Below are 57,671 nucleotides of genomic sequence, written 5' to 3' on the forward strand. Positions count from 1 at the left end.
TTTTATCAGATAGTAGCAGCATGAAGGTGGCAGCAATATCGCCATGATCCATGTATTTCCCTTTTAGCTTTATAAAGCATTTGTCATTTTTAGCTACAAGGGTATCAATGTTGGTTATGTTGTTCATGGTGCCACTTACCTGCTCAAACCTTATCACGCCTTCTTTATGAGTCGTCGCACTCATTTCGGTATACTTAAAGTGGCCATTGGTCAGTTGCATGGTCCGTATATCCAGGGGAAGTCCAATTTTGGTCAGCAGCTGGTGAGGATAGTTGCCGACTTTACTTTTGGTATTAGGAGCATATAGCCTGCTGAAGTAAATCTCCAGCGACGGGTCAGCTATTTGCATGGTGTCGGCATGCAATGCCCCCCCCCCGTTGAGCAGCGCCTTCCAGTTAAGTCCTGCTATTTTTATGGAAGGGAAGAACAAGTCATATATATCCTTCTGTTGCCCTGCTTGCTTGTAGAAATTCTCCTTACTTCCAGTTATATGTATAAATACCTTTCTTAGGTCAATGCTCTTTCCTGCAGTTGAAAATGCCAGTCCCGCTGCACCTATGCCATACGGGCTGCCCCTCTTTACATAATTAAAACTGTCCAGTGCTATTTCTGCATTGCGGGCAAAAAAGAAAGTACTTGTATCCAGGCCCTTACCAGGTTCCAGTTTCCAGTCAGACAACAGTATTTTTCCTCCTTTTATCCAAAGGGAATAGTCGCTGGTGTCACTGACATAATGGTAGGTAACTGTTGGGTTCAGGACATCTATCTTACCCGCCGAGATCAATTCGATTGATGCCTTTTTTGTGCTTGTATCTTTTCCCTTCAGGCTGTCCAGTGGTTTTGGTGAGCCATCTATCAATATCGTGGGCGAGTTTATAATTATATACTTACAATCAAATGAACTGTTAGATGCAAGATTCTCCCATTCTATTCCTGCAATATGTATTTCAGTGATGGCTACAGATAATAGTTTTGCAGGGAGTCTGTTGTTTTGCTTCAAAAAGTCACGTCTTGACGAATCGGGTGCAAAGCGCACATTCTTTAACGTAACCGTTCTGGTCAATACGTTTATACTAATGTCCTCTAGTGATACATTGTATAAGCTATCTGTATTTTTTGTAACAATGGATGGTAATTGCTGCCTGATGATATTCTTATAATGGTAAGACACCCAAAACGAAAATATGCCTATCGCTGCAAGCAATATGCCTGTTATCCATAGGCCTATATGTAGGCTTTTTCGTTTATTTTTTAACATTGCTAACTGCTTTAAAATTTCATGCCAACAGGACATTGTTCAATGATGCCGGTAAATGACAACATATTCTTTGCACTACTGACTGATCTGGATAATAGTGTTTTCGTCATTTTAACAACCTTTAACTATAGTTCGGTCAATTACAGTTCCTAAAACAATAGCTTTGTTTCAGAAAAATCATAAATGCCGGAAATAGAAATTACTGAGATACACGCGAACCTCTTATCTAAATATAAGGCGTTCATGCGTGAAGGGTTAATAAAAGACGAAGAACACTTTGGTATTACTCCTCATGACGACGAAAATGCTGTATTCCCTACAGAAGGAAAGGAAGATAGCTTTACGCTTGCTGCTTACTCAGGCGATAATCTGGCGGGGGTAGTTAGCTTTCGTCGCGATGGTAAAGATAGGGAGAAGCTTCGCCACAAGGGCGATCTTTTCAGAATGTATGTAAGCCGGAGGTTCCGGGGTAAGGGAATATCGAGTCTTTTAATAGAGCATCTTCTGGAGCGGGTAAAACAACTAAAAGATATTGAGCAGATCACTTTGTTTGTAATTGCGGAAAATACGGTTGCCCGCAGCTTGTATGAAAAATATGGTTTCAAAACATATGGTGTAGAACCTAATGCAATAAAATGGAAAGGGAAATATTTTGGTAAGGAACTGATGGTGAGAATGATGGTTGAAGATAAATAATTCATCGAATTGATTTCTTTTTAACTAAATCAATTAGAGAATAGGTAAATGATTTTTCTACCTTTGCGCTCATAAAAAGCACTTGTCATGAAATTTTTTATAGATACGGCTAATCTTGACCAGATCAGGGAAGCAAATGAACTGGGAATATTAGATGGTGTAACCACCAACCCTACGCTGATGGCCAAAGAAGGCATCAAGGGTACTGAAGCCATTGCAAAGCATTATCTGACTATCTGCGAAATGGTAGATGGTCCGGTTAGCGCTGAAGTTTTGGGCACAACATTCGAAGGAATGGTGGAAGAAGGTAAGAAGCTCGCTGCTATTCACAAGAATATAGTGGTTAAGATTCCAATGACCAAAGACGGTATCAAGGCTATCAAGTGGTTTACTGATAATGATATCCAGACAAACTGCACACTAGTGTTTTCAGCAGGCCAGGCTATACTTGCTGCAAAGGCGGGTGCTACTTATGTATCTCCTTTCATTGGCCGTATCGACGATAGCAGCTGGGATGGTGTTCAGTTGATAGAGCAGATCGTTAAGATCTACATGGCACAGGGTTTCATGACTGAAGTTCTTGCTGCTTCTATCCGCACTCCATTACACATTGTACGCTGTGCAGAAGCCGGTGCTGATGTTTGCACTTGCCCGCTGCCTTCTATACTTGGTTTATTAAAGCATCCGCTTACCGATCTTGGACTGGCTCAGTTCCTCAATGACGCTAAGTCAATGCAATAATTAGATAAAAATTGATATTCCCGGCTGTTTTCAGCCGGGAATATTTTTTATTATATAGCCTGTTTCTTATCTAATCTCAACACATTCATGGGTGCCAAACGTACTATTCCTTTCCTGCTGCTTTTAGCCGGCCTTTCGGCGGTATCGGGTTTTCTTATGTCTAATATGTCATGGATAGGAAGAATTGGTATCAACCTTATACACAAAGAATACAAGTTTCTCAAAGTATGGTGGCAAGGTGCTCTGGCTGTATATGTGGCTTTACTGGTGCTGTTTGTTGTTCAATATATTATTCAGAAACGCACTCATTTTGTTGTGGGTAAGCTACTGCACGTTTTATGTTTTGCCGCTGCTATCGGTGGTCTCTACTTTACATTCAGCGATTTTTCTAATGACATTACCCATCGCATGCTTCGCGATGTATTTCATGTTGGGGCCTATCTCTTTTGGGTGGGGTGGATGCTGATCTCTATTTTCTTTTTGGCTATAAGAAGGGCTGTAATTACAAATTCAGATAGTATGGAGCCAACAGCGTAGTAAATATTTCAGTATAACTACTGTTGTTTTCTTGAATGACAAGTGTCTGTGATCGTAGTGTCTCAGGTGGCGTATTGCTAATGATGATCACTTTTCTTTTTACAGTTGCATTATCCCTGTGTTTTACAGAGAGTGTGTTTACAACATGCCAACCGCTACCGATCACAAGTTCTTCCCATATACTTGCTTCAGGCACAGGTAGCAATATTGATGCTGTTCCGTTGTCGGCAAGAAGAGCCTTTATGGCGTCGAATAGATTTTCATAGCTAAGCGTTACTGTATGTCTTGCTTTATTCTTAGCTTCTTTGCCGCTCAGCAAACTATTATTAAAGAATGGCGGGTTACAGATGATCAGGTCATATTTATTGTCTGTCTGGAATTTGTTTATGTCGCAGGTCAATACATTTATTCTATCTGCCCATGGCGATGCTGCGATATTTACCTGTGCCTGGCGTGCAGCATCAATGTCTATCTCTGCAGCATCTATGATTACATCTTTGCTTTTCTGGGCGATCATCAGGCTCAGTAGCCCTGTTCCTGTGCCAATATCCAGTACGCGCTTTACGTTGTTGGTTACTGGTGTCCAGGCCCCCTGCATGCAGGCATCTGTTGTTACTTTCATCGCACACCCTTCCTGCGAGATGCGAAATTGTTTGAAGTCGAAATATGAATTACCTACCCCCATGTTGCTCGCGCGCTTGGACTCACCGACAGGTCGGTAAAATCACCTTTCAGGAATTTATAATAGCCTGTTATGCCTATCATGGCGGCATTGTCGGTGCAATATTCAAATTTCGGTATGTATACCTTCCAGCCGTTCTTTTCTCCGGCCTCCAGTAGCGCTTTTCTTAGTCCGCTGTTGGCAGACACTCCGCCTGCTATGCCTACGTGCTTGATGTTCTGGGCTTTGGCAGCCTTTGTTAGCTTGTTTATGAGCATCTTAACAATAGTGTATTGAGCTGATGCACAGATGTCATTTAGATTTTTCTCGGCAAAATCAGGATCTAGTTTTCTTTCTTTTTGCAGGAAGTAGAGAATAGATGTCTTCACTCCGCTGAAACTAAAGTTGTATTCAGGCATTTCGCTCAGCGGGAACTTAAACCTCAACGGATCGCCAAGTTTTGCATACTTATCTACTAATGGTCCGCCGGGGTAGGGAAGTCCCAGCATTTTAGCTACTTTGTCAAAAGCTTCTCCTGCCGCATCGTCTATCGTTTCACCCATTATTTCCATATTCAGGTAGTCTTTGCACAATACTATCTGCGTATGCCCGCCCGAAACGGTAAGACACATGAAAGGAAATGGTGGTTGTTCATCTATAAAATGGGCCAGTACATGAGCCTGCATATGATGAACCGCAATTAGCGGCAAGTTTCTTGCCTGCGCAAATGCCTTCGCAAAACATGCTCCTACCAGCAGGGAGCCAATTAAACCCGGGGCTTGGGTGAATGCCAATGCTGTTATTTCTTCATTAACTATTCCGGCGTCTTTTATTGCTGCATCGACTACAGGAATGATATTTTGCATATGCGCTCTCGATGCCAGTTCCGGAACTACTCCTCCGTATCGTTCGTGTACATGTTGCGTTGCTATGTGATTACTTAATACCTTGCCATTTTGTATAATAGCAGCGCTGGTTTCGTCGCATGACGACTCAATAGCTAGTATGTTTGTTATTTTTTGCATTTGTTAAAGGCGAATAAAAGTACTACAAAGGTACTCCATTGTTTATCGTTCACCTAAAGCAGAAAAACTATAATTAAAAAATAGATTAATTTAATTTAATTGCATTGAGACTTGTTTATGAAATTAATTTATGTATCTTTGTTTGACTACAAAAGCGGGTTATCGCTTCATTCTTGTAATGGAGAGGAAAGTCCGGACAGTATATAGTAGCGCGCTACCTAACGGGTAGGCAACTCTGTAAAGGGTTGACAGACAGTGCCACAGAGAATAACCGCCATTCTAAAGAGAGGGTGGTAAGGGTGAAAACGTAGTGTAAGAGACTACGATATGCCTTAGTGATAGGGTGTATGGGTAAACCTTGCGTACTGAAATGCCAAATAAGCAGACGTTTGAGGGTCACTTGCCCGATGTTTGTGGGTTGGCAGCTAGAGGTGAAGCGTGAGTTTCATCCCAGATAAATGATAACCATCTTGTTGTAAAAGACAGGATACAGGATCCGGCTTATAGTTTTTGTGGTTTTTTTGTAATATTTGACATAGCATATACCCAACAATTGTGGACGTGGAATTGTGATTTAATTGTTAAACATATTGTTTTTTCGAAAACAATAGCTAAATTTGTAGTACCAATATGAGAAAAATGAAGCAAATCCTTATGAAATCGAAGCTGCTTTTATTACCCATTTTAATGTTTTTTATCTTCACCGTGCTTCCAAATATCGTTTTGGCGCAGTCGGGGTTTGATAATAATACAGGATCGGATACAGGTGGAGTAGATGTGGTTGACGTACCCCTGGATGGTGGTACAGTGATTCTGATAGCCGCGGGTGTATTATTTGGAGTTTACAAATTATACAAGATTGCCCAAGATAGATTGGTTACAACTAACTAATAGTCAATCTTTTAGGTTATTCTTTACAAAGATATTAATGCCAATCAGCAATATTATTTATCGCTGATTGGCATTTTCTATTGCTTGAACTGAAGGTTTTATATTTCATTTGGTTTAGGTCTGTCCGGTTATTGTTTGGACGAACGCAAATATCCACTGCACCCACTCAAATAGTGGTGAGCTTAATTTATTAAATCCGTTGTGTATTGTTTTAATGTTCTATACTGGCTGCATAAAATCAATGCCTAGTTGCTTAGTATTCTTATCTCTACGCGCCTGTTCTTTTCTGCATCTTCCTCCGATCGCTCGTAGGCAACAATTGGGTGTTGCTTGCCAAATCCGGCAAACTGCAAACGTTCCTCATCTATCCCTTTGTTTACAAGGTAGCGCAGTATGGCTTTTGCCCTGTTTACCGACAATAGAAGCTCATTAGTATCTATATCCAGCGCATCGGGTACATCTCCGTGTATACAGCACACGTGACCTTCAATACTGATCTTCAATCTGGGGTTGTCTTTTAGCGTAGCGTATAACTTCTCCAGTGTGTTGAATGATTCCGGTTTTATCATATGGCTCCCAGCCGGGAAATATACATTCTTTAACAAAATTGTTTGACCTTCTTTCAGGGTGTTTAGTTCTTTAATATCACTTGGTTTATTGCTGCCGCTGCCGGCTGTTGTGGTCTCTTTTGGCGGTTTAGATGCAGTTGTGGGGTAGTGGCGGGGTTGTTCTGAAAAGTTAAATTTGTTGTTCACAACAATATCTACTTTCCGGTCTACAGGGTTGCCTTCTTTATCTGTGGTATCCCTTCTTTTTACTTCGCCCTTACCTACGCATACTTTTACATCGGCTGCATTTATTCCGTATTTGATAAGGTAATCCTTCACGTTTTTGGCGCGTTGCATAGACAGGTTCTTGTTGTATTGCTCAGAACCAAGAAAGTCGGCATAACCTACTACCATTACGGTACTTCCGTTAATGATCTTGTCATTGTAAATAAGCAGGTCGATCTTCTTTTCAGTATTCTTGTTGAGTGCCGCTACGTTCAGGTCAAAGTACAGGTGAAAAGTATCTATCATGCGTTGCGCAGATACAGACAATGTAAAGAAAGTAAAGAGTAGGGAAAGCAAAATTCTATACATAACCAACTAAATCAGGTATAAAGTAAGTATATTTTTTTGATATACGGCGTCTGTCATGTAAGTTCATGATCGGGAATTGCCCGAAAATGAAAAGTTTTATGACTTTCTTAGCGGTTTTTCTCACCAGGTCTCGTTTATTTCTTTTTTGCCATCAGGTATCCAGCATATGCTGTTGGTACATACGCAAAGGCATTGGCTATAACAAACCATGTAGGGTGAGATAGTGATGTAGCATTAATAACACCACCCAAAGTAAATACCAACCCGCATATAACGGCCGGTCTCCAGGTTTTATTTGAAATAGCTTCTGTAGTCAATGTTGGATTTTTAATTTTCGTGCTGCCGCTTTCCGCTATAAGGGTCGTCACAATGCCAACTGCCATTGCTGCTAGGGCATAAATGCTTAGCAGCAATAAATAGGCTTGCATAGGCATTTTGGCAAGTGCAAGAATCATCTGAGCTTTGTTGTTAACGTCTGTTCCTTCCGGCAGGGGATACAATGTACCCGAAAAACTCTCGCCTGCCGATATGATCAGAAATCCGGTAATCAGGCCGGTAACAATAGACAAGATCCTTTTTTTCATAACTTATATGTTGCTGTAATAGACATTGCAAATATGGCCATTTTTAAATTAATAGTATAGCGTTCGGTTTAACTGGCTGGTGTTTGTATCTTTATTCACATAAGTATAGCACAGTATATGGTTCATAAATTATTGGGTGACAGGCCTACAAAGTTGTTTGTTATCCTCGCATCTTTCTTTGTTGCTAATGCATTGATAGCAGAGTGTATTGGCGGCAAGCTATTCTCTTTAGAGCGCGTCTTCGGTGTGATGCCACATCCGTTTAGTTTGCTGGGAGAGCCAGGACTTACTTTTACGCTTACTGCGGGTGTGCTGCTGTGGCCGTTTGAGTTCATCATGACTGACATAGTAAACGAATATTTCGGGCCTAAGGCGGTAAGGCGAATATCTTACATTGCTATCGGGCTTATATGCTATGCTTTTCTTATGTTCTATCTGGCGATACATGTGCCCGCTGACCAGGGCTTCTGGACCGGTAGCCAAAAGGATGCCGGTGTACCTGATATGCAGGTAGCTTTTACCAGTGTATTTGGCCAGGGTATGTGGATCATTGTAGGTAGTCTTATGGCGTTTTTGCTGAGCCAATTGGTTGATGTTTATATCTTTCATAAGATCAAAAAGGTGACCGGTGAAAAGAAGGTATGGTTGCGGGCTACGGGGTCAACAGTAGTGTCGCAGCTGGTAGACAGTTTTGTGGTGCTGTTCATTGCATTTAAGATAGGCAAAGGCTGGTCTTATCAGCGTGTATTGTCTATATGCCTTGTCAACTATGCTTATAAGTTTACAATGGCAATTGTGCTTACTCCCCTCATATACATAATAGAGCAAAGTATAGAAAAATACCTGGGTAAAGAAATAACGCATAAGATGAAACAAAGTGCTATGGGTATCATTAATGAATAAGGAATAATGATAAATTTTATATTCGTTTGCTGATTAAAACATGCCCCTTGGTTGGTAAAAAAGCGGGAACTTTGCGCTACAGCTGCCATCAATGAGTTTAGCCACACAGAATCTAAGTTTCCAGAAAAAATTAACCGCCATTACTGTTTTACTGTTTATAGTAAAGGTGGTGGCGTGGGCATTTACACATTCTGTTGCTATACTTACCGATACGCTTGAATACACCATAAATGTTGTAGCTGGTTTTATTAGTCTTTATAGTCTTTATTTATCTGCCCAGCCTAAGGATGAAAACCATCCGTATGGTCATGGTAAAGCGGAGTTTGTGTCTGCTGCAATAGAGGGTATCCTTATGGTGGTATCTTGCTTTGTGATAGTCTATGAAGCGATCAATAATCTCTTTTACCGGCCACATACTTTTCATAAGCTCGACTATGGTATCTACCTGGTGGCACTAACTGCTATTGTGAACTTTATAGCGGGCTATTATGCCATAAGAAAGGGCAAACAAAACAATGCACTCACGCTGATTGCAACAGGTAAGCATATGCAGAGCGATACCTATGGTACGCTCGGTATTGTAGTCGGATTGATCATTTTGTACTTCACTGGTTATGCCTGGATAGATAGCGCCATAAGTATACTTTTTGCCGTATTTATCTTTGTTGCAGGCTATAAGGTATTGCGTAGTTCTATTGCAGGAATAATGGATGAAGCAGATAAAGAGTTGTTGGATAGGGTAGTGAAATATCTTAGTGAGCACCGCCGCCAAAACTGGATGGATATTCATAACCTGCGCATCATTAAGTATGGCAGCATTCTTCATCTGGATTGCCACACTACTATTCCATGGTACTTTAATATTAATGAAGGGCACGAAGAAGTAAAAGCGCTGGAAGATATGATCAGGGAGAACTTTGGTGAGCACGTTGAGATGTTTGTACACACAGATGGTTGCCTGCCAATATCTTGCGCTATATGTATCAAACAAGACTGTAATGTACGCCAGCACGAGTTTATAAGGCGTGTGCAGTGGGACGTGAAGAATGTGTCTAATAATGGCAAGCATACTATTAATACAGAAAATTAATTTGGTGGGTTGATAATTCAATCGTAATATTACAATAGATATGGGGCTTACTAAAACTGAAATTTTTACTGAAGAACAAAACAGGCTGGCAACGATGCTTAAGGCATTGGCGCATCCGGCCCGTATTGCCATTCTGCAGCAGATCATCAAAGCCAATGCCTGCATCTGTGGTCAGCTGGTAGATGAGCTTGGCCTTGCTCAGGCAACCATTTCGCAGCACCTAAAAGAATTGAAAAATGCGGGTATCATACAAGGCACTATAGAAGGTGTTACGGTTTGTTATTGTATAGAGCCCAAGGCGTGGAAGCTGCTGCAAAAAGATCTGTCTATATTCTTCAAGTCATTTGATGTGAAGAATTGTTGTTGATTTTTTTTTAGTCTAAATCAATCGTAAAATTGCAATATTGTAATCATTGAATAGTCATCTAAACTAAATTGAAAAATGAAACTATCTGAAATAAAGTTGCACCTGGAGAATGCTGACGGAGTTAATTTTAAATTGCCCAATGGCACGATGGTTCCGGAGCATTTCCATGTTACAGAAGTGGGTATCATTACCAAAGATTTTATAGATTGCGGCGGTACTGTGCGGCACGAAAAAGTAGCTAACTTCCAGCTGTGGAATGCCAACGATACAGAGCATAGGTTGAAGGCCGGGAAACTGTTAAAGATCATAGCGCTGTCGGAAAAAGTATTGGGCATAGAAGACCTGGAGATCGAAGTGGAGTATCAGTCTGATACCATTGGGAAATATGATTTGGGTTTCGATGGAACAGACTTCTTGCTACTGCCCAAACAGACTGCGTGTCTTGCATCTGACCATTGCGGTATACCGCAGCATAAGCAAAAAATAGAGATGAAAGTGTTGGGTTCATCGGCTGATAGCTGCTGCACACCGGGTGGTGGTTGCTGCTGATTTTTCTATACATAAACTATTATAAATGTCTGCAAATAATTGTGCTCCCGCCGCCAATAGAAAGCGCCTGGGATTTATTGACCGGTACCTTACGCTCTGGATATTTCTGGCAATGATCATTGGTGTGGGGATGGGTTATTTTATCCCTTCCTTGCCTGCCACTATCAATTCTTATTCCAGCGGTACTACCAATATACCACTGGCTGTTGGGCTGATATTAATGATGTATCCGCCATTGGCTAAGGTGCGTTTTGAGAAGATACCTAAGGTGTTTAAGAATGTAAAATTGCTGGCGGTATCGCTCTTTATTACGTGGATAATAGGGCCTTTATTAATGTTCTCTTTAAGTGCATTGTTTCTCAGTCATTACCCCGAGTATATGACCGGGCTCATCATCATAGGTATAGCGCCATGTATAGCCATGGTGATAGTGTGGAACGAGCTTGCAGAGGGTAATAGGGAGTATGTGGCTGGGCTTGTTGGCATTAATAGTTTGCTGCAGGTTTTGTTCTTTAGTGTATATGCCTGGTTCTTGCTGCAGGTGTTGCTACCGCTGCTGGGTATACCGGGTTTGCACATAGATATATCTATTTCGGAGATAGCCAAAACAGTAGGCGTGTACCTGGGTATACCATTTGTAGCAGGTGTCGTAAGCAGGGCGATTCTTGTAAAAGTTAAGGGTGAGGAATGGTTCAATAGCAAGTATATACCGGCAATTTCGCCCATTACTTTGGTGGCACTTTTGTTTACTATAATTGTTATGTTCAGCCTTAAGGGAGACCTTGTTGTGAAGCTGCCTTTTGATGTGTTGCGGATAGCCGTGCCGCTGGCTGTATACTTTGCTGTTATGTTCATAGTGGCGTTTTTTGCAGGTAAGTGGGCCGGTGCAGATTATGCTGAAAATGCTGCGGTTTCATTTACTGCAGCAGGTAATAATTTTGAGTTGGCGATAGCTGTTTCCATAGGTGTTTTCGGTATCAATTCGGGACAGGCATTCGCTGGTGTGATAGGGCCATTGGTAGAGGTGCCTGCCTTGATATCTCTGGTCAATGTAGCCTTCTGGCTCAGAAAAAAATATTATGCTCATCAACTAAAAGAACAATTATGAGAATAGCCCTTTTCAGCGATATTCATGCCAACCTTCCTGCTCTGGAAGCCTTCTTTACGGATGTAGACAGGCACGATGTAGATGCCATTTATTGCCTGGGCGATATGGTTGGCTACAACATATGGCCTAACGAGGTAGTAAACGAAATACGCAGGAGAAAGATACCATCCATTGCCGGCAATTATGACTTCGGTATAGGGCGTGCTATCAACGACTGCGGGTGCGCTTATAAGACCGATGAAGAGAAAGCCAATGGCAATATCTCCATCACCTATACCAATTCGATAATGAACGATGCTGAGCGTAACTATCTGCGTACATTGCCGGCACATATAAAAGTGGAGTTTCAGCTGAATAATGACCAACTGAACCTACTGCTGGTACATGGTTCTCCCCGCAAGATCAATGAGTATTTATTTGAAGACCGTGAAGAGAAGAGTATGCTGCGTATCATGCGCGATGCAGGTGCTGATATCATGTGCTTTGGGCATACCCACAAGCCTTATCATAGAGTGCTTACCGTAGTTAATGGTGATACAACCTCATACCGACATGCGATAAATATTGGGTCGGTAGGGAAGCCGAAGGATGGGGATGCCCGTGGTGGATATGTGCTGCTGACAGTGAATGATGATAGCTCTGTTTTGGTGGAGGATAGCATAGAGGTAGCGTTTATACGATTTGAGTATGATGTGGAACAAGCTGCAAAGGCGGTAGAGGATAGTCCGTTACCTAATGCCTATGCCGAGAGTTTAAGAAAGGGTATTTAGTGGCTGGAGACGAACTTTAATCCGGCGATAGATCCGATCAAAGTGAAGAGGAAGAATATGCGCCAGAAAGTGGCCGGTTCTTTAAAAATGAAGATACCTACCAGCACTGTGCCTACCGCACCTATACCGGTCCATACGGCATATGCGGTGCCGATAGGCAGTGTTAGTGTGGCTTTATAAAGCAGCAACATACTGATGATGAGGCATACAAAGAAACCTGCTCCCCATAGGGTGGCGGTAGTGCCGGTGGTTTCTTTCATCTTGCCCAGGCATGAAGCGAATCCTGTCTCGAATAGTCCGGCGATGATGAGTAATATCCAGTTCATGGTGGCAAAGGTATTTGATTTGGCGTTTTTGAGGTAAAGGCTATCTTTGTATCAACAAAAGGCAATGGTGTCTGCCTACTCAACCGCCCTAAAAAGCTGATGGCGCCTGCAAATAATAGTGCTGCAATAACGTGGTAACTATAAATGTATTATTTGTGGGTATGCAACAATTCAAACAATTTTTCAAAGCTGATCTTATACTCCGGTATCTACTTAAGTGGACCGCGCTGGCTATTCCTGTGACGCTGGTGACCGGTTCGATTGTGGCCTTCTTTCTGTGGCTGCTCGATGGGGTTACACAATACAGGTGGCAGCATATGTGGCTGCTGTATTTGCTGCCGGTGGCAGGTGTGGCCATCCATTTTCTGTATAAGGTTTTGGGCAAAGATGCTGAGCGGGGTAATAATCTGATCATTGACGAGATACACGAACCGGGTGGGGGCGTGCCCCTGCGTATGGTGCCGCTGGTATTGCTCACTACGCTCATCACCCACCTTTTTGGAGGATCTGCAGGACGGGAGGGGACTGCAGTGCAGATAGGGGGGAGTATGGCAGGGGGCATAGGAAAGTTATTAAAGCTGTCTGCTGCTGATACCCACGTAGTGTTGATGATGGGTATAGCTGCGGGCTTTGGTGCTGTGTTTGGTACGCCTGTTGCCGGTGCTGTATTTGCCATAGAAGTACTGGTATTTAGTAAGCTACAATTCGATGCGTTGGTGCCCTGCCTATTAGCCGGGTTTATTGGGGATATTGTATGTACAGCATGGGGCATTCATCATACACATTATCTTGTTTCTTTTCATAGTGGATCGTCTGTTTTTCTTCATGTTAATACTTTGTTGTTGGTAAAGGCAGCGATTGCCGGCGCGCTGTTTGGACTGTGTGCATGGTTGTTCATTTTTCTATCCAATAAGGTAAAATCGTTGTCGCTCAAGTACATACCTGTGCAATGGCTTATTCCTGTGGTTGGTGGCTGCATCATTATCGGGCTTACGTGGTTGGTAGGTTCTACCGACTACCTGGGCCTGGGTGTGACATCTCAGGATCTGCACGGTATCTCTATAGTCAATGCATTTCATGGGCATGGTGTTACGTACTGGAGCTGGCTGTGGAAGCTGGTGTTTACGGTCATTACGCTGAGTATGGGTTTTAAGGGTGGAGAGGTAACGCCGCTGTTCTTTATTGGTGCCGCACTGGGTAATACACTGGCAGTGGCTATGGGCGTGCCCGCAGATATGTTTGCGGCACTTGGTTTTATAGCTGTATTTGCCGGGGCCACTAATACGCCTGTTGCCTGCACGCTCTTGGGCATCGAGTTGTTTGGCGGTGAGTATAGCTTGTATTATGCTGTAGCATGTTTTGCGGCTTTTTATTGCAGTGGTAAGGGTGGGATATATCATGCGCAAAGGAGGTAGAGTTCTTCCATTTTAGGTATCGATTGGGTGAATAAATAGTGTAATAACCTTGTAACTGTCATTTAGTGTTGGGGTTTGTCCTAAATTAGCGGCTATATGGTTACGAGCTATCCTAAAGAGAAATTGAATATACTGCTGCTGGAAAATGTGAGCAATGAGGCGGTGAAGGAGTTGACGGCGGCGGGATACACTAATGTGGTCCATCTTACGGCTGCAATGGGAGAGGAAGAGCTGATCAAAAAGATAAAGAATGTGCATATTTTGGGCATCAGATCTAAAACGCAGGTGACTAAGAATGTACTCAATGCTGCTACCAAGTTGCTGGGAATTGGTTGCTTTTGTATTGGTACCAACCAGGTAGATATACCCCATGCTATGAGCCTGGGTATTGCGGTATTTAATGCACCATATTCCAACACTCGCTCTGTGGCTGAACTGGTGATAGGAGCATCGATAATGCTGATACGTGGAATACCTGATAAAAACAGGTTGATGCATGAGGGTGTGTGGATGAAAGATGCAAGCCATAGTCATGAGTTGCGTGGAAAGACGCTGGGGATAATAGGGTACGGTAATATAGGTAGCCAGGTAAGTGTGCTGGCCGAGGCAATAGGTATGAAGGTGGTGTTTTATGATACCCAGAAAAAACTGCCATTGGGGAATGCGGTGTCGGCAGATAGCCTTAAATGGCTGTTGCAGAATGCAGATATCATTACCCTTCATACTCCCGCAATGAGATCTACGCATAACCTTATCAATAAGGCTACGTTAGCGCAGTGTAAGGCCGGCGCTATTCTTATCAATTATGCGAGGGGTGAAGTGGTAGATATTGCCGCATTGAAAGATAGCCTGGTAAGTGGCAGGCTATCGGGTGCAGCAGTGGATGTGTTTGCGGAAGAACCATCGGGTAGCGGCGATCCGTTTGTCTCATTATTACAACAGATGCCCAATGTATTGCTGACCCCTCACATAGGTGGCAGTACTGAAGAGGCGCAGGTGAATATAGCGATGGATGTGAGTAGCAAGCTGATCAATTTTATAGAGACAGGAGTGACTGCAGGATCTCATACGATACCGGAGCTGAATCCAACTGTACAGGAGCATACGCACAGGATATTGCATATTCACAAAAACGTGCCCGGTGTGCTTTCGGAGATCAATGCAGCGTTGTCTTCTAAGAATATCAACATACTAGGGCAGTATCTTAAAACCAACCAAGAGATTGGGTATGCTATATTGGATATAAGCAGTGATAAGTCGAAGAATGCGGCGGCGTTGCTTAATGGGGTGAAGGAGACTATAAAGGTGAGATTGGTGTATTGATAGCGGAGCGTTATTTACCTTTTTGGGATGGTTTGTCATTCAATTTTTGCCAGCCAATTATTTTATGGAGACCGAAGTGAAATTGGTGGCCGAGGGTTAGGCGTAAACGATTATAATCGCCATAGTTGTCGATCATGCTTGCCATAGTATACTGTATGCCGCCAATGTCCATGTGAACGCCAAATCCGTGGATGATATTCATACCGATTGCGGGAAATGCGCTTAGCGAGAAACCAGTTAAAGGCATAGAGGGTGCAGGGTCTTGTATTGTAGCTGTGAGGGGAGTGTAATAAAAATATTTGCCGGCCAATTCGCGATCATCTGTGTATTCCAGTGATGTATTGACCTGTGTATAGATCTAAAAACGGTTGTTGAGTGAGTGAGTATATCTGAACCATATCCCAAGGTCTATTGTGTTACGGCTGTGCTTTGCGTTCTCTAAAGTGTTGCCATAAGCGGGTGCGGGAGCGATAGGAACCGGTACAAAATACTGAGTGGATGATCCGCCGATCATGAGGCCTACAGTAAAATGGTTTGTAATCTGATACCCACCGGCAGCACTTATCAGCCAGCTTTCAAGATATTGGGTTGGATCATAGGATCCTTTGGTATAGGCTTGTCTGTCGTAATCGCCTTCAAGCTCTACTATCCAAGTGTGCTTTTGAGCAGTTGTTGCAGATAGACAGGCAACCAGTATAAGAGAACTGAGCTTTATCATAGTTTCGACGAGTGTTGTGTAAACGCAAAAATGCCCCGAAGGGCGTTTTTATTATATGTTTGTCAATAATTATTTATTTAAGCATTGCATTAGGATCGTTATGTCTGTGAGCCTCCCCAACCCTCTCCGAGGGAGAGGGAGATCTGATGTCCACGCTGTCGCGTGGGATGCTGGAATATTATTTGCCTGCCGACTTATAAGCATTTATTTTATTTCAGCATTGCATTTGGGTCATTAGGGGTGCTGTTCATTTTCTTCCAGCCAATGATCTTATGCAGACCGAAATGGAATGACTGGCCTATATTGAGGTTGACACCATTTACTGCGTTGCCGCCGCCACCAGTCCTGGTGTAGCTAAGTCCGCCAACATCGGCATGAATACCATAGCCTTTTATAAGGTTTACGCCTACTGCCGGCAGCAGGGTTACGTCTAAACCATCGGGCTGTGTGCCTGAGGTAAAATATGGTTGGTAAACAACGGGGTAGTTATACTGTAGTAGTTCTGACTTTACGCTATAGTCGTGGTGGGTAGCAGACAGTTGCGAGTAGAGATAGAGATGCTTGTTGAGCCAATAAGTATAGCGGCCATATACACCTATATTCCATGTATTGAATGTAGCTTTATAGACGTGGCTGGAAATGCCCGAATAATCGCCTATAAGTTGCTGCTGGCTTCCGTAGCCGCCAAGTATACCTACTGCAAAGTGATTGCTTAGCTGCCTGCCTATTGCAATATTGAGCCCTGCTCCACTTAACGACAGACTTGGGTAGCCACTTGAGTAGGATGGGATGGTTTGATGGTTGACGTTAGCACCGGCATCAACTATCCAGGTATTTTTTTGAGCGTATGAGGTAACTGTGGAAAGTAGCATAACGGATGATGCCAGCAAAATGATTGGTTTCATAAATAAATGGTGTGAGTGTGAGGTGTAAATGTATAAGATGAATTCATTATGAATTGTTAAGGTGGGTGGAATGGTAAGGAAATATTAAAAGTGTTTTTTCGTTTTCCTGCCTGTGGTTGGGGTTGGTATGATGTATGAACCCGTTTCGCATCTTGGGGGTGTCTCAAAGAGAGTCGGTCCGGTGTTCGGGGCAGAGACCCGTTAAATCATGTCGTCAAGAGAGCGCTACGCTAACTCTCGCGACAGGTTGGAGTGTGTGTGTGTGTGTGTGTGTGGGTGTGGGTGTGCAAAAACAAACAACCCGTTCCAACAGAGTTGAAACGGGTTGTAGTAATTGGTGTGCAGGAAAATACTAAGCTAAGGCAGTAGCATCTTCAATGAGTACACTAGTTTTGTTATTGAGTACTTCAACAAAGCCAGCAGATATTTCGTAAACGTCTGTGTTGTGCTTGTCTACCAGTACTTTCATCTTGCCCTTGCCCAATGCAGCTATCATGGCTGCGTGGTTGTCGAGTACTTCAAAAGAACCGTTAGTGCCCGGTAACTGAATACCGTAAACGTTGCCGCTGAATACTTTATGTTCGGGTGTTAATATTTCTAATTGCATGAGTTCAATTTGACAATTTGGCAATTTGACAATTCGACAATTGTTTATCGAAAATCAAGTTTCTTATTCAATCAGGCAATTTTACAATCCGGGCAATATGAACATTGTTACATTGCCGGATCGTCGAATTGTCAAATTAGTTTTTTGCTTGTTCCATCAGTTTCTTACCCTTAGCGATAGCGTCATCGATGCTACCAACCAGGTTGAAGGCTGCTTCAGGATACTCATCAACTTCACCATCCATGATCATATTGAATCCGCGGATAGTTTCTTCGATAGGTACCAGTACACCCTTAAGACCTGTAAAGGCTTCAGCCACGTGGAATGGCTGAGACAAGAAGCGCTGTACTTTACGTGCACGTGCTACTGTCATTTTATCTTCTTCACTCAACTCATCCATACCCAGGATAGCGATGATATCCTGAAGCTCCTTGTAGCGCTGAAGGATCAGCTTAACACGGTTAGCGCAGTTATAATGTACATCACCAACAATGATCGGTGTAAGGATACGTGAAGTTGATTCCAGAGGACTCACCGCAGGATAGATACCCAAATCCGCGATCTTACGATCAAGAACGGTTGTCGCATCCAAGTGAGCGAAAGTAGTAGCCGGAGCCGGATCGGTAAGGTCATCCGCAGGTACATAAACCGCCTGAACCGAAGTGATCGAACCATTCTTAGTAGAAGTGATACGCTCCTGCATCAGACCCATTTCTGTAGCCAAGGTAGGCTGGTAACCCACCGCAGATGGCATACGACCCAGAAGAGCCGATACCTCAGAACCTGCCTGAGTGAAACGGAAGATGTTATCAACGAAGAAAAGGATATCTTTTCCTTTGCCAGTACCATCACCATCACGGAAATATTCTGCAATAGTCAAACCAGACAAGGCCACACGAGCACGAGCTCCGGGTGGTTCGTTCATCTGTCCGAATACGAAAGTTGCTTTACTATCTTTAAGTTCTTCAAGGTCAACTGAAGAAAGATCCCAGCCACCTTCTTCCATAGAATGGATGAATTTTTTACCGTATTTAACGATGCCAGCTTCGATCATTTCACGCATCAGGTCATTACCTTCACGTGTACGCTCACCAACACCTGCAAATACAGACAAACCTGCATAAGCCTTTGCGATGTTGTTAATCAATTCCTGGATCAATACTGTTTTACCCACACCGGCACCACCAAACAAACCGATCTTACCACCCTTAGCATAAGGTTCGATAAGGTCAATTACTTTGATACCTGTGTACAATATTTCAGAAGAGGTAGTCAGATTTTCAAACTTAGGTGGTTTGTTATGGATCGGGCGGCTACCTGCACGGTCAGGCTGAGGGAGACCATCGATAGCATCACCTGTAACATTGAACAGACGGCCATTGATCTGGTCGCCGATAGGCATAGCGATAGCCTTACCGGTATCGCGAACTTCTGTGCCACGCACAAGACCTTCAGTACCATCCATAGCTACTGCACGAACACTGTCCTCACCGAGGTGCTGCTGCACTTCAAGCACCAGCTTATCCCCGTTCTCACGAGTCAGTTCAAGTGCGTTAAAAATCTCGGGTAACTTGCTATCACCACTGAAATAAACGTCCACAACCGGACCGATTATCTGCTTGATTCTACCAACGTTTGGCATAGATTAAAGTATAAAAAAAAGTTAAGTCTGCTAAATTTTGTGCAAAGGTAACGGGAACTCATGAAAAATCAAAAGCGAAAATGCAAAAAGTTTCAATAATTGTCAACAGGATGTAAGGTTTTTTACTCCCCGGGGCGCAATATATCGGATAGATTCCTGCGGAATACTTAAATAAATTTATATTTAATTCGATAAAATCAGTTAACAATTAAGAAACATAGTTTATTATTGTGAAATAATTGATTAATAATGTGTTACAGAATATATATCCCACTATGTTTGTTTGCCTTGTTGCTGCTTTCTCCTCGCGCCGTTCTATCGCAGCAGAACATAGCTTCGATCACTGCCAGAATAAGTATTGCCAAAGAAGATACCGTTAAGTTGCGGCTGTATAAGCAGGCGGTAGAGTACTATAAGAAAAGGGTTCCTGATACGGCATACAGGTATGCAGAAGAAGGGTTAAATCTGTCTGAAAAACTTGGTGTTACTACAGATGAGGCATATCTGTCCGGTCAGCTTGGGTCTCTGGATAGAACCGCGGGAAGGATGGGACTTGCAAAAGTGAGGCTTCAAAATGCACTGGAGCTGTATGAAAGGGGAATAAATGATAAGCGGGCGATTGGATTGCTGAAGAATGAATTAGGTGTGCTGGAGGGTTTGCAAGGCAACTTCAACGAGGCTACCCGTCAATTTATATCTGCACTAAAGATCTACGAAGGATTATCGGATACGCTTGGTATAGTGCAGACCTACATAAAGCTAGGCACAGTAAATGACTACATGGAGAATCTTGATAAATCTCATCTCTATTGTACAAGTGCGTTAGCGCTTGCCCAGATCATTAAAGATACCATTGATATGGCCTACCTGTATAATAACATGGCTATAAACCAAGGTAAGCGAGGGAATTATGAGCAAGCGCTTAAATATTGTGAACTCGGGTTATCTTATTGTAACACACCGAGATTTGATGAGGTAAAGGTGCTCCTACTTTTGAATACAGGAATCATTTATAAGGAAAAAGGTGAAGAGGTGAGGGCTTTGGCTAATTTTAAACAAGCACTAACTATTGCCCGGGAGCACGATGTTCCTAACCTCCTGCTAAATATTGCCATGCTTGATAAAGCAACACCTCATGATCAAAAGATACCGTTACTAAAACAAGCACTTGCGATAGCACTGAAAAAAGATCAAAAAAATATTGTAGCCAATATATACGAGGTGATCTCGGATGTGTATGTAGATGAGCATAACTATCAGGCAGCCTATACTTATAAAGACAGTGCAAATGAAATCAGGCAGCAGATATTCACAGTTCAGAAAAATGCGGAGGTTGCTAATCTGGAGGCATTATATGAACTGGATAAATCGAAGCACAAAGTATTACAGCTTGAAGAGCAGAACAAGAACAAAAATTTTCAACGGAATGTAATGATAGCTATAGCCATAGTTATAGCTGTAGCCCTGCTGCTGTATAAGAGCTATAAAAAAACAATTGGCTTAAATAAAGAATTAAAAGCGGGCAAAGAGAAACTTGCTCTTGCAAACCAGGTGAAAGATAAGATATTTTCGATAATAGGACATGACCTGCGCACACCAACACATACCATCATTGGTATGCTCAAAGTGCTGGATTCTGAAGATCATGGTATGACACATGAAGAAGAGGCTAAGGTATTCAAGATGTTGAAGGAGCAGAGTGAAGCATCGCTGGAGACGCTCAATAAACTATTGTTATGGGGAAGCAGGCAGATAAAAGGTATCAGCCTTGAAAGGGAATTGTTCAACGTTAATGAAACAATAGAAAGTAACCTGAAATTACACCATGAAAATGCTATTGAGAAACATATTGACATTGTGAACAAGGTGCCAGCGGAAACGACAGTATATGCCGACATTTCTCATTTTGATTTTGTGGTGAGAAACCTGTTATCAAATGGGTTGAAATTCTCTAAAAACAGCGGAGAAGTGGAGATAGGCCTTGCCCCCAACAGCAACAGTGAATATGTTTGTTTTTATGTGAAGGATCATGGTGTAGGAATTAAGGCGGGGAATACCGCACATATATTTGGTTTGAATAGTACCAGCAGTCTTGGGACCAGCAATGAGAAGGGGACAGGGCTTGGATTAGTGCTCTGCAGAGACTTTGTGGAACTGAATGGTGGTAAGATATGGGTGGAAAGTGAAGAGGGTAATGGTGCTACATTTTACTTTACTATGAGAAAAAGGAATTAAATATATAAAAATGTCATTTTTGTTGTATATTATTGCAATATTAGGAATATGAGGGCGAGAGAGGTATAACAAAAACTATCATCATGAATGAAGACATAGATATTTATAAACAAATGGTTGCCGAGATAGAGGATTATGCCATTTTGTTTTTAGATAAGAGAGGCAATATCAGGAACTGGAATAAGGGAGCACAAAAAATAAAAGGCTATAGCTCAGATGAAATAATCGGTGAGAATTTTCGTGTGTTTTATTCACCTGATGATCAGGCAAAGGGCGTACCTGAGCAGATGATAAAAGAAGCATCCCTGATGGGTAAAGCTTCGGCCGAGGGGTGGCGAATAAGAAAAGACGGAACTGCTTTTTGGGGTAGTGTATTGATCACTGCCCTATTTGGAGATAGCAATGTACTAAAAGGATTTACGAAAATTACACGCGACCTTACTGAAAAGAAACTGGCAGAAGAAAATCTGCAAAAAATCAATGCAGAACTTGAGGCCCAAATAGAAATAAGAACCCGCGAACTAAACCTTACGCAGAACAGCTACCGACACCTTTTTATTAATAACCCAATGCCGATGTGGGTTATTGATGTTACCACCTTTCAATTTCTTGATGTCAATGATGTGGCAGTAGCCAGCTACGGATATAGCCGGGAAGAGTTTTTTGCTATGACGGCGGTAGAAATACGGCCTGATGATGAGCAGCTTGCTTTTATTGAAACGTCACATTCTCCATTGATAAATGCGAGTGAATACAACAGGGGCGTATGGCGTCATAAAAAGAAAGACAGTACAATTATTTACGTTGAGATATTTGCCTATAATGTTGTTTTTAATGACCGTATGGCTCGGCTTGTTATGTCTATAGACATAACTGCACGCCGTATGGCAGAAAAGAAGCTGGTAAGTAGTGTTAGGCATTTTCGCGCCCTGCTTGAAAATAGCTATGATTCTATTTCTTTGCTAGACAGTGAGGGTTGTATCAAATACCAGACACCGTCTGTAGAGCGAATGCTGGGATATGGTATTGATGAGATAATTGATACCAGTGAGTTTGACCTATTTCATCCTGATGATGTGCAGGAGGGTAAGAAGCGTTTTGAGATGGCTATTAGTAGTCCCGGGCGGCCGATATGGGGCATTTACAGGATGCGCCATAAAAACGGGTACTACATATGGGTGGAGGGTACGACAACTAATCTGCTTGACAATGAAAACGTAAATGCGATAGTCAATAACTTCAGGGATATTACTGAGCGCAAACTTGCCGGTGAATCGCTGAGCAAAAGTAAGAGAGAGGTAGAAAAAGTATACAGGGATCAGATACTGTTATCGGAGCGCTTATCTTCTATACTCAACGCGCTGCCTGCCAACATTGCCCTGTTAGATAATACAGGCAAGATAATGGAGGTGAATGATGCCTGGAGGCGATTTGCAGATGAAAATGGATTTATAGGCAACAGCTATGGGATAGGAGATAACTATATAATAATTGCCGAGCAGGCCGATGGAGTGGAAAGTGAAGATGGTGCAAGAATAGCCAATGCAATAAAAGCTATTCTTGCAGGGCATATTCGCGACTTTAGCATGGAATATAGGTGTGATGCTCCAGGTAAGGATAGATGGTTGAAAGTGATTGTTACAAAGGAAAATAATAGCGCGGAAAGTGGGATAGTGTTGATGCACTTGGATATATCGGAGCGAAGGGAAGCTGAGGAAAAACTGAGAAGTAGTGAGCACAAGTTCAGGGCGCTGGTGGAAAATAGTATGGATGCCATTGCATTGCTTAATGAAGAAGGTAGGGTCATGTATCAATCTGCATCGTCGGAAAATGTAACGAGCTATTCTGTTAAGGAGTTATTGGAAAATGAGGTATCGATCGTGCATCCTGATGATAGAGGGAAATTACATTCACTATTTGCGAGCACCATCCAGAACCCAGGTGTGCCGCAATTTAGCAGACACAGGATAGCGCACAAGGAAAAGGGCTGGATAGATGTAGAAGGCACGTTAACCAACCTTTTGAATGATAAAGATGTGCAGGCCATAGTTACTAATTTCAGAGATGTTACGGAGCGAATTCAGGCTGAACAGAGAATTACAAATGTTAACCGGCTTTATTCTGTTATCAGCCAGATCAATCAAACCATCGTTCACTCCGGTAGCGAGAAGGAGGTGCTGAGGGAGGCATGTCGTATAGCGGTGGAGTTCGGACATTTCAAAATGGCGTGGATAGGTATGCTGGATATACAAAACCAAACGCTGAACCTGGTTGAAGCAGACGGAATGCACCCTGAGGATGCTAATCTATTCCGGGATGTACATTACAAAGAAGTCGGACCGACAGAGCAAGTGCTGCTAACAGGAAAGTACTACGTGTGCAATGATATAGCTAATGCCGCGGACCTGGATTACTGGAAACCGTATGCAGCAGCCAGGGGTATACTATCCACCATGATCTTGCCGATCAAAAAGACCGGCAAGATCATTGGAATGTTTAATCTGTATGCGACAGAAACAAATCTTTTTAATGAAGATGAGATAAAGCTATTGCAAGAGGTTGCAGGTGATATTTCATTTGCCCTTGACGTATTTGAAACAGAAAAGCAAAGGAAAGAAGTAGAAGAAAGGCTTAAGCAAAATGAGTTCAGGCTGAATGAAGCACAGGAGATAGCGCACGTGGGGAACTGGGAAATAGACCTTATTACCAATACTCATTCCTGGTCTCAGGAAGCACAAAGAATAATAGGGTTTGTATCTGAGTCCGAACAGCCTGTGTTTGATACCTACCTGGCCAGCATACACCCGGATGATAAGGTGTCGGTAATGAAGATGATGAATGAGTCCAGGGCAACTTACCAAAATGCCTATTTCTATCATCGTATAGTAAGACCGGGAGGAGAGATTAGATATGTGTATTCTGAGAGTAAGTTTGAATTCAATGAGTTTAATGAGCCGGTGCGGCTGCATGGTATCATTCATGATATAACTAATGCCAAACATGCAGAAGATTCACTGGCACAGTCGGAAGAGAACTTGCGCCTTATAATGGATCTGATACCACAATGTATCTATGCCAAAAATGCAAATGGTAAATTTATATTTGTCAACAAGAGCTTTGCCAAATTGTATGGCTATTCACCAACTCAGCTCATCAGCAAGTCTATAACGGAATCGGAATCATTTAACAATGTAAATGACTTCATGCCGGAGCAGGATAGAGAAATCATATTTGGTGGAAACACTGCAGAGGTGCCCGAAGTACTCTTTACTGATCATGAGGGAAAGCAGCGTATATTCTACATCATCAAAGTACCCTATACACTGCCAGCAACCAGTGAGCGCGCTGTGCTGGGCATAGCACTAGACATTACAGAACGAAAGCATGCCGAGATGGAGCGCACGAAGATAATTGCCGATATTGTGCAGCGCAATAAGGATCTGGAGCAGTTTTCTTATATCATATCGCATAACCTGAGAGCACCCGTGGCCAATATTATTGGCATATCTGAAATTTTGAAAATTGAAGATCTGCCACTATTGGAAAATAATGAATTAATGGCAGACCTGTCAACTTCTATACAGAAACTGGATGCGGTAATAAAGGACCTGAACTATATCTTACAGGTGAAACAAGAGCATAATGAAAGCAGGGAATATGTTCTGTTCAACGATCTGCTGAGTGATATAAAACACAGCATCAGTCACATAATTGCCGGGGAACGCGTAAATATTAAAGGAAACTTTGAGGTGGTAGAAGGTATTACCACACTGAAGAGTTACCTATACAGTGTGTTCTATAATCTTATCTCCAATAGCATTAAATGCAGGCAACCAGGTGTTGCTCCGGTGATAGAGATTCGCAGCACGAAGAAGGATAAGAAGGTCGTTTTGACATTTAAAGACAATGGCCTGGGCATAGATCTGGTAACAAAAGGTGAGCAGGTATTTGGACTATACAAAAGATTTCACTATCATACAGAGGGAAAAGGAATTGGCCTGTATATGGTGAAGACACAGGTAGAAACACTGGGTGGCCGGATACGGGTAAATAGCGAGGTAAACAAGGGTACAGAATTTACAATTGAATTCGAGATCAATTAAACAAATTAACAGCTAGTATTCAGAAATATGACACAAACAGCATTGCCGGACTTCATGGTAATAGATGACGATCCTGTAAATAATAAGATATGCAGCATCATTATTAATAAACAATTTCCGGGCAAGCAAATAGATAGCTTTACCGACCCAGAAGCGGGGCTTGCATTTATAACAGCTAAATATGCCGTAGCGGATACGAATAAAGTAATACTGCTGTTGGATATAAATATGCCTGTATTAACAGGGTGGGATGTGCTGGACAGATTTGGTAAGATGGAGGATAGTATAAGAGACAGGTTTAAGATATTTATTCTCTCATCTTCAGTTGATCACTATGACAAGCAGAAAGCAAAGAATAATAAATTGGTATCGGGCTACATAGAGAAGCCATTGACCATAGCGGCTATAAAGAGCTTTTTTGAAGAATAATAATAAACTGAAGGCATACTTTAACTTTAATGATAGTACCGGCGGCATAACATTGATATATGCATGATGAGAATAAGACCCGAAGGCTATATTGCTGAGGGAAATATCAAATTGCGCATATGAACCAGGTACAGTTTTTTTATGACGATGAGTTGATTACTCTGCAGGAGAAGATAAATATGTGGCTGCAGGAAAATAAGGATGTTACTATCATTCAAACAAATCTGTCTTCATTGGGTAAGCCTAGCCCCAGAGCGGGTATAGTGAATACAGAAAAACATGTTTTTTATATATTGTACAGCGGGCGGAGTATGGTTGCAAAGCAAGAGTTGCAAGTTGCGGAGCAGGAGCTATCAACAACGATAATAAAAGATACCGGAACGGTTAATTTAACCAATTAATAGGGCGCTAAATAAAGAAGGTGCGGGAGGATAGCCTTCCGCACCTTTCCATTAAGATATTATTTTGTAATTATACCCGATCCTCAAACGCGGTTTTACGGGTGCCTTCGTACAGTTCATATTCCAGTAAGCGGCAGTCTATAGTACTGGTATAGAATTCTATTCGGCGCTTTGCTTTCAGTCCTATTTTCTTTGCAAGGTCAAGGTTGCCGGTAAAGACGTAACCAAAGTAACCACCACATTCCTTTTTCATATAGTCGCCTATGCGGGCGTATGTGGCTTCCAGTTCGGGTTCGTTACCCAGTCGTTCGCCATATTCCGGATTCATGAACATGACACCACCCTTACCTTTAGGGGTAGGGGTAGCTGCAAAATCGCAGATAGAAAATGTGATAAGATCGGCAACTCCCGCAGCTACTGCATTACGCTTTGCATTGGTGATAGCCATATCGCTGTAGTCGGTGGCAATGATCTTCAGATCGGGGACCTCTTTTATCTGGCGGTCCAATAGTTCCATTTCCTGCAGGTATATCTCCTTGTCATAGCCTTGCAGGTGCATGAATGCATAATAGAGCCTGAAAAGTCCCGGACGGGTGTTGGTAGCAATAAGTGCGGCTTCTATTGCTACTGTGCCTGACCCGCACATGGGGTTAACGAATGGTGATACCTTATCCCAGCGTGTTGCCATGATCGTAGCCGCGGCCAAAGCTTCCAGCATAGGAGCTCGCCCCGGTATCTTACGATAACCATGGCGTGCTAATGAATCGCCCGAAGTATCAATAAATAGCTCGGCCTGTTCATTTTTCCAGAAAAGGTGAATAACTGTGCCTATAAGGTCGGCGCCGGTGTTGGGGCGGTTGCCGCGCTTTTCCCTCATCCTGTCCACAATGGCATCTTTTACCCTAAGATTGGCAAACATGCTGTTGTTGATAGTGTCGTTCATTACGTTACTGGTAATGGAGAAGTAGCCGGGATCGGGGATGATGTTCTCCCACGGTAATGCCAGTACATTTTTATACACATCATCGGCATTGTCGGCAAAAAACTGCTTCAGGCTGTAAAGCACCTGGCTGGCGCAGCGCAGGTTAAGGTTGAGCTTAATGCAATCATTGATGGTGCCGGTGAGCCTTACGCCGGTAATGAATGTTTCATCTATTGTAAAACCCAATTCTCTTACTTCCTGTTCCAGATAGGGCGCAATGCGCTTGTGGCAGGTAATGGTAATGGGTGCTTTTGTAGTATATAAAGACATAATTGGCGGTAAAGGTAAAGTTTATAGTGGGATGCGTGAGGATAATAGGTAATTTAGTTGATAAAACTAATACTGATGAAGCGGGGTTGCGTGCCTGAGGCCCGCGTCAATTCGAGAGTATTTGTTGCTGGAACCCTTTTGCACCTAACGATACAAAGAAATAGATCTAAGTAAATTAAGTTGCTGAAAACGTGCGATACCTTCGGCATCGTACCAAAACTACTCTAATATTACTATAGACATGTGATGCCTTCAGCATCAGTACATCAATAACAATATCCTTAGGTCATTTACATAACCTAACGGCACAGTGCCATGGTTTTCTGGTTTTTAAATAACTTTATTGTCTATTAATTACAAGACCTCTATGCAGAGTCTCTTCTCGCCATTTCCACCCATGAACATTCTGCCCTTCGGTGGAGAGGCGATTTTATATGAAAACCTGTTTAGCAATGAGGAGAGTGACACTATTTATGAACACCTTGTTACAACAATACGGTGGAAGCAGGAACCAATAAAAATGTTTGGCAAGATGGTGATGCAGCCTCGGTTAACAGCATGTTACGGCGAGAGGAGCGTGGCATACTCGGGTATAACAATGGAGGTGCAACACTGGACAGAAGAGTTGCTGGCTATTAAGGGAAGGGTAGAAGAGAAAGCAAAAATGCTATTCAACAGTGTACTACTTAACTATTACCGCGATGGTAATGATAGCATGGGGTGGCATAGGGATAATGAGCGGGAGCTGGGTGCGCAACCGGTCATAGCTTCGGTCAGTTTTGGTGCCACACGTAAATTTCAGTTGCGTACCTATAAGGACAAGAGCGATCTTGTGTCGGTAGGATTAACGCCGGGTAGTTTGCTGTTGATGCAGGGAGAGAGTCAGCAGGTATGGGAGCATAGTTTGCCCAAGACCAAACATGCGGGTGGAAGGGTGAATCTGACTTTTAGGAGTATTGTTTAATTTGACAATTCGGCAATTTGACAATTATGAATAGATAAATTGAATGTGCGAATATGGAAATTGTACAAAACGAATCCGTCCCGTGGCAGTAGTGTTGCCTTTCGGCAAGCTCAGGGTGACACTACTGCGGACAACGTATAACTTCTTGCAGTGCCCAAATTTGGTCTATTTTTTGAAGCTATAAGAACCACCGCCTTGTTTTAGTGTCATTTCGTTTTTGGCGGCATCGAAGCTCATTTTTATGCCTGCTGCGGTGAATTGGAAATTTGTGTTGTCGATGGCTTCCAACGGAAATTCGCCCTGGCCGGTGGCCTGAGCATAGAGGGTGGTGCCTTTTACTGTTACCGTTATCTTCAATGGCATTTGTGCTGATGAATAAACACCTGCATAGCTATTAAGATCGGCCAGGGGAACCGCAATCGTTTTAAAAGTGGGTATCTCGTAAGGTTTGTTGAAGTATATACTCAGGGCCGCTATCATAATGTCATTGGTGCTCATTACTGTGCCGTTATTGCAATAGGCAATAGCCAGGCTGTCATCGGGGAAGTATGCCAGGCTGGATGAAAAACCATCTATACCGCCGGTGTGTCCGTAACCCTTTTTGCTGCCGAACGGCACCTGAAACACGCCCATGCCATAATGGTCGATCTGGGTTTTCATTTGTTCGAGACTTTCCTTTTTTATCAGCTTGCCTGTAAACAGCGCATCGATAAACATGTTGAGTTCGGTAGGGGAAGATAAGATAGCGCCTGCACCACCGGGAATGCTCATGTCGGTTTCCGATTCCTGCTCCCAACCTGTAGTAGATGTGTAAGAGTATGCTTCGTTTTTATCAGGATTTGTTTTACTGCCGTACACTGTGTTTGTCAAACCTATTTTAGCTGCAATACGTTTTTGCAATTCTTCTTTGTAAGTATGCCCTGTTACTTTTTCAATGATATAGCCAAGCAATACGAAGTTTGAATTGCTATAATCGGCCTTGCTGCCCGGTGTAAAATCTGAACCGCCCTTTATAATAATATTTACCATTTCGGCTTGGGTGTGTGGCCTTGTATGCCACAGCAGGTATTCACTATCGCTGGTGAAATTATGAATGCCACTATGGTGATTAAGCAAATTGCCGATCGTTATTTTCTTTGCATTTGGCACTTTAAGGAAGTACTTATCCAACGGTGTTTTAAGTGTTATTTTACCTTCTTCGATCAATTGGAAGATCATAACCGAGGTAAACATTTTACTTATAGATCCTATGCGGTATTTGGTAGCATAGTCGGCATGTGTTTTCTTATCGCCATTGATATAGCTGTAACCTATAGATTTTGTGTAAACCAACCGACCTTTTTTTGATAGTGCTATACTACCCATTCCTTTATTATTGCTTTCAATGGCCATGAACAGACTGTCCATCTTTGCTTTATTGAACGATTGAGCTGAAGCAACTAAGCTGATGCCTGCTGATAAACAAAGTGCAAGAGATAAAGTGCGAATGGTAAGATTATGTTTCATAAAATCCGGTTGTGAATATTATTGTTATAAGACGTGATGTGACCGTCACAAGTTACAAATTTGAGCAACTTATTGCGCCGATGTGTCCAGTTACCACACGACAATAATAATAGAAAAAATGATTTTTTTATAGCGTTAATGCTAGCTATTGAGTTTAGGTAATTGCCAGTTATTGATCTGCAATAATTTAAAAAATTCTGTTTCTTCTATTTCCTTAACGCAGCCGGGTTGCAGATCGCCCAGCAAGAGGTCTTCAATGGATATTCTTATCAGCCGTATGCAGCGGTGACTAACAGCAAACACCATCTTGCGCACCTGGTGAAACTTGCCCTCGGTAAGTGTGATGGTAAGCCATGTATGCGGTATATCGGGCCGCATTTTAAAGTTGCCTTCAAACAGTCCTTCCGGCATATCTACTATCTGCACATCGCAGGGTGGAGTGGTATAATCTACTCCGCCTTTTACTATTATGGTTACGCCCGTTCTTAGCTTTTCAAGCGTTTCCTGTGTCATACGGTGGCGCACCATTACCAGGTAAGTGCGCTCATGTGGGGTTTTGCTTTCAAAAAGTAGTTTGGTTACCCGTTTATTGGTAGTAAGTATAAGTAAGCCTTCGGAATGATTGTCGAGCCGGCCAATAGCGTGTATACCTTCGGGGAAATCAAAATCAAGATCGCCCAGTAAGCCTACATCATCGGGGCTAACGAATTGGGAGACCATGTTGAATGGCTTGTTGATGATATAGTATTTGTAAGGAGAGGGCGACATTGTTTATGAAATTTGTTACGCCCCTTCAGGGCTTGGTATTATCCTGCTTTGATACCCGTGGATTCACCCCGGGCTAATGTGTTTCGCCCTTTCACGGCTTGACTTCTGTAACCTAATTGTTCCAAAAGATATTAAATACGGAGGCCATTACGACCTCCGTTAGTCATTTATTGATTGATGAATTTGGGGTGAATGAGATTTTCTATGCAGTAGATCTCATCCCACTTTTCCTGTGTTATCAGTTGTCTTTCGGTGACAGCGATATCATGAATTGACTTCCCTGTTGCCAATGCCTCTTTGGCAATGGCTGCGCATATTTCATAGCCGAGAATTGGGTTAAGCGCAGTAACGATACCAATGCTGTTGAGCACCATGTTACGGCAAACTTCCACATTGGCCGTAATACCCTTTACGCACTTTTCTGTCAGCGTGTTTATGGCATTGCCCATGTACTTAAGAGAGGTGAATAGGCTAAAAGCTATGACAGGTTCCATTACATTCAGCTGCAGCTGGCCGGCTTCGGCAGCCAGAGTGATCGTAAGATCTGTACCTATTACGTAATACGCTGTCTGGTTAACGACTTCCGGTATAACAGGGTTTACCTTGCCAGGCATAATAGATGAGCCTGCCTGCATACGTGGCAGATTGATCTCGTTAAAGCCGGTACGTGGACCTGATGATAACAGGCGTAGGTCGTTACAGATCTTAGAGATCTTGATAACGCTGCGCTTTAATGTACCCGATATCTGTACATAGGCACCTGTATCGGAGGTTGCCTCTATAAGGTCTTCGGCCAATGTAATTGGGAGCCCTGATATTTCTGCGAGGTATTGAGTACATAGTTCAGGGTAACCTTCAGGGGCATTGATGCGCGTGCCGATAGCTGTTGCGCCCATGTTGCATTCCGTAATAAGGTTTCGGGCTTCCTGCAGGCGCCTTACATCTTCACCAATAGTTGTAGCGAAACCATGAAACTCCTGGCCCAGCGTCATAGGGACTGCATCCTGTAGTTGGGTTCTGCCCATCTTCAAAACGTCGTCAAATTCTTCACCTTTAGCAGCAAAAGCAGCCTGTAGGGCTTCTATGTCTGCTATGTATTCGTCTATCTTACGATATAGAGCTATTCTGAAGGCGGTAGGGTAAGCATCGTTGGTAGACTGAGAACAGTTGACATGATTGTTGGGATGCAGGTGATCATAGTCTCCCTTGTTGTAGCCCATATGCTCTAACCCAATGTTGGCTATAACCTCATTTACATTCATGTTGATAGATGTGCCTGCTCCGCCCTGTATGAGGTCTGTAACAAACTGGTCCTGGTATTTTCCTGCTATTAGTTCATCGCAGGCGAATATTATGGCATCGGCAATTTTCGGGTCCAGCACACCGCAATCGCGGTTGGCCATGGCTGCTGCTTTCTTTACAAACCCGAAAGCCTGTATAAATAATGGTTCATTAGCATTAGTAATGCCCGTGATATTGAAGTTCTCTACTGCTCTTAAAGTTTGTACACCGTAGTATGCATTGTTGGGTATTTCCTTCTCTCCAAGAAAATCATGTTCTATCCTGTATTGACTCATAACAGATCGCTGCAAATTTTAGTTTAGTTATTAAAGAGTATGAAACGGTGATGGAGGGCGGTAAAATTAGTTTTTTTAGGTAGCTTTCCGATATGTTTCGTTGAAACATTATTAATACTTTATCGTATTGGTATAAAATGTAACGTCATGAATCTTAACCAGGTAACCGTTCCATCAGTTAATATACCGGCGGCAATAGCATTTTATCAGCGTTTAGGATTAAAGCTGATAGTGGAGGCGCTGCCTCATTATGCACGTTTTGAGTGCCCTGACGGCACTTCCACATTTTCGGTGCACCTTACAGACCGGCTACCTGACGGAGAGGGGACCTATGTGTATTTTGAATGTGATGACCTGGACGGAACGGTAGCATCTCTAATTGCCAGTGGAACTCTATTTGAAGAATTGCCTAATGATAAGTCCTGGCTATGGCGGGAAGCACGGTTAAGAGACCAGGATAACAATATCATCATTCTCTACTATGCGGGCGATAACAGGAAAAATCCGCCCTGGCGGGTCAATTAATCGGTTTTTACCAGGCAGCGTTCATGAGTTAATAATTCATTGTAGCTCTCCAGCTTCATAGGCATTTTTATGCTGTTGAGTGTATTCCTGTTTTGTTTGGACAGCTCTTTGCGTTTCATTGTTTCTACAAATCGTCTTACTTCGTCCTTAGTTTCTAATATAAGGCCCGGCACTTGTACTGGTTTGTGGTCATCTCCCATTGCTACCATGGTGAAGTAGCTGGTGTTAGTATGCTTGATCACTTGCGTTTTTACATTTTCTGAGCTTACCCTGATGCCTACTATTAGTGAGGCACTACCCACATAGTTAACCGATGCGTTCAGGGATACCAGCTCTCCCACCTCAACCGGGGCAAGGAAATCGACGCTATCAATAGAGGCCGTAACACAGTAAGTGCCGGCATGTTTCGCTGCGCACACGTAAGCTACCTTATCCATAAGTGACAGGAGTATACCGCCATGTATCTTACCTCCAAAGTTGGCGTAGGATGGTATCATTAATTCTGTTATGGTTGTCTTGGAGTAGCGTACTGTTTTGAATCCTGTAGTGTCCATTAGGGCGTTTATGAGCCTACAAATTAAACACAAATGGAGCAAATATTGCCAATCGCTGAGCCATTACCGCAAAACAGTAAAGGAGCCAATATAGGCTCCCTTACTGCAAACACCGATTATGAAAAAACAATTTTTCCAGATTACTTCCTGGATGTTGTGTTATTCAACTTTATTTACCCTATAACGGCATAGTGATTTATTTATTGCGAAAGCTGTCCTAAGGGCCACTGAATCTTGAATTCGTGGGTAATCACAGGAGCTTAGTCACCGCATTTTTTTATTCTTCAAAAGTAGTCTGTGTGTATATTTATTTTTGCATAAAATGTATATTGTTGGTTAATAATCATTTTAATTACTATTTTTACATATCTAAATGGGGCTTTAACAAAAAGGTGATAAGTTGTTTAATAAAGACGGTGGGAATATTTAGTGAAAAGATGTTGATAACAGGCCATCTCGCCAAACAATAATTTGAAAGATCAATAAGATCCTGTGCATATGAAAAAGATACTCCTAGTAGATGATAAGCCAGAGCTACTACAATCGGGTAGAGCAACATTTGAAGCCGGTGGATATGAGGTAGAGACCGCAAGTAACGGTGCCGAAGCATTGACGCTTATAATGCATCATCAAATCGACCTGGTGATCACAGATGTTGTTATGCCGGTAATGAATGGCTATTCATTATGTTATGCTATCAGAACGGGAGTTCATCAAAATGATGTTCCGGTAGTCATCTACTCTGCATCTTTTATAAAGCCCCGTCACAGAGAGTTAGGGTTGGAAGTTGGTGCCAATATTTTCATTCCAAAACAAAGTAATAGCGATTACCTTCTGCAGGCCGCAAGTAGAATATTTTCGACGGAGGGGACAGGTAAGTGGATAGTCAATGAGCGGCTTTCAGCAGCGGAGGTACTGAAGAAGTATGAAACTTTGCTGATAATGAAAATGGAAAGCAAAAGCGAATTGTTTTCCTTGACAGAGGTGGAGTTGATGAAAAATGAAGAACGTTTCCGTGCACTGGTAGAGCACAGTAATGATCTGATATCGATGATCGATGAAAAGGGTACTGTAATATATCACTCGCCAGCCGCTCGTCGCTTGCTAGGGTACGAAGGCAATGAAGCTTTGGGTATGCAAGCGCTTGATTTTTTTCACCCCGATGATCAGGCAGAGGTTATTGCCCGATTGCAAGTGTCATTAGGAAGGCCGGGGGAGCCTATCTTCAGAAGTAACAGGATGCGGCATAAAGATGGCCATTATATATGGACCGAAGGCAGTACCACCAATTTGTTACATGACCCCAGTGTAAAAGCGTTTGTTGGTAATTTTCGCGAGATAACGGAACGCATGGTTGCCGCCAGCAAACTGGAACAAAATGAAAAGAGAATAGAAGCAGAGCGTAAAAAATTTGCTGATCTTTTTGAGCAGGCACCGTCTTATATCTGTACACTTTCCGGACCTGATCTTGTATATGAAATGGCCAACCCGCTTTATTTACAGATCACGGGTAAAAGGGACATAATAGGTAAGAAAGCTAAGGAAGTTTTTCCCGAACTTGAAGCCCAGGGTTTTGTGGATCTGATATTTAATGTATACCACACCGGGGTGCCATTTGCAGCTAGTGAAGTGCCCATCACCATAAAAAATGATGAAACAGGGTTGATGACAGAGCACTATATGAACTTTGTTTATCAACCATACAAAGGAGATGATGGTAATGTAGCCGGCGTTTTCTTTTTTGCCAATCTTGTAACAGATCTGGTAAAAGCCCGGGAAGAGATGTCGGTGAAGGAGCGGCGCTTCAGAGCACTGGTAGAAAATGGCAGTGATGCAGTAGTTATTCTTGACGGAAACGGTGCACCAATATACCTGTCACCTTCGGTGGAAAAGTTATTGGGTTATATAGAAGAAGAGGCAAAGACACTAGATCTTTTTGCAATAACCCATCCCGATGATATAGAGGAGGTGAGAAGCGGGATGTTGGAAGTATTTGCTAATCCCGGTGTTGTTTTTGACGGTAGGATCAGCAGACTGAAACATAAAAACGGAACCTGGAGATGGTATGAGGCAACGCTCACTAACATGCTTCATGACCCTTTGATAAACGGGATCGTAGATAATTTCAGAGATATAACTGACCGGAAAATTGCGGAGGAGAAAATAGAACATGCAAACAGGTTGTATTCATTCCTCAGTCATATTAACCAGGCCATTGTACATGTGGATAACCAGACCAGTCTGTTTAAAGAGGCCTGCCGTATAGCTCATACTATAGGGAAATTTAAGATGGCATGGGTGGGTCTTCTGGACAGTGAGAATAAAACTGTTGACATAACTGAAGGAATGGGTGTTCTTCCGGAAGATGTGCATTTGTTTACGAACATTAAATATAGACCAGAAGGCGGCATAGCCCAGGTAGTGAGGTCTAAAACAGCTTTCGTATGCAATCATATGGAGGAACATCCTACGATGAAGGTTTGGGCTTCATATGTAGCTAAACGGGAGATCAGGGCTTTGATGATATTGCCCTTGCGTAGGAATGGAGAAATAATTGCAGTATTTAATTTATATGCTAATGAAGCAGATTTTTTTGACGAACAAGAAATTGATCTGCTGGAAGAAGTAGCTAACGACATTTCTTTTGCGATTGATGTTTTTGAAAAAGAAAGACTAAGAAAACATATGGAATTGAGGGTGCTTCATAATGAGCTGAGACTGAAGCAGGCGCAGGCGATAGCACACATTGGCAGTTGGGATTATGATTTTTCGATAGGTAAAGTAATCTGGTCTGAAGAAGCTTGTAGAATATATGGCATCGATCCGGGAAAAAATGAGCTGGATGAAGGTGACTGGCAGTTTTTTTGCCACCCGGATGACTTGCAGGATATGCGCAAAGTTATTGAAAAAGCACAGCTGTCGCTAACGGATTTTGCGCATAGTCACCGTATTATATTGGCAGATGGTACGATCAAACATATATTTTCGGAAAGCCATTTTGAGTTCGATAACACAGGAAATCTGACTGATATACACGGAATCATACATGATGTGACTGCTAAGAAAGAGGCTGAGGAAAAAATTCTAAATGCAAACAGGCTTTATGCTTTTATCAGCCAGGTGAATCAAACTATTGTTCAGGTAACTAATGAAGAAGTGCTGTTTAAAGCAGTATGCGATATCGCTATTGAGCAAGGTCAATTTGATCTTGCCTGGATAAGTATGCCGGACCAGGAAAAACGTACCTTGAATGTGGTCGCACATTGTAATGCGACTGCGTCTGATATCAGTTTATTGAACAGCATCAAGTTTTCCGATGATGGACCGATAGCTCAGGTTATGAATACCGGAAAGCTATTTGTGATCAACGATTTTATAACAGATGAGGTAGCGGCAGACTTTAGAGCATATGCTTCGTCGAGGGGATTCCGATCTTGCATAGTGTTGCCGATAAGAAAGGGTGGTAAAACCATTGGTGCATATAATCTTATCTCTGCCAAAGCTAATTTGTTTGATGCAGAGGAAATAAGCCTGCTCACAGAAGCGACTAACGATGTGTCATTTGCGCTGGATATCTTTGAAAAAGAGAAACATCGCAGTGAAATGGCGGAAATAATACTACAGAGCGAAGCCAGTTTGAAACATGCACAAGCAATGGCGCATTTTGGAAGCTGGGAACTCGATTTTGCGACCGGTAAGGCAATATGGTCGGAAGAGGCCTGCAGAATATATGGTATACCAGTTGAGGACAGGCACAATCAGAATTTTGAGTCGTGGAAGGCTCATCTTCACCCCGATGATATGGAGCAGGTATTGGCAATGGTAAAGGAAAGTGAAATAAATTTATCACGTACTGCATTAAATCATAAGATCATCACAACTGATGGGGTGGTTCGTCACGTATTTTCGGAAGCGCACTATAATTTTGACAGGAATGGTTTACCTGTGGGTTTGAGAGGGGTTGTACACGATATTACTGAGGCAAGAGCTGCAGAAGAGTCTCTGGCAAGGTCGGAAGAGAATCTGCGTTTGATAATGGATATCATTCCTCAGTCGATATGTCTTAAAAACTATGGCGGTAAATACATATTTGTCAATAAAAGTTATGCTGAGCTTTACGATTCGATACCTGAAGATATTATCGGGAAGTACATGGCGGAGGTAATGTCTGCGGAAAATGATATTGAACGAATAACCAACGAAAATAAACAGATCATATCTTCGGGAGAAATGTTAACGATTCCCGGGGAGGAGTTTTATGATGATAGTGGCAAACTGAAGTTGTTTCATACAATGAAGGTGCCATTTACAGTTGCCGGGACTAACGAAAAGGCACTATTAAGTGTGTCTCTAGATATCACTGAGCAAAAAGCTGAGGAAGCGGAAAAGGCAAAGATCATCAGTGACATAGTGCAGCGTAATAAGGATCTGGAACAATTCTCTTACATTGTGTCACACAACCTCAGGGCACCGGTAGCTAACATTATCGGTCTTGCCGATGTACTTGTAGATGATTCGCTAGAAACGGATGTAAGGGACAGTCTTATGACAGATCTATCGGGTTCGGTAAAAAAACTGGATAGTGTGATAATGGATATTAATTACATTCTACAGGTAAAGCACACAGATAGTAACCAAAAGGAACACGTTAATCTGTCTGCTATACTTAGCGATATAAAACTAAGTGTAGATAACCTGATAAGGAGTAATGATGTGCAGATAATAACAGACTTTAGTGCTGTCGATGAATTATTTACTCTGAAAAGTTATCTGTACAGTATCATTTACAATCTTGTATCTAACAGTATTAAATATCGACGTGTGAACGTTGCGCCTGTACTACACATTGCCAGTAAAATGCAGGGCAATAAGATTGCACTGATCTTTGAAGATAATGGATTGGGCATAGACCTTTTAAAAAGAAAGGATGAGATGTTTGGTCTGTACAAGCGCTTTCATACTCATGTGAATGGTAAGGGTATGGGATTGTTTATGGTAAAGACACAGGTAGAGTCTTTGGGTGGGACGATATCTGTAGTGAGTGAGGTAAACAAAGGAACTACGTTTACAATTGAGCTTGATGGCGGCGGAGCGTGATCGTCATACCAGGCTGTGGCAATGCGCGACCAAAGGTGTTTAACTAAGAGGTTATCTTTGCTACATGGAAGATGGTTTTAGTATTGATATAGAGTATAATGGTGAGGTTCTGAGTTTTGATGTTCGATTGGCCACAACAGGTTATACACATAATTTTATGGTCATCATAAATAGCATAGAGGTGACCTATGAGCCTGATGAAGAACGAAACTATCGCGCCATAGTAAACGCTGAAACAGCTCATAGCCTTAAAGATAAAGACAAGATGCTCATAGGCCTGGTAGGCGCAAAGCTGGATGAACTTAAGTACTTATAAACAAACCGCACAACTCACATAAACTTCACTTTCACCTCTATATTAGTATTCCTTCCTTTGTCGTCTGAACATGATATTTTAAGTACTGCTGCATCGGCTGAGAAAAATAGTTTTTGATTTGCATCGGCTGTTGCGTAGAACCGGTCGTTGATATACCAGTATACTTTTTTTACATCATTGGCCACTGAACAGGAAAGCTGCAGTTTTTGCTCCGCCTTGTTTTCAATGATATAGGTCATGCCGTTGGTGAGCGATGTGATGATGGGCCCACGGCCTTGTAAGGTGTGCGTGCATGCAGGATTATGTGGCGGTCGCTCCGTAAAACGGATGTTCATTGATTTGTAATAGGCCGCTAACTCGGGTGCTATATTGGGCAGTAACTTTGTTTTATATCCGTTGGGGGGTAGGCAGTAGGTGCAATAGCAATAGTGCTCATCGGCGGATATCCAGGTTTGCGTAAGATGGTCGCATTGCTGACATGAGCTTATGCCGGGGATGTAGTAATCCATTACCTGGTCTGTGCAATTGTCGTTGGGTATCCGCCCCGTTTCAGTGCACACTAACCTGAAGCCGATACTATTAGGCGGTTCTACCCATTCGTTGGCAGCCTTGTGGTCTATGGCGTTGAAGAGCTGAAACAATAAAGGGGTGGCGGTAGTTGCACCACTTAGCTCCTGTACTCCTGCTGCAGAAAAATTGCCCAGCCATACGCCAATTGTATATCGCTTATTATAGCCTATGCTCCACGCATCTTTACGGCCATATGATGTGCCTGTTTTCCACGCTATGCGGGGAATACCCTGTGCTTCATCGTAGGCATTGGGTAGGTCGGGTCGGTGCAGCTCGCTGAGTATATGCGTGAGCATGTAATTGGCCGGTTGGGATAGCAGTGTGATCCCCTTATTAGTTGTGTCTTTTTGTACCCGTTTCTGTTGACTATCTGCCAGTGTATATTGGAGTGGGAAATAAACACCATCATTAGCAAAGGCGGAATATAATGACGTCATTTCATCGAGCCGTACACCGCAACCGCCAAGAATAAGTGATAGTCCGATTTTATTCTTGCTTTTTGCAATAGACGTAAATCCTGCCTTGCCCAGCACATTGGCAAAAGTACTCACACCTTCGTCCTCCAATAGTTTTACTGCAGGTATGTTTAGCGAGTGGCTGAGTGCAAATTCGGCTGTAACATTACCATGAAAATTCTTGTCGTAATTCTCTGGTGAGTAGCCTTTGATGTTGATAGGTACATCGGCTATCATGGTCCTTGGGGTAATAATACCTTTGTCCATGCAAAGGCCATACAGCAATGGCTTCAATGTGCTGCCGGGAGATCGTAGTGCTTTTACACCATCTACCTGTCCAAAATTGTTTTTGTCTCCGAAGTCTGATGAGCCAATATACGCCAGTACTTCGTGCGTCTTGTTGTCGATGATCAATACCGAAGCATTATTGATGTTATGTAGCTTCAGCTGATTTACATAGTTGGTGACTATCCCTTCTGCTTTTAGTTGCAGCTTATTGTCCAGGGTGGTGCGTAATGCAAGGTTAGTAGGATACATGCCCTTTACCCTTATAGCAAACTGTGGCACGGCACATGGGGCGCTATGCCTGTAGGCATTGAGCGGTTCATGCAGCGCATCGTTTATTGTGCCATCGGGGAACAGGTCATCACCTTTAAATCTTAGCAGCCATTTATTCCGCTGTTGTATGATCTTGTCATTATCTTTACCGATTACAAGTGAATTGGGTCTGTTGGGGATAATGCTTAATGCTGTTATTTCAGCCAGTGAAAGGTGGTCTGGTGTTTTATTGAAGTAGAGTAGAGACGCAGCTTTCACCCCTGCAATGTTGGAGCCATAAGGCACAAGATTCAGGTACATCTGCAATATCTCTTCTTTGCTGTATTTTAATTCCAGCTGCAGCGCGCAGAACATCTCCAGGCATTTATTAAAGTAGCTGCGCTGTTTAGGGTCCAGCATTCTGGCTACCTGCATAGTAATGGTCGAAGCGCCTGAGGTGCGTTTGAGGTGAAATACATTGTTGATAAATGCCCTGCCTACGGCCAATGGATTAACGCCCAGGTGATGGTAAAAGTGCCTGTCCTCTTTGTAAACAATAGCTTTTCTTAGTTCAGGTGTTATTTCATCGAGCCTGGTAAACATACGCCACTGCCTGTCTTTCGACAGATATGCATGCAGTACAGTACCATCTCTTGCTTCTACTACGTGAGCAAAGGCAATGTCGGTATTTACAGGTAACAGTCTTGCAAGCAGCAGTAATATACCGATGCCGGCAACCAGTCTAATTACAATCTTTTTTAGTCGCTTTTTTATTCGCGCACTATCCATATTCACCTTTTCATCCGGTATTGCTCCGGCTTTATTTTACTTATAGTTGTTGGAGATAAAATAGAGGTTGCAGTTGATTCAATGATTGTCAACTGCAACCCATATCATTTAATTGGTGACCTTTATTATGCCTGCGCCATTGTATGAATGGTAGTTGCCGTCATACATGGCATCTGCCTGCACAGGTCCTAGCTGGAATGTGCCGGGAGATACAGCACGAACCATATAATAGAAGTCTTTTCGTTTCCGCTCAACGGTGGTGAACATATTGATGCGATCATCACGAATATCCATATAATCGGCCTTGGCGGGCTCTTTGATCCATTCCATTTTAGGCATTTCGTTGAGCAGTGTGTTTTCAACTTCAAAGCCTGCCGGCAGCATGTCTGTAATAGCCACGTTCTCTACCTTAGTATCGTACTGCCCTTCGATGGAAATGCGTATCACTATCAGGTCATTCTGCTTAAATGTTTTTGTTTCTCTTCCCTGTCTGTCGTAATAAGTGCGGCGTACCTTAATGAAGTTGTCTTCTTCTTTGTAGCTGCCATCGGCGGTTATACCATTAAGCTCCCAGAAGTAGTAATAGCCGCCATTTCCTTTCACCTGTACATTCATAGCCGCATTAGCAAATGCTTTCATGTTTACGTTCAAGGGTTGTCCTGTGGTGGTGCCTACGCTCTTGTTATTTGCCGTTACAGTTGCGGTTGCAGTGGTCTGGTTGGCTATTTTCATTATTTTACCTAGTGCCAGCATACTGAAGGAGTTTTCCTGGGTACTGAGGTAGCGTTCTTTTCTCAGTTGCTCTGATAGCTGTCTCGCCAATATGCCTACCTGCCTGTTGTTGGGGTCAATATCCAGCATGACGAGCAGCGACAGTGCCTCATCGCGAATCTGGCTGTTAAAGCTGCCGCCAAAGGTATGGTTAGGGATCTCTCCTGTAAATGCCGGAGGCATTACACCCTTAGCCTGAGAAGGCTGCCCGGATAGTGCATAAGCAGCAGCCAGCATATACTTGCTGTCCAGTGTCAGCAATTCCTGATGAGCCTTATAGTAGTTCATATCCGACTGTTGTGATTGGCCTGCCATTGCTAATACATAAAGTGAATAGGCAATTTCTTCAGGTGCTACTTCTTTCTTTGCAGTTCCATTATAATAGAATGTTACAGTTTCCTTTTTGTACATTCTGTATTTCATGTATTCCTGCAGGCGCTGTAAAGTGTGGGCATTCACATCAAACCCTGCTTTCTTTGCTTCCAGCATAAAGTGACATGCGTAGATACTTCCCCACCAGCTTTCGCCACCACCTTCAGGCCAGTAAGACATGCCGCCATCTCCCTGCTGCATAGACTGCAGTTTGATGATGGCTTGTTGCACATTGCTTGCCGGGTTAAGTTCGGTATTGGTGCCATTATTCATGCCCTTAACAAGGTCGGCGTAATACAATTGCGGGAACGCGGCAGACACCGTTTGTTCCACACAGCCGTATGGATAGCGCACAAGGTCTTCCAGATGTTTGCTGAACTGCGTGAGCGGAGACTTGCTTACGATGAGCTTGCCTGCTACAGAGGTTGGTATAAATTTGTTCGTGATGTCTATTGGGGTTGTTCTGTTCTCGCCAGCCACGCCATAGCCAGTCAACTTTTGTAGTGATGCCGGTGGTCTTATACTGATGTCCGTTTCGTTAGTAAATGTCTCGTTAAATGCTTTTACAGTTACGGTTACTTTACCAACGCCAATAGAGGGCTGCGCAACTATATTGTAGATAGCACGACCTTCCCTGTTGGCAGGTATTTGTACCGTCTGTGTTGCTGATCCTTGTACGCCAAGCGGACCTGATGTTTGCACGGTTACATAAGCGGTAGCAGTATTGCCCGTAGTATTGCTCATAGATACGCTCATGGTTACATCGTCCTTTGGTGTAAGGAAGCGAGGTAGAGCTGTGCTGATGACTATAGGGTCGGCCACCTTCATATGCTTATCCTGGCTGCCGAAACTCTTGTTTTTATAAGCAAGTGCCATTACCCTTATGTCGCCCGAGAACTGTGGAATATCTATATCGTATTTTACATTGCCGCGGCTGTCTGCCTGCAATATGCCACTCCAGAATGATACATTCTTCACTCTGTTCACAAACATCGGGTTGACGCGCCCACTATTGCTTTCCGCGCCATCACCGCCGGTACTTGATTGTCTCGTTTTTATCTCCGGGAGCAGCCATGGATAGATATCATAGCTGTTTATTGATAGGGTTACTTTCTGGTAGAAATAATCGTAAGGATCTGGCGTAGCAAAGTTCTTCACCTGTAGTATTCCTTCATCTACAGCTGCAACGGTTACAAATGCACCGGGGGCAGTTTTTATATTTATTGTTTGCCTGGTTCTTGATCTTGATTTTTCGGCAATTGTAATGGTAACTGGTATATTATAGGTCTTATTAGTTACCCTTACGTTTTTAAAACCATGTCCTACAGTCAACGGCATATCACTGCCATCCATTGGCCTGAAGAGCGTTGCGGTAATATACACGTTTGGCAGGGATGCATCATCCACCGGAAAGGATAGCGCAGCTGATTTATTCTTTGTATTCAGGTAGTAGTATTTGATGATGTGGTCACGCTCAATGGTGACCAGCATTTTTCCTTCAAATGGAGCGGTGAACAAGGCCTTGACTGTTTCGCCGGTATTGTACTCCTTCTTGTCGGTTTTTATTTCAACGTTGCCCTCGTTATTCACTTCGAATGATGAGTATTGGGCATCATTCCAACCGTATGCGTAAAGCGTCTTAGCTACATAGGTGTTCGATCCGTTTATCGCTACCCTAACTTCATATTCTCCGCTTTGCTGCGGTGTAAATGTATAAGCAGCATTAGTGCCACTGATCTGCACTACCTGGGTGGATATTTGTTTGTCTTCATTGGCCGACACATACCTGTAGCCATTACCATTTTGCTGTATTACGGTGTGCCATTCTTTTTTTATTACACTAACAACGGCAGTTGCATTTTGTGGCACTTCTCGTTTGTCTAGAGCTATCAGGCCCATTTTTACGGGCAGTCGGGTGGTTATATATTCCTGGTCACACTTTACACCTGCATATACCGATTGGGCATAGACAGTAAAATGTTCATAGCGGTGCACAGGCCTGCCTGTCTCATCAAATACGGTGGCCATTATATTCCCATTCAGTATTCCTGAGTTAGTCAGATTGGCATCGAGCTTAAATGTTTCAGTTGCACCGCCTCTGTCATCTGTCTTTCCCTGGCGTATGTCAGTATTGAAGTTGAAATCATTCCTTAATTCAAAATTGTAATCCGGATATTTTTCTGATGGGAACGTAGTTTTCGCAAGGTTCATCTCGCAGCTGTAGTTACGGCCTGCTGCCGGAGTGCCAAAAAGGTTGTCGGCTTGTATTTGCGCTACTACATTTTCACCGGGTGCATATTCTTTTTTGGGAGTGGTTACACCAACCTTCATGCGATCGGGCATAAATTCCTCCACACTAATGTTATATGAGTTAAGAAGTACGTTATTCCCGGTAAATACTTCCAGTAGATAATTGCCGGTTATAGCAGTGGGCGGGGTAGGGAACTGCGCCTCGCACGAGCCTTGCTCATTGAGTATCTTCTGCACAGTGGCAAACTCTTTGCCATTAGGCATACTCAGCTTCAGTTTTACAGGCACCTCAGTTTGTTGTTGCCATTGTTCGCTACGCACAATAGTGCTTACGTGTATGGTTTCTCCCGGTCGATAAATGTTACGCTCTGGGTATATCATGGCAATTAAGCCGGTTTCGTTCGGGTTGCGGCCACCAACGTCAAATCTAGATGTGCCTATCTGCGTTTTACTAAACCAGACAAAGCTGAATTCATCGCCCTTTCTAGCTGTTACCATGGCTACTTTAAAGCCTGGGGATGACTGGCTGATGTTCTTGAATATAGCTACACCGTCTGCGTCGGTTGTTACAGTCGCCAGTTTCTGGTTATTGCTGCTGATGAACGACACATTTACACCCGGCATTGCTGCTGCGGTGCGAATGCTGTTGGTAAATACATAGATATTGTCTTTCTCTTCTTTTACTATAATGCCAATATCTGATATAGCTATGATCTTTGATTCCTGTATCCAGTTCTGTTCCTTAGATCTTACCATCACTACGTAGACACCATTATATCCTTTAACCCTGTCTTCAAAATCAAGGTGCAGTAAGCGAGCGGCATTCTGCGCAGGTAACTTTGCTGTTTCATATGTTTGGTGGAAGATAGTATCGCCCAGGTTCTCTGTCTGGTAAAATTGATAGGAAGTTCCTTCATCATCCTTTTCATCATAGTGATAGTTGTAGTCTTTATCGGTGCGCATAAATGCTTCGAGGTTATTCTCGTACACCTTTATTACGCATACCTCTACAGTAGGTACATTTACAATGTTCAGCAACAGGTTCTTATATCCGGCAGATGACAAGTACATGCCCTTTGTGTTGACAAAACTTATAGATGGGTGCAGTTTGCCAAAGGCAATTTGCTCAGTATGATCGCTCTTCATTTTCCCGCCAAAGCTGCCCTCAATCCCTGTCTTAATGGTCATAGTATATAGCTGAGAAGCTATAAGTTTTGCGCCTGAAACAATAAAGCCACCATCGCAGACGGTAACATCAAAGTCTACCGCCGGGCTCATGCTGATCATGTTCTTCAGGTTGGTTTCTACAACCGGTTGTGATGTACTTACAGTTATGATGCCTTCGGTGCCTGTATGCTGTGCTACAATACCTGTTACGGTAAGGTTGTAGCGCGATGGTATACCTACGGTAAAGGCAGTATCCTTAAGAGAGGTATATTTAGCGCCAACTATTGGTATGCCTTTATCCAGCTGCACTTTCAATGGTGTTTCTTCATCTTTATCGTTTACCGGCATAAATTGCACCGATAGTGTTTTTCCATTTCCTGTATTGGCGGTATTGATAGTTACATTATTTCCGCCGCTATTGAGCCGCAGGCGATTAACCACTTCGCCGAGATTTACTTCATAGTTGAAGCTCATATCCAGCTGCACCATTATGTTGGCCACATTGGTGCCCCGCATCCATGACACGTGTGCTTCTGTTACCCTCAGCTCAGCTGTGTGAAAGTGGATTGGCGCGTCGTCGAAGCTAAGCTTGGTTTTGCTGTACCGTACAATTTCTTTGGTCAGCTTTGCAGTGTACTCTGTGCCGGGTGTAAAGCCCTCAGCAGGTGAGAACGACAGCATGTTGGAGCTGTTCCACTTAAACTTTCCTTTTACCTTCGGTGTGATCTCTACAAAGGCCGCAGTATCCCACCTGTTAAGCAGGCTGTCGGGATAAATGTCTTTGCTGAATGTGAACTCGAGATTCTGTTGTTGCTCTATCTCGGTTTCGAAGTTTTTGGTTACTTGCAGATCAAATTTACTTGTCTTGCAGGCGTAGAGTAATACGCACACGAAAAGGCAACTTATACCAGCTATAATTTGCCGTTGGCCAGGTTTCATAAAAGAGTGGAAATTTGTATTAAAAATAACGCACAACTATATTATTATTGTATAAAATGAAATAAATATTTTTTATGCTTTGGCGATGCCAGGTTTTGGTTGGTAATGATTCTCTATAAAATAGAAAAGAACCACAATTTTTATGCGGTTCTTTTCAGTAATTCATGCTTTGTTTCTTACTATACTAGTGTTTCTTCTTGTGTTCTGATTTTACATCTTTCTCATTGTGGGTAATATCATTTCCCTTATCGTCCTGTTCTTCGTTTTTACGGCTATCCAGGTCATCCTTATTTTCAGGTTTGTGGCCACCGCTCTGTGAGGCATGAGCATTGGTTCGAACATTATTCGCGTTCTCGTTCTGATTGTGCGTTTTCATATTTTCCGTTTTCACTAATGAGTACTAATACCATACCACGGGCTTTACTTAAGGAGTGTAGTTACAAATACTTATGGCACTATCATCTTATTCGCTTTTCACTTATTTTCGCATCATGAAATTTTTACTCGCCGGGTTAGGTAATATCGGTAATGAATATGATGCTACCCGCCACAATATTGGGTTCGATGTTGTTGATACTTTCGTGCTGAGGCATGGTGGTACTTTCACGCTGGATCGTCATGCGCAGGTGGCAGAGATAAGGTGGAAGGGCAAAGTATTTGTGGTGATAAAGCCTACTACTTATATGAACCTGAGCGGAAAGGCAGTTAAATATTGGTTGGACAAAGAGAAGATACCCATGGAAAATCTACTGGTGATAGCTGATGATCTCGCATTGCCATTGGGTACCATCCGCATGCGGGCTAGTGGTAGTGCCGGCGGGCAGAACGGCTTGAAGAATATAGAACTATTGCTTACCAGCAATGGGTACCCCAGGTTACGATTTGGAATAGGTAGCGATTTCCCCAAAGGCCGGCAGGTAGATTACGTTCTGGGTAAGTGGACACCATCTGAAATGCCTGCCCTGAAAGACACTGTAATGAAAAGCGTAGATGCCATAGAATGCTGGGCTACACAGGGTATTGGTAAGGCTATGACCGAGTTTAATAAGTAAGCCGAGCTACACCAGGTTCTTCTTTAGTTGATTCATGTACTTTTTCATCGTTTGTTTGGTATAATAGCTAACAAAAAATTTTGGTAGTGCCATACCCAATCCATGTTTTACAATGTCGATATCAAACTGTATCCGGTAGCTGATCCTGCATTTGCTTTCACTGATCGGCTCTACAAGCCTTGTGCTTTTCGCCCAGAACATGTTTTCCGGTACTGATTCACTAATGATGAGTTTACCCGGTTGCAGATCGGTGCAGGTAAGTGTTGATACGTAGTCGGGTACTTTTCCTGACAGGTAAGAGTGCTCTACTATTTTCGTGTTGACCTGAATAATTGAAGTGTCAATTTCTGTTACGTTTATTTCCTTGCGCCACAATTTATCGTTTCTGAAGTCAGAGAAATAATCGAACACTATTCTACTTTCTTTGTTGATCATCAGTTGGTGACTTACATCTATTAGTTTTTGTGCATCCATGGTGGCGCAAAGGTAAGTCCATCATATAAATGATGAAAATAACGGGTTATTTTTCTTTTTCTGTTATTTCCTCGTCGCGCTTTTTCTGAAGTCGTTGCACCAGTTTTGAAATGTTTGGGTTGTCTGGAGTGTCATCGCCAAGCAACAGTCCCCATTGGCGCAGGTGTGTAGATTTATCAAAGATGATCTTTAGCACGGCCATTACCGGTATGGACAGGAACATACCCGCTACGCCCGCCAATTGTCCACCTATAACTATACTCACTATACTGGCCAGTGCATTTATTTTCACCTTAGAGCCAACTATACGTGGCATAAGTATATTGTTGTCCAGAAACTGCACTACTGCTATGCTGCCAAGTACGGCCCATATCTGCCACATCTCCTGCGACGATGTTAGTGTAAGTATAACGCCAATAAGATTACCTATTAATGCACCGATATAGGGGATGAGATTAAGTATAGCGAATATTACACCGATTAATATGGCGTGTTTTATACCAAACAGCAAGAGAATACCGCCAAGTAATACAGTAAGGTAGCTGATCTGTATGAGCAACCCGCCAAGGTAATACTTGATGATCACCTCGGTTTCTTTTACCGCTTCTGTTACCTTAGGGTGATTGGTTTTGTCGAACCACATGTAGGTAAACTGCAATAGGGATTTTCGGTAAAAGAGAATAAGGAAAATGTAGATAGGCAGCAACCCTACAAATATGAGAATGTTACTCAGCGATGAAAATACACCTTGCACATATCCGGTTGCATTGTTCCCTGCCTTAGTTGCCTGTTTATGTATCATGGTCATTTGCTGATCCACAGACAGGTGGGTTTTGGTACTGATCCATTTACTGATGTTGTTCCAGTGGATGAGCAGATTCTCTTTAATTTTGTCAATATCACTCACCAGCCCTCCTACCTGGTAAGAAAGGAAAGTAGCTATCCCTGCTACAACAATAAATACAGCTACTATGCATAAAACGATAGACAACGCCTCGGGTATCTTGTGTTTTATGAGCCGGCGCAGCATGGGTAGCATGAGCAGCGCAAAGAAGAAGGCCGTTATCAAAGGCATGATAACATCTTTACCCGAAACAAGCAGACCACCAACGGCGCAAAGCCCCAGTAGTTCAATTGATCTTCGTACCGTAAGTGGCATGTCTTTCATGCAGTAAATTTAGTTAATTAATAGGTTGTTGTGAACGATAACCTACTTATAAAAATTATGCCACAGCCGATATAAATCAAAAACGACCCGCGAAAAGGCGGGTCGTTTCAATTGATTATTTCAAAGTGTTTTATTTTATTACACTTACTCTTTTGCTAATTACTCCACTGTTAGTGATCACCTTTACAATGTACTCGCCATCGTATATGGTCCTTGTGTCAAAATAAGCCATAGTACTGCCAGGGTACACCATGGTTTTCTGAACCATTCTGCCGTTTATGTCATAGAGTTCTACTACTATTGTTTCGGTATTGAAGTTCTTCAACTGTACTGCTATCAGATCGCTGGCAGGGTTAGGGAATACGCTTACAACCTGCGCATCTTCCTTAATATTGTTGATGCCGACCGTTCCTGTAAAAATGGTAACCGGCTCTGTAATAGATGTTACTTTCCCGCCCGATTTTACACCATAATAAGTAGGTCCTACCATATAAGGGTATGCCGAATTCCAGTTAGAGCCTACTGTGCAGAAGTAAGCATAAGTGCCTGCAGGGTATTCAGGTGTTACACAAAATCTACCATTGTGCTCATCCAGGTAATCAGGAGTAGCAGCTGAAGTAGTGTTATATTGATAATCTTCGCGGAAATAGCCGAGCGGGTAGGTAGCATTCACTGCGGGACCTGCTGTTACGGTAGAACCATCGGCATAAGTAGTTCTGGTAGTGATACTCCTTAGTGTATAGCTTGATTTTATTCTAGTGATGCCGCCTGTGCCATCCGCATTCTTGTAGCCAAATGCGCCATATACAGGGTAGCCATCAAATGCAAAGCCCAGAAGAGGGGAGTGGTGGGTGCTATCCATTACGTAGAGTGCATCAGAGGTATATAGATTACATACTGTCGACAACACATTAAGATCAAGGCCAAATGCGCTCGGATTCTGGTGGTGGTGATAATTGCCCATAGCCGGGTGGCCCTTTGAGCAGTCAAAACCTGTCACTTCTCCTACTATCGCATCGCGGTTCCAAACACCGTCACCCATTCCTCCAAGTGGACCACCTGCGAGCGCACTTGTCGAGTTCTTCCACGATACGCCATCCCTATAGTCAAACATGGCTACACCATTAATAAAGATGCCGATGTCTCCACCCGTTGTTGCAGTAGGTGTGCCGGTATTAACCGCTGGTGTTAGTGGTAGCTTGAAGATCGCATTCTGAGATGTGGTAAGGGATGGATTGCCATCAAGGAAAGGTCCTGTTACATAGGTAGGTACACCTTTTGTTCTTGTATAAGACCATGTAGCGGAATAGAGAACAGTTTGTACATTAGCCGAGTCGGCGTCTACAATTGGTGTAGAACTTCCCGAAACATAATGACGGCCGGTTACACCGGTGGTGTTCCTCAACCAGGCTGTAATAACCGGGTTGGTTTGGGCCATAAGTATCGTGCCGTTTACAAGTAAGGCGGCGAGCAGAGATATCTTTTTCATACTTAAAATTTAGGTATTAAGACAATTAGACGTTGACATCGGGCATTTCCTTCGGTCATTACAAAGAAAAGTTCAATGGTAAACTCCGCAAGTTTCGGGTATACAATTTGCGGACAGCACAATAATTTTGCAATACAACTCAATACTGAAATATGAAATATGGCGATAACACCAATTACGGGCGGATAGAGGCGGCGATTGGTTATATAAAGGAAAATTTCAGGGAGCAGCCCGATCTGGATGCGATCGCAGAGAAAGTACACCTGAGTCCTTTCCACTTTCAGCGCATCTTTACTGAGTGGGCGGGAGTGAGTCCCAAAAAATTCTTACAGTTTATTAGCCTGAATTACGCAAAGAAGTTACTGGAGGGTCAAGCCAGCCTGTTTGACGCTACTTATGAATCAGGCCTCTCAGGCACCGGCAGGCTGCATGATCTTTTCATTAAGATAGAAGGAATGACACCGGGCGAGTATAAAAATGGTGGTGCCGGATTAACTATTAACCACAGCTTCGCCGATAGTCCTTTTGGTAGTATAATTGTAGGCTCTACGGCAAAGGGTATTTGTCATCTTGCATTTGCAGACGATGAAAGCACGGGTATCGAAGTATTAAAGAACGCGTTCCCCAACGCCACTTTCAGGCAAGTGGCAGATATGCTACAGCAAAATGCATTACATATTTTTAAGCATGATTGGCGTAAAATTGAAGAAGTAAAACTGAATCTTAAAGGCACAGAATTTCAGCTGAAGGTATGGGAGGCACTTCTTAAAATACCTGTCGGGAAATTATCAACCTACGGGAACCTTGCGAAACTACTACAGCGGCCCAATGCTTCAAGGGCGGTTGGTACTGCTATTGGAGATAATCCGGTGGCTTTTCTTATACCTTGCCATAGGGTTATTCAATCTACCGGTCAATTCGGGCAATATCACTGGGGTAGTAATCGCAAGACGGCCATAATAGGGTGGGAGGCGGCGTTCACCGAAACAAATCAATAGATCATATTTTGTTGTACATCGTTTTCCCTCTAATAATGTAGTAGTTTTTATATGTTAATGTATGCCGAAAAATACAATACATATAATTTAGTTATTTTTTTGTTACGGAAACTCTTATATTTAATGTTTTATTCTCTCTGTTGATTGTTAACTATTTTATGGAGTATTCAACGTCCGGTAAATAAAACAGGGGTAGCTAATATTTACTATAATATATGTGGGGGCGATTGGCTGTATTTTTTCTATTCATGGGTTTACTTTTTTCTTCCTGCCATAAGGATAAAAAAAGTGAATACAGCCATCCCGATTATTTCGACAATATTTTCGCAAAAGCCGAGCTAATGAGCGATGCAGCACCTGCACAGGCTTTGTTGTTCGTAGACTCCGCTTTTAGACGGTTTGATGAAACTGGTGTTAAAGATCTTTACAGGAAATATTTATTTAAGGCAACCTGCAACATTGAAGCCCTCGGAAAAAGAGAGCTGGGGCTGCTTTATGTAGATAGTATGCTGTATGCAATAAGGGAAAAAGAGGGCGATCCCGAATTTGCAGAAGACAGGGCACGAGCACTGTTTAAGCGGGCCGAGATACTTGAAGTACAAAAAAATTATAAGGAGGCTTTTGCCAATAGCAGTAAAGGGTTGGAAATTCTGGAGGGTATTCGGTCGTTAAAAGATTCGAGCCTGCTAAGTACCTATAACTGCATGTTGTTCACTATCAGCTATAAGCAGGGCAACTATCTCGACGCTGCAAGGTTTGGTGCCCTGGCCTTAAAGGAGTTACTTAGTTCCGGTAACAGCTATAGGAATTTTAAGAAAATACAGGCAAAGTATAATGATATTGGTTGTTCCTACAGCAGATGCGGTAAACAAGATAGTGCCTTGTTCTATTTTAACCATGGACTCCAATACCTTGATGAAAATAAGGTTAGGTATGCCGATGTAAAATTTGCCCCGATCTTTGTAGAAGTGGCCAAGGGTGTTATGTATGGCAATATTGGTGACGTTTACTTAAAGCTCGGAGACACTGGTAAAGGAGAGGAATTTTATAAGAGGGATGTGCGGATCAATTCTCAACGAAAGTTTGATCACGGAGATGCTCAGTGTACTCAATTAAAGATAGCCGCACTCTACTTTGCTCAGAAAAAGTTACCAGAGGCAATTGCCGAAATGAGGAGCATAAGAACATCGCTAGATTCATTTCATAACATAGAAAATGAATTGAAATGGCATAAGCTACATCTTGATTATCTTGAAAATTCGGGTAAATATGATGAGTATGCCAGGTATGTAAGACCATATTGTAAATTAAAAGACTCCCTTGCAAAAGCCAATCCTGTACCTCGTGTAGACATTAAGGACGAATATGAGAACATAAAGAGCCATTACAATATGGCATTGATACAGAAGAAGGACACGCAAAAAACATACTTTCTTCTCATCGTAGTTATATGCTCGGTGGTTGCTTTAGGCATAGCGGTAATGTTATGGCTCAACTGGAAAAAATCTAAAAGGCTGAATGAACAAATTCTCAAGCAGAATGATGAGATGCAGTTAACGCTCACTTCATTAACTGAAAGCCATAAGCAGAATTCTACTCTCATGCAAGTGGTAGCACATGATCTCAGAAGCCCGATATCTTCTATGATCGCCATCACAGAGCACTTGATGAGTTATGGCGAATTGCCCGATGATGACAAAGAATTACTTCAGCTCATGCACACGTCCGGCAGTCACTCATTAGAGATGATCACCGACTTGCTGAATATGAATACCGTTGCTGAGGGCATGGAGAAGCAACCGGTAGATATGCATACCTTGCTTAGTTATTGCGTAGACCTGCTTCAGTTTAAGGCGAATGAAAAGGAACAAAAGATAGCATTGCAGGTAGAGGAAATAACAATGATGGTCAATAGGGAAAAGATCTGGCGTGTTATCAGTAATCTTATAGTCAATGCAATAAAATTCAGTCCGACAGGTGCAGCTATTAATGTCATCGGAAAGAAGGAAGCCGAAAGTTATATCATAGAAGTACAAGATAACGGTATAGGTATTCCTCAAGACTTGCAAGGCAAGATATTCGACATGTTTACAGAAGCCAAACGGCCGGGTACTTCCGGCGAAAAGCCTTTCGGGTTGGGGTTGGCCATCTCAAGGCAGATAGTGGAGGCCCACAACGGCAAGATATGGGTGCGCAGTCAGCCGGGCGAAGGCACCACCTTCTTCGTATCTATTCCTATTACTTATAAAAAGAGGAATGATACTATTGGTGAACCTTTCTGGAGGAAAGGGTAATAACGTCGCGATTACTTTGGAAGAATAATCCTGAAGGTTGACCCCTCTCCTTCTTTACTGGTTGCCTTTACAAATCCTTTATGGTTGTCTATGATCTTCTTTACTATAGCCAGGCCAATACCGGTTCCCTGATAATTGGTTTTTTCCAATCTTTGAAAAATACCAAAGATTTTTTCACTGAATTTCTCATCGAACCCAATACCATTATCTTCAATGCAGATACAATAGTATTCGCTTACTTTTATCTTATATTCCTCTGCTAATTTTTTCGTTATCTTCTCTTCTTTTATGGATATTACAGGCTCTGCCTGGTTAAATTTAATAGCATTGCTGATAATATTCTGAAACAGCTGGTGCATCTGGCCGGGTACGCCTGATACTGTTGGTAACTTAGTTAATTTGATTTTTGCCTTTTTATCTCTGATGCTTATTTCCAGGTCTTCAAGTATCTGTTCTACAGTTTTGTTCAGGTCTACTTTATCATGGCGTGTGTCGGTTTTTGACAAACGGGATAGGGTTAATATGTCGTCTATCAATACTTGCATACGATTAGATGAATTAGTGATCTTTTCCAGATAGTTGCTGTCCCCGCCGTCAATTTTATTTTCAATGCGTTCTTTAAGCAGGTTGCCGAAAACCTGTATCTTTCTTAGTGGTTCTTTTAGGTCGTGTGATGCTACTGAGGCGAACTGCAGGAGGTCCATATTAGACTGTTCCAGTTTTACATTGGTGTCCTGCAACTCATCAGATGTTTGCTTGAGGTCCTGATATCCCTTTTCAATAAGTTCACTTGCCGACTTCTTTTCAGTAACATCATTAAATGTAACTACAAGTCCGTCCATCATTTTAGCCGCTACGGTTTCATACCACAGGCCGGTTCTCTCATCATAAAATTCAAATTTCGAAGTATTGCCGGTTTCGGTCACCTCTTTGTAGCGGTCAAATATTTCAGGGTCTACATGACCGTATACATCCTTAAATGTTAGCGTTGTAATATCGTCATCTAGTCCAAGAAGTAATTGCGACGCCTTATTAGCCGAGATAAATGAGAAGTCAATGATTCTGTGTTTTTCATTTCTCAATGCCTTTAAGGCCATAATTCCACTTGTTGAACTATTGAGTACTGCTTCCAATATGTTGTTCAGTTTCTTTACTTCCGACACATCTATAAAATTGATGACCACTCCGTCTACACTTTTATTTTGTTTCATGTAGGGAACGATCCTCATCAGGTATACACTTTCATCTTCTGTCGATATCTCCTTCTCCAGTGTCCTAGAGGTTTGTATTACAGTCTTAATATCATTGATGAAATTCTGATTTTTAATGTTTGTTGATATATCAACTATTGAACGGCCAATATCCGTAGCTATCAGATTTACCTGCCGTGTAGCGCCTGGCGAGAACTTACGGATGATCATCTTTTTATCAATCAATACCTGCCCGATATCCGTATTCCTGAAGTAGTTATTCAGGTCGTCATTAAGTTCTATCAACTCTTTTATCTTCAGCTGATGTTCCGCGTTTACAGTGTGAAGCTCTTCATTCAGCGATTGTAGTTCTTCATTGGTACTTTGCAGTTCCTCGTTCGATGATATGATCTCTTCATTGCTCGATTGCAGCTCCTCATTGGCAGATTCTACTTCTTCAATAAGTGCCTGCAGGTTCTCTTTTGTGTCCCGCAGTTCTATTTCTAGTTCACTTATACGTTCGGTTGTAAACTCCTGCGGCGTAACAGCTGTTGAACCATGACGTTTCTTGATAAGATCTTCCTCTTTCAGCACAATAAACAGAAACGGCTGCAAATAGGCTTTTTGTACCAGAAAAGGTTTTATGATCGCCGTCACTCTTCGTTCTTCCTTCCCTGTCTGAATGAGTATGTTTTTCTGCACTACACGTTCATTATCGTTTACAGCTCTCCGTATGCCGCTGCTCAGCGCTATAGACAAGTCTGTAGGTACCAGTTTCAGCAAATTAAAGTTGAAGGTTCCTTCAGGGAAGTCGAGAAATTTTTTGAAATTGCCGATGGCCTGTTTCACTTCAAAATCACGGTCTATAAATATACCTGCATAGTCATATTCCTCAAGGAGGGTTTCTTTAAATATTTCCGCAAGGTTATTAAGTGCATTTTTTGATTTTGCCGCAACTATCAGGTTGTGATGTGCATTTTTATCAGCTGGATTACTAAATGCCTCCAGGTCTGCTACTCTTATTTTGCTGCTACATTTATAGATCTTCCATTTCTTATCTACTTCCTGCATTACGTCTTTAAGTACGCCTATATTTTCACTCGCTCCCATAAACAGGTAGCCATTATCATTAATAGCAAAATGAAATTTCTGCAGAATACTCTTCTGTAATATCGGCGTCATATAAATAAGCATATTCCTGCACGATAGCAGATCTATCTTACTAAACGGCGGATCTTTTGAAATGTCATGACGCGCAAAAACGATCATCTTCCTGATGGTGGGAATAACGCGGTATCCATTTGATTCCTTTATAAAATATTTCTTAAGTCTTTCGGGCGAAATGTTTTTTACATTGTCTTCGCTGTATATGCCTCGTGAGGCTATTTCAATCACGTCCTGGCTAATGTCGGACGCAAATATTTTAACGTCAATATCATGTTCTTTTAATGCTTCTATGCATTCATCAAATAACATAGCTATAGAGTAGGCTTCCTCTCTTGTACTACAAGCTACTGTCCATGCTTTGATCACCTCTCCCTTCACTCTCTTCTTAAGTATGTCTGGAATAACTACTGTCCGAAGTGTGTTAAAAGCTTCTTCGTCCCTGAAAAAACGGGTTACATGAAGCAGGAATTCTTTGCATAGTTTTTTTACCTCTTCCGGATTTCCTACGAGGTAATTATAGTAGTCGACAAGAGACCGGATGTTCTTTTCGGCCATTCTTTTCCCCAAACGCCGATTTATCGTTGGGCGTTTGTAATTAGAGAAATCATGGCTTGTGGTCTTATACACCAGTTCAAGAATATCCATTCTAGTGGCCTCCTCCTGGTTGGTGAGTGTATTGAATGAGCGTAGGAGCGGTGCTTCTTCAATAAATTCCAGTAGCTCTTCCGGCATCATTTCAGGTGCCAGTATCAGATCTACATATCCGGTTGATACAGCACTGTTAGGCATGCCGTCAAATTGTGCCGTAGTAGGGTCTTGCACTATTACAGTTCCGCCACTGTTTTTTATGGCTTGTATACCCTTTGTTCCGTCAGTTCCGGTTCCCGAGAGTATGATAGCAATTGCTTTTTCGGCTTTTTCTTTGGCCAGTGAATCAAAAAACAGGTCTATTGCATTATTGGGCTGGTGGTCTCTTATTTTTTCCACCAGTTTCAGCATCCCGT

The 57,671-nt window shown here is 42.6% G+C and carries 46 protein-coding genes, 1 other RNA gene and 1 riboswitch (2 of these 48 running past the window's edge); of the genes, 25 read left to right on the top strand and 22 right to left on the bottom strand.

Features of this window, described 5'->3' with window-relative positions; genetic code table 11:
- A protein-coding gene (locus tag CJD36_RS15160; protein ID WP_105040044.1) for a hypothetical protein crosses the window boundary here: on the bottom strand, positions 1-1,258 show its 5' portion. The gene continues 500 nt to the left of window position 1, outside the view; the window shows 1,258 of its 1,758 coding nt (coding positions 1-1,258); it begins with the start codon at positions 1,256-1,258; its stop codon lies beyond the left edge, outside the window.
- Positions 1,259-1,441: 183 nt separating this feature from the next.
- On the opposite strand from CJD36_RS15160, the gene CJD36_RS15165 reads away from it, so the two are divergent.
- From CJD36_RS15165 to CJD36_RS15175, 3 genes are all read left to right on the top strand, one after another.
- The gene (locus CJD36_RS15165; protein WP_105040045.1) at positions 1,442-1,954 is read left to right on the top strand and encodes a GNAT family N-acetyltransferase; all 513 of its coding nucleotides are present in this window, start codon (positions 1,442-1,444) and stop codon (positions 1,952-1,954) included.
- A gap of 87 nt (positions 1,955-2,041) precedes the next feature.
- Positions 2,042-2,695 carry a fructose-6-phosphate aldolase gene (gene fsa / locus CJD36_RS15170; protein ID WP_105040046.1) on the top strand — a complete coding sequence of 218 codons (654 nt, stop codon included), beginning with the start codon at positions 2,042-2,044 and terminating at the stop codon, positions 2,693-2,695.
- Between the two features lie 87 nt (positions 2,696-2,782).
- A complete protein-coding gene (locus CJD36_RS15175) occupies positions 2,783-3,232 on the top strand; it encodes a cytochrome d ubiquinol oxidase subunit II (protein WP_105040047.1) in 450 nt (149 codons plus the stop codon).
- Here CJD36_RS15175 and CJD36_RS15180 read toward each other — a convergent pair.
- Together CJD36_RS15180 and tsaD are read right to left on the bottom strand one after the other, a co-directional pair.
- Complete coding sequence (locus CJD36_RS15180) at positions 3,198-3,917, bottom strand: tRNA1(Val) (adenine(37)-N6)-methyltransferase (RefSeq protein ID WP_105040048.1); 720 nt, start codon at positions 3,915-3,917, stop codon at positions 3,198-3,200. The genes CJD36_RS15175 and CJD36_RS15180 overlap by 35 nt on opposite strands.
- On the bottom strand, positions 3,908-4,918 hold the full coding sequence (tsaD, locus tag CJD36_RS15185; protein WP_105040049.1) for a tRNA (adenosine(37)-N6)-threonylcarbamoyltransferase complex transferase subunit TsaD: 1,011 nt from the start codon (positions 4,916-4,918) through the stop codon (positions 3,908-3,910). Before tsaD ends, CJD36_RS15180 begins: the two co-directional genes overlap by 10 nt.
- 146 nt (positions 4,919-5,064) lie before the next feature.
- Between tsaD and rnpB the strand changes: the two genes are divergently transcribed.
- Positions 5,065-5,438, top strand: an RNA gene (gene rnpB, locus CJD36_RS15190) — RNase P RNA component class A.
- A gap of 134 nt (positions 5,439-5,572) precedes the next feature.
- Positions 5,573-5,809 (top strand): PID-CTERM protein-sorting domain-containing protein, encoded by a 237-nt coding sequence (locus tag CJD36_RS15195; protein ID WP_133162659.1) that lies wholly within the window; start codon positions 5,573-5,575, stop codon positions 5,807-5,809.
- Between the two features lie 245 nt (positions 5,810-6,054).
- Here the strand turns inward: CJD36_RS15195 and CJD36_RS15200 are convergent, their stop codons facing one another.
- Both CJD36_RS15200 and CJD36_RS15205 read right to left on the bottom strand, forming a co-directional pair.
- A complete protein-coding gene (locus tag CJD36_RS15200; RefSeq protein ID WP_105040051.1) occupies positions 6,055-6,951 on the bottom strand; it encodes an OmpA family protein in 897 nt (298 codons plus the stop codon).
- A 134-nt stretch (positions 6,952-7,085) separates the two neighbouring features.
- On the bottom strand, positions 7,086-7,535 hold the full coding sequence (locus CJD36_RS15205; protein ID WP_105040052.1) for a hypothetical protein: 450 nt from the start codon (positions 7,533-7,535) through the stop codon (positions 7,086-7,088).
- A gap of 117 nt (positions 7,536-7,652) precedes the next feature.
- Here CJD36_RS15205 and CJD36_RS15210 point away from each other — a divergent pair, with 117 nt between their 5' ends.
- The 6 genes from CJD36_RS15210 to CJD36_RS15235 all read left to right on the top strand — a co-directional run bounded on the left by CJD36_RS15210 (position 7,653) and on the right by CJD36_RS15235 (position 12,322).
- A complete protein-coding gene (locus CJD36_RS15210; RefSeq protein ID WP_105040053.1) occupies positions 7,653-8,438 on the top strand; it encodes a queuosine precursor transporter in 786 nt (261 codons plus the stop codon).
- Between the two features lie 91 nt (positions 8,439-8,529).
- The gene (locus CJD36_RS15215) at positions 8,530-9,528 is read left to right on the top strand and encodes a cation diffusion facilitator family transporter (RefSeq protein WP_105040054.1); all 999 of its coding nucleotides are present in this window, start codon (positions 8,530-8,532) and stop codon (positions 9,526-9,528) included.
- A 40-nt stretch (positions 9,529-9,568) separates the two neighbouring features.
- The gene (locus CJD36_RS15220) at positions 9,569-9,895 is read left to right on the top strand and encodes an ArsR/SmtB family transcription factor (protein ID WP_105040055.1); all 327 of its coding nucleotides are present in this window, start codon (positions 9,569-9,571) and stop codon (positions 9,893-9,895) included.
- Positions 9,896-9,970: 75 nt separating this feature from the next.
- On the top strand, positions 9,971-10,444 hold the full coding sequence (locus CJD36_RS15225; protein ID WP_105040056.1) for a DUF6428 family protein: 474 nt from the start codon (positions 9,971-9,973) through the stop codon (positions 10,442-10,444).
- 25 nt (positions 10,445-10,469) lie between these two features.
- A complete protein-coding gene (arsB, locus tag CJD36_RS15230; RefSeq protein WP_105040057.1) occupies positions 10,470-11,552 on the top strand; it encodes an ACR3 family arsenite efflux transporter in 1,083 nt (360 codons plus the stop codon).
- The gene (locus tag CJD36_RS15235; protein WP_105040058.1) at positions 11,549-12,322 is read left to right on the top strand and encodes a metallophosphoesterase family protein; all 774 of its coding nucleotides are present in this window, start codon (positions 11,549-11,551) and stop codon (positions 12,320-12,322) included. The genes arsB and CJD36_RS15235 overlap by 4 nt, the downstream gene beginning before the upstream one ends.
- Here CJD36_RS15235 and CJD36_RS15240 read toward each other — a convergent pair.
- Positions 12,319-12,648 carry a DMT family transporter gene (locus tag CJD36_RS15240; protein ID WP_105040059.1) on the bottom strand — a complete coding sequence of 110 codons (330 nt, stop codon included), beginning with the start codon at positions 12,646-12,648 and terminating at the stop codon, positions 12,319-12,321. The genes CJD36_RS15235 and CJD36_RS15240 overlap by 4 nt on opposite strands.
- A gap of 51 nt (positions 12,649-12,699) precedes the next feature.
- Positions 12,700-12,764: riboswitch (Fluoride riboswitch) on the top strand.
- 45 nt (positions 12,765-12,809) lie between these two features.
- Here CJD36_RS15240 and CJD36_RS15245 point away from each other — a divergent pair.
- Positions 12,810-14,063, top strand: coding sequence for a voltage-gated chloride channel family protein (locus CJD36_RS15245; protein WP_105040060.1), 1,254 nt, complete (start codon positions 12,810-12,812; stop codon positions 14,061-14,063).
- A 96-nt stretch (positions 14,064-14,159) separates the two neighbouring features.
- Entirely contained in the window at positions 14,160-15,386 is a 1,227-nt protein-coding gene (serA, locus tag CJD36_RS15250; RefSeq protein ID WP_105040061.1) for a phosphoglycerate dehydrogenase, read from the top strand.
- A gap of 358 nt (positions 15,387-15,744) precedes the next feature.
- On the opposite strand, the gene CJD36_RS15260 is transcribed toward serA, so the two are convergent.
- From CJD36_RS15260 to atpD, 4 genes are all read right to left on the bottom strand, one after another.
- The gene (locus CJD36_RS15260) at positions 15,745-16,104 is read right to left on the bottom strand and encodes a hypothetical protein (protein WP_105040063.1); all 360 of its coding nucleotides are present in this window, start codon (positions 16,102-16,104) and stop codon (positions 15,745-15,747) included.
- Between the two features lie 209 nt (positions 16,105-16,313).
- Positions 16,314-17,009 carry an autotransporter domain-containing protein gene (locus CJD36_RS15265; RefSeq protein WP_105040064.1) on the bottom strand — a complete coding sequence of 232 codons (696 nt, stop codon included), beginning with the start codon at positions 17,007-17,009 and terminating at the stop codon, positions 16,314-16,316.
- Positions 17,010-17,361: 352 nt separating this feature from the next.
- On the bottom strand, positions 17,362-17,616 hold the full coding sequence (gene atpC, locus CJD36_RS15270; RefSeq protein ID WP_105040065.1) for an ATP synthase F1 subunit epsilon: 255 nt from the start codon (positions 17,614-17,616) through the stop codon (positions 17,362-17,364).
- A 136-nt stretch (positions 17,617-17,752) separates the two neighbouring features.
- Positions 17,753-19,258 (bottom strand): F0F1 ATP synthase subunit beta, encoded by a 1,506-nt coding sequence (gene atpD / locus CJD36_RS15275; RefSeq protein ID WP_105040066.1) that lies wholly within the window; start codon positions 19,256-19,258, stop codon positions 17,753-17,755.
- Positions 19,259-19,507: 249 nt separating this feature from the next.
- Here atpD and CJD36_RS15280 point away from each other — a divergent pair, with 249 nt between their 5' ends.
- From CJD36_RS15280 to CJD36_RS15295, 4 genes are all read left to right on the top strand, one after another.
- Entirely contained in the window at positions 19,508-21,493 is a 1,986-nt protein-coding gene (locus tag CJD36_RS15280; RefSeq protein WP_105040067.1) for a tetratricopeptide repeat-containing sensor histidine kinase, read from the top strand.
- 83 nt (positions 21,494-21,576) lie between these two features.
- Positions 21,577-25,596, top strand: a complete 4,020-nt coding sequence (locus tag CJD36_RS15285) for a PAS domain S-box protein (RefSeq protein ID WP_105040068.1) — start codon at positions 21,577-21,579, stop codon at positions 25,594-25,596.
- A gap of 27 nt (positions 25,597-25,623) precedes the next feature.
- Positions 25,624-26,025: a response regulator gene (locus CJD36_RS15290; protein WP_105040069.1), complete on the top strand. Its 402-nt coding sequence runs from the start codon at positions 25,624-25,626 to the stop codon at positions 26,023-26,025.
- 119 nt (positions 26,026-26,144) lie between these two features.
- Entirely contained in the window at positions 26,145-26,426 is a 282-nt protein-coding gene (locus CJD36_RS15295) for a hypothetical protein (protein ID WP_105040070.1), read from the top strand.
- A 70-nt stretch (positions 26,427-26,496) separates the two neighbouring features.
- Here the strand turns inward: CJD36_RS15295 and CJD36_RS15300 are convergent, their stop codons facing one another.
- Positions 26,497-27,678: a THUMP domain-containing class I SAM-dependent RNA methyltransferase gene (locus tag CJD36_RS15300; protein ID WP_105040071.1), complete on the bottom strand. Its 1,182-nt coding sequence runs from the start codon at positions 27,676-27,678 to the stop codon at positions 26,497-26,499.
- Positions 27,679-28,045: 367 nt separating this feature from the next.
- Between CJD36_RS15300 and CJD36_RS15305 the strand changes: the two genes are divergently transcribed.
- Positions 28,046-28,642 (top strand): alpha-ketoglutarate-dependent dioxygenase AlkB family protein, encoded by a 597-nt coding sequence (locus CJD36_RS15305; protein ID WP_105040072.1) that lies wholly within the window; start codon positions 28,046-28,048, stop codon positions 28,640-28,642.
- A gap of 165 nt (positions 28,643-28,807) precedes the next feature.
- On the opposite strand, the gene CJD36_RS15310 is transcribed toward CJD36_RS15305, so the two are convergent.
- From CJD36_RS15310 to aspA, 3 genes are all read right to left on the bottom strand, one after another.
- Positions 28,808-30,148 carry a serine hydrolase domain-containing protein gene (locus CJD36_RS15310; RefSeq protein WP_105040073.1) on the bottom strand — a complete coding sequence of 447 codons (1,341 nt, stop codon included), beginning with the start codon at positions 30,146-30,148 and terminating at the stop codon, positions 28,808-28,810.
- Between the two features lie 141 nt (positions 30,149-30,289).
- The gene (locus CJD36_RS15315) at positions 30,290-30,916 is read right to left on the bottom strand and encodes a pseudouridine synthase (protein WP_105040074.1); all 627 of its coding nucleotides are present in this window, start codon (positions 30,914-30,916) and stop codon (positions 30,290-30,292) included.
- A gap of 167 nt (positions 30,917-31,083) precedes the next feature.
- A complete protein-coding gene (aspA, locus tag CJD36_RS15320; protein ID WP_105040075.1) occupies positions 31,084-32,493 on the bottom strand; it encodes an aspartate ammonia-lyase in 1,410 nt (469 codons plus the stop codon).
- Between the two features lie 147 nt (positions 32,494-32,640).
- On the opposite strand from aspA, the gene CJD36_RS15325 reads away from it, so the two are divergent.
- Complete coding sequence (locus CJD36_RS15325) at positions 32,641-33,018, top strand: VOC family protein (RefSeq protein WP_105040076.1); 378 nt, start codon at positions 32,641-32,643, stop codon at positions 33,016-33,018.
- On the opposite strand, the gene CJD36_RS15330 is transcribed toward CJD36_RS15325, so the two are convergent.
- Positions 33,015-33,572 (bottom strand): acyl-CoA thioesterase, encoded by a 558-nt coding sequence (locus CJD36_RS15330; protein WP_105040077.1) that lies wholly within the window; start codon positions 33,570-33,572, stop codon positions 33,015-33,017. The two genes, CJD36_RS15325 and CJD36_RS15330, sit on opposite strands and share 4 nt — an antisense overlap.
- Positions 33,573-33,605: 33 nt before the next feature.
- Here CJD36_RS15330 and CJD36_RS23270 point away from each other — a divergent pair, with 33 nt between their 5' ends.
- The 3 genes from CJD36_RS23270 to CJD36_RS15340 all read left to right on the top strand — a co-directional run bounded on the left by CJD36_RS23270 (position 33,606) and on the right by CJD36_RS15340 (position 38,985).
- Entirely contained in the window at positions 33,606-33,764 is a 159-nt protein-coding gene (locus CJD36_RS23270; RefSeq protein ID WP_161499327.1) for a hypothetical protein, read from the top strand.
- A gap of 306 nt (positions 33,765-34,070) precedes the next feature.
- The gene (locus tag CJD36_RS15335) at positions 34,071-38,669 is read left to right on the top strand and encodes a PAS domain S-box protein (RefSeq protein ID WP_105040078.1); all 4,599 of its coding nucleotides are present in this window, start codon (positions 34,071-34,073) and stop codon (positions 38,667-38,669) included.
- A gap of 64 nt (positions 38,670-38,733) precedes the next feature.
- Positions 38,734-38,985, top strand: a complete 252-nt coding sequence (locus CJD36_RS15340; protein ID WP_105040079.1) for a hypothetical protein — start codon at positions 38,734-38,736, stop codon at positions 38,983-38,985.
- Positions 38,986-38,999: 14 nt separating this feature from the next.
- On the opposite strand, the gene pbpC is transcribed toward CJD36_RS15340, so the two are convergent.
- The 3 genes from pbpC to CJD36_RS15355 form a co-directional block, all read right to left on the bottom strand.
- Positions 39,000-41,336: a penicillin-binding protein 1C gene (gene pbpC, locus CJD36_RS15345; protein WP_105040080.1), complete on the bottom strand. Its 2,337-nt coding sequence runs from the start codon at positions 41,334-41,336 to the stop codon at positions 39,000-39,002.
- 108 nt (positions 41,337-41,444) lie between these two features.
- Positions 41,445-46,835: an Ig-like domain-containing alpha-2-macroglobulin family protein gene (locus CJD36_RS15350; RefSeq protein WP_105040081.1), complete on the bottom strand. Its 5,391-nt coding sequence runs from the start codon at positions 46,833-46,835 to the stop codon at positions 41,445-41,447.
- A 184-nt stretch (positions 46,836-47,019) separates the two neighbouring features.
- Entirely contained in the window at positions 47,020-47,211 is a 192-nt protein-coding gene (locus CJD36_RS15355) for a hypothetical protein (RefSeq protein WP_105040082.1), read from the bottom strand.
- A 115-nt stretch (positions 47,212-47,326) separates the two neighbouring features.
- On the opposite strand from CJD36_RS15355, the gene pth reads away from it, so the two are divergent.
- Positions 47,327-47,887 (top strand): aminoacyl-tRNA hydrolase, encoded by a 561-nt coding sequence (gene pth, locus CJD36_RS15360; protein ID WP_105040325.1) that lies wholly within the window; start codon positions 47,327-47,329, stop codon positions 47,885-47,887.
- Positions 47,888-47,893: 6 nt separating this feature from the next.
- Here the strand turns inward: pth and CJD36_RS15365 are convergent, their stop codons facing one another.
- From CJD36_RS15365 to CJD36_RS15375, 3 genes are all read right to left on the bottom strand, one after another.
- Positions 47,894-48,361: an SRPBCC family protein gene (locus CJD36_RS15365; RefSeq protein ID WP_105040083.1), complete on the bottom strand. Its 468-nt coding sequence runs from the start codon at positions 48,359-48,361 to the stop codon at positions 47,894-47,896.
- A 46-nt stretch (positions 48,362-48,407) separates the two neighbouring features.
- Positions 48,408-49,529, bottom strand: a complete 1,122-nt coding sequence (locus CJD36_RS15370; RefSeq protein ID WP_105040084.1) for an AI-2E family transporter — start codon at positions 49,527-49,529, stop codon at positions 48,408-48,410.
- Between the two features lie 130 nt (positions 49,530-49,659).
- The gene (locus CJD36_RS15375) at positions 49,660-51,018 is read right to left on the bottom strand and encodes a YHYH protein (RefSeq protein ID WP_105040085.1); all 1,359 of its coding nucleotides are present in this window, start codon (positions 51,016-51,018) and stop codon (positions 49,660-49,662) included.
- 152 nt (positions 51,019-51,170) lie between these two features.
- Here CJD36_RS15375 and CJD36_RS15380 point away from each other — a divergent pair, with 152 nt between their 5' ends.
- The gene (locus tag CJD36_RS15380; protein WP_105040086.1) at positions 51,171-52,016 is read left to right on the top strand and encodes a bifunctional helix-turn-helix domain-containing protein/methylated-DNA--[protein]-cysteine S-methyltransferase; all 846 of its coding nucleotides are present in this window, start codon (positions 51,171-51,173) and stop codon (positions 52,014-52,016) included.
- Between the two features lie 248 nt (positions 52,017-52,264).
- Entirely contained in the window at positions 52,265-54,310 is a 2,046-nt protein-coding gene (locus CJD36_RS15385; protein ID WP_161499328.1) for a tetratricopeptide repeat-containing sensor histidine kinase, read from the top strand.
- An 11-nt stretch (positions 54,311-54,321) separates the two neighbouring features.
- Here CJD36_RS15385 and CJD36_RS15390 read toward each other — a convergent pair whose 3' ends face one another.
- Positions 54,322-57,671, bottom strand: the 3' portion of a protein-coding gene (locus CJD36_RS15390) for a chemotaxis protein CheB (protein WP_161499329.1). Its footprint extends 298 nt past the window's final position; only the last 3,350 of its 3,648 coding nucleotides appear in the window; the start codon falls outside the window, past its right edge; its stop codon occupies positions 54,322-54,324.

This window comes from Flavipsychrobacter stenotrophus, assembly GCF_002954265.1.
Classification (GTDB): domain Bacteria; phylum Bacteroidota; class Bacteroidia; order Chitinophagales; family Chitinophagaceae; genus Flavipsychrobacter; species Flavipsychrobacter stenotrophus.

Bases quoted from the DNA above. Each gene is read 5' to 3' on its own strand.
- atpD (WP_105040066.1), bottom strand. From the start codon at position 19,258: ATGCCAAACGTTGGTAGAATCAAGCAGATAATCGGTCCGGTTGTGGAC.
- pth (WP_105040325.1), top strand. From the start codon at position 47,327: ATGAAATTTTTACTCGCCGGGTTAGGTAATATCGGTAATGAATATGAT.
- CJD36_RS15355 (WP_105040082.1), bottom strand. From the start codon at position 47,211: ATGAAAACGCACAATCAGAACGAGAACGCGAATAATGTTCGAACCAAT.
- CJD36_RS15215 (WP_105040054.1), top strand. From the start codon at position 8,530: ATGAGTTTAGCCACACAGAATCTAAGTTTCCAGAAAAAATTAACCGCC.
- CJD36_RS15180 (WP_105040048.1), bottom strand. From the start codon at position 3,917: ATGGGGGTAGGTAATTCATATTTCGACTTCAAACAATTTCGCATCTCG.
- CJD36_RS15330 (WP_105040077.1), bottom strand. From the start codon at position 33,572: ATGGACACTACAGGATTCAAAACAGTACGCTACTCCAAGACAACCATA.
- CJD36_RS15310 (WP_105040073.1), bottom strand. From the start codon at position 30,148: ATGAAACATAATCTTACCATTCGCACTTTATCTCTTGCACTTTGTTTA.
- CJD36_RS15300 (WP_105040071.1), bottom strand. From the start codon at position 27,678: ATGTCTTTATATACTACAAAAGCACCCATTACCATTACCTGCCACAAG.
- CJD36_RS15340 (WP_105040079.1), top strand. From the start codon at position 38,734: ATGGAAGATGGTTTTAGTATTGATATAGAGTATAATGGTGAGGTTCTG.
- CJD36_RS15200 (WP_105040051.1), bottom strand. From the start codon at position 6,951: ATGTATAGAATTTTGCTTTCCCTACTCTTTACTTTCTTTACATTGTCT.
- CJD36_RS15220 (WP_105040055.1), top strand. From the start codon at position 9,569: ATGGGGCTTACTAAAACTGAAATTTTTACTGAAGAACAAAACAGGCTG.
- CJD36_RS15290 (WP_105040069.1), top strand. From the start codon at position 25,624: ATGACACAAACAGCATTGCCGGACTTCATGGTAATAGATGACGATCCT.
- CJD36_RS15335 (WP_105040078.1), top strand. From the start codon at position 34,071: ATGAAAAAGATACTCCTAGTAGATGATAAGCCAGAGCTACTACAATCG.
- CJD36_RS15385 (WP_161499328.1), top strand. From the start codon at position 52,265: ATGGGTTTACTTTTTTCTTCCTGCCATAAGGATAAAAAAAGTGAATAC.
- tsaD (WP_105040049.1), bottom strand. From the start codon at position 4,918: ATGCAAAAAATAACAAACATACTAGCTATTGAGTCGTCATGCGACGAA.
- CJD36_RS15325 (WP_105040076.1), top strand. From the start codon at position 32,641: ATGAATCTTAACCAGGTAACCGTTCCATCAGTTAATATACCGGCGGCA.
- CJD36_RS15165 (WP_105040045.1), top strand. From the start codon at position 1,442: ATGCCGGAAATAGAAATTACTGAGATACACGCGAACCTCTTATCTAAA.
- CJD36_RS15195 (WP_133162659.1), top strand. From the start codon at position 5,573: ATGAAATCGAAGCTGCTTTTATTACCCATTTTAATGTTTTTTATCTTC.
- CJD36_RS15305 (WP_105040072.1), top strand. From the start codon at position 28,046: ATGCAGAGTCTCTTCTCGCCATTTCCACCCATGAACATTCTGCCCTTC.
- fsa (WP_105040046.1), top strand. From the start codon at position 2,042: ATGAAATTTTTTATAGATACGGCTAATCTTGACCAGATCAGGGAAGCA.
- CJD36_RS15235 (WP_105040058.1), top strand. From the start codon at position 11,549: ATGAGAATAGCCCTTTTCAGCGATATTCATGCCAACCTTCCTGCTCTG.
- CJD36_RS15375 (WP_105040085.1), bottom strand. From the start codon at position 51,018: ATGAAAAAGATATCTCTGCTCGCCGCCTTACTTGTAAACGGCACGATA.
- CJD36_RS15175 (WP_105040047.1), top strand. From the start codon at position 2,783: ATGGGTGCCAAACGTACTATTCCTTTCCTGCTGCTTTTAGCCGGCCTT.
- CJD36_RS15240 (WP_105040059.1), bottom strand. From the start codon at position 12,648: ATGAACTGGATATTACTCATCATCGCCGGACTATTCGAGACAGGATTC.
- aspA (WP_105040075.1), bottom strand. From the start codon at position 32,493: ATGAGTCAATACAGGATAGAACATGATTTTCTTGGAGAGAAGGAAATA.
- CJD36_RS15380 (WP_105040086.1), top strand. From the start codon at position 51,171: ATGAAATATGGCGATAACACCAATTACGGGCGGATAGAGGCGGCGATT.
- serA (WP_105040061.1), top strand. From the start codon at position 14,160: ATGGTTACGAGCTATCCTAAAGAGAAATTGAATATACTGCTGCTGGAA.
- CJD36_RS15350 (WP_105040081.1), bottom strand. From the start codon at position 46,835: ATGAAACCTGGCCAACGGCAAATTATAGCTGGTATAAGTTGCCTTTTC.
- arsB (WP_105040057.1), top strand. From the start codon at position 10,470: ATGTCTGCAAATAATTGTGCTCCCGCCGCCAATAGAAAGCGCCTGGGA.
- CJD36_RS15205 (WP_105040052.1), bottom strand. From the start codon at position 7,535: ATGAAAAAAAGGATCTTGTCTATTGTTACCGGCCTGATTACCGGATTT.
- CJD36_RS15315 (WP_105040074.1), bottom strand. From the start codon at position 30,916: ATGTCGCCCTCTCCTTACAAATACTATATCATCAACAAGCCATTCAAC.
- CJD36_RS15365 (WP_105040083.1), bottom strand. From the start codon at position 48,361: ATGGATGCACAAAAACTAATAGATGTAAGTCACCAACTGATGATCAAC.
- CJD36_RS15370 (WP_105040084.1), bottom strand. From the start codon at position 49,529: ATGAAAGACATGCCACTTACGGTACGAAGATCAATTGAACTACTGGGG.
- CJD36_RS15210 (WP_105040053.1), top strand. From the start codon at position 7,653: ATGGTTCATAAATTATTGGGTGACAGGCCTACAAAGTTGTTTGTTATC.
- atpC (WP_105040065.1), bottom strand. From the start codon at position 17,616: ATGCAATTAGAAATATTAACACCCGAACATAAAGTATTCAGCGGCAAC.
- CJD36_RS15265 (WP_105040064.1), bottom strand. From the start codon at position 17,009: ATGAAACCAATCATTTTGCTGGCATCATCCGTTATGCTACTTTCCACA.
- CJD36_RS15295 (WP_105040070.1), top strand. From the start codon at position 26,145: ATGAACCAGGTACAGTTTTTTTATGACGATGAGTTGATTACTCTGCAG.
- pbpC (WP_105040080.1), bottom strand. From the start codon at position 41,336: ATGGATAGTGCGCGAATAAAAAAGCGACTAAAAAAGATTGTAATTAGA.
- CJD36_RS15260 (WP_105040063.1), bottom strand. From the start codon at position 16,104: ATGATAAAGCTCAGTTCTCTTATACTGGTTGCCTGTCTATCTGCAACA.
- CJD36_RS15245 (WP_105040060.1), top strand. From the start codon at position 12,810: ATGCAACAATTCAAACAATTTTTCAAAGCTGATCTTATACTCCGGTAT.
- CJD36_RS23270 (WP_161499327.1), top strand. From the start codon at position 33,606: ATGGAGCAAATATTGCCAATCGCTGAGCCATTACCGCAAAACAGTAAA.
- CJD36_RS15285 (WP_105040068.1), top strand. From the start codon at position 21,577: ATGAATGAAGACATAGATATTTATAAACAAATGGTTGCCGAGATAGAG.
- CJD36_RS15280 (WP_105040067.1), top strand. From the start codon at position 19,508: ATGTGTTACAGAATATATATCCCACTATGTTTGTTTGCCTTGTTGCTG.
- CJD36_RS15225 (WP_105040056.1), top strand. From the start codon at position 9,971: ATGAAACTATCTGAAATAAAGTTGCACCTGGAGAATGCTGACGGAGTT.